The sequence below is a fragment of the Protofrankia symbiont of Coriaria ruscifolia genome, from assembly GCF_900634745.1.
GTDB classification, from domain to species: domain Bacteria; phylum Actinomycetota; class Actinomycetes; order Frankiales; family Frankiaceae; genus Protofrankia; species Protofrankia californiensis.
On record NZ_CAAAFR010000040.1, the window covers coordinates 1 to 55,756 of the forward strand.

Annotated in this window: 57 protein-coding genes, 1 tRNA gene and 2 pseudogenes (1 of these 60 cut by a window edge); 24 read left to right on the top strand and 36 right to left on the bottom strand. The window is 68.1% G+C overall.

All coding sequences use genetic code 11. From position 1 onward, the window contains the following. The first annotated feature begins 41 nt into the window (after positions 1 to 41). The 4 genes from pucD (at position 42) to uraH (ending at position 6,216) form a co-directional block, all read left to right on the top strand. Positions 42 to 2,603: a xanthine dehydrogenase subunit D gene (gene pucD / locus CV1CTNOD_RS05740; RefSeq protein ID WP_431607077.1), complete on the top strand. Its 2,562-nt coding sequence runs from the start codon at positions 42 to 44 to the stop codon at positions 2,601 to 2,603. 14 nt (positions 2,604 to 2,617) lie between these two features. Next, complete coding sequence (gene allB / locus CV1CTNOD_RS05745) at positions 2,618 to 4,009, top strand: allantoinase AllB (RefSeq protein WP_131785180.1); 1,392 nt, start codon at positions 2,618 to 2,620, stop codon at positions 4,007 to 4,009. Between the two features lie 152 nt (positions 4,010 to 4,161). Next, complete coding sequence (locus tag CV1CTNOD_RS05750; RefSeq protein WP_131785132.1) at positions 4,162 to 5,721, top strand: allantoicase; 1,560 nt, start codon at positions 4,162 to 4,164, stop codon at positions 5,719 to 5,721. Between the two features lie 168 nt (positions 5,722 to 5,889). After that, positions 5,890 to 6,216 (top strand): hydroxyisourate hydrolase, encoded by a 327-nt coding sequence (gene uraH, locus CV1CTNOD_RS05755; RefSeq protein ID WP_131765722.1) that lies wholly within the window; start codon positions 5,890 to 5,892, stop codon positions 6,214 to 6,216. Between the two features lie 104 nt (positions 6,217 to 6,320). On the opposite strand, the gene CV1CTNOD_RS05760 is transcribed toward uraH, so the two are convergent. Then, positions 6,321 to 7,622 (bottom strand): DUF6986 family protein, encoded by a 1,302-nt coding sequence (locus CV1CTNOD_RS05760; protein WP_131785133.1) that lies wholly within the window; start codon positions 7,620 to 7,622, stop codon positions 6,321 to 6,323. Between the two features lie 156 nt (positions 7,623 to 7,778). Then, entirely contained in the window at positions 7,779 to 8,006 is a 228-nt protein-coding gene (locus tag CV1CTNOD_RS28130; RefSeq protein ID WP_131785134.1) for a hypothetical protein, read from the bottom strand. On the opposite strand from CV1CTNOD_RS28130, the gene CV1CTNOD_RS05770 reads away from it, so the two are divergent. Together CV1CTNOD_RS05770 and CV1CTNOD_RS28135 are read left to right on the top strand one after the other, a co-directional pair. Beyond that, positions 8,005 to 8,352: a hypothetical protein gene (locus CV1CTNOD_RS05770; RefSeq protein WP_131785135.1), complete on the top strand. Its 348-nt coding sequence runs from the start codon at positions 8,005 to 8,007 to the stop codon at positions 8,350 to 8,352. The genes CV1CTNOD_RS28130 and CV1CTNOD_RS05770 overlap by 2 nt on opposite strands. A gap of 8 nt (positions 8,353 to 8,360) precedes the next feature. Further along, positions 8,361 to 8,488: pseudogene (locus CV1CTNOD_RS28135) on the top strand (nucleotidyl transferase AbiEii/AbiGii toxin family protein); the annotation flags it as partial. 734 nt (positions 8,489 to 9,222) lie between these two features. Here CV1CTNOD_RS28135 and CV1CTNOD_RS05775 read toward each other — a convergent pair. Beyond that, a complete protein-coding gene (locus tag CV1CTNOD_RS05775) occupies positions 9,223 to 9,420 on the bottom strand; it encodes a helix-turn-helix transcriptional regulator (protein WP_242606402.1) in 198 nt (65 codons plus the stop codon). A gap of 153 nt (positions 9,421 to 9,573) precedes the next feature. On the opposite strand from CV1CTNOD_RS05775, the gene CV1CTNOD_RS05780 reads away from it, so the two are divergent. Both CV1CTNOD_RS05780 and CV1CTNOD_RS05785 read left to right on the top strand, forming a co-directional pair. After that, entirely contained in the window at positions 9,574 to 9,990 is a 417-nt protein-coding gene (locus CV1CTNOD_RS05780) for a hypothetical protein (protein ID WP_131785137.1), read from the top strand. Between the two features lie 137 nt (positions 9,991 to 10,127). Next, positions 10,128 to 10,961 carry an aminoglycoside phosphotransferase gene (locus CV1CTNOD_RS05785; protein WP_131785138.1) on the top strand — a complete coding sequence of 278 codons (834 nt, stop codon included), beginning with the start codon at positions 10,128 to 10,130 and terminating at the stop codon, positions 10,959 to 10,961. Here the strand turns inward: CV1CTNOD_RS05785 and CV1CTNOD_RS26305 are convergent. The 7 genes and pseudogenes from CV1CTNOD_RS26305 to CV1CTNOD_RS05810 all read right to left on the bottom strand — a co-directional run bounded on the left by CV1CTNOD_RS26305 (position 10,947) and on the right by CV1CTNOD_RS05810 (position 14,116). Further along, positions 10,947 to 11,312 carry a hypothetical protein gene (locus CV1CTNOD_RS26305; protein WP_242606403.1) on the bottom strand — a complete coding sequence of 122 codons (366 nt, stop codon included), beginning with the start codon at positions 11,310 to 11,312 and terminating at the stop codon, positions 10,947 to 10,949. The genes CV1CTNOD_RS05785 and CV1CTNOD_RS26305 overlap by 15 nt on opposite strands. 105 nt (positions 11,313 to 11,417) lie before the next feature. After that, a pseudogene (locus tag CV1CTNOD_RS27640) lies at positions 11,418 to 11,834 on the bottom strand (aldo/keto reductase); the annotation flags it as partial. After that, a complete protein-coding gene (locus CV1CTNOD_RS05795; protein WP_242606404.1) occupies positions 11,768 to 12,862 on the bottom strand; it encodes a cupin domain-containing protein in 1,095 nt (364 codons plus the stop codon). The pseudogene CV1CTNOD_RS27640 and the gene CV1CTNOD_RS05795, both read right to left, overlap by 67 nt. A gap of 188 nt (positions 12,863 to 13,050) precedes the next feature. Continuing rightward, positions 13,051 to 13,194 (bottom strand): hypothetical protein, encoded by a 144-nt coding sequence (locus CV1CTNOD_RS24440; protein WP_165485331.1) that lies wholly within the window; start codon positions 13,192 to 13,194, stop codon positions 13,051 to 13,053. Positions 13,195 to 13,245: 51 nt separating this feature from the next. Beyond that, positions 13,246 to 13,440, bottom strand: coding sequence for a hypothetical protein (locus CV1CTNOD_RS05800; protein WP_131785141.1), 195 nt, complete (start codon positions 13,438 to 13,440; stop codon positions 13,246 to 13,248). 47 nt (positions 13,441 to 13,487) lie between these two features. After that, the gene (locus CV1CTNOD_RS05805) at positions 13,488 to 13,871 is read right to left on the bottom strand and encodes a hypothetical protein (protein ID WP_131785142.1); all 384 of its coding nucleotides are present in this window, start codon (positions 13,869 to 13,871) and stop codon (positions 13,488 to 13,490) included. Next, positions 13,865 to 14,116 (bottom strand): hypothetical protein, encoded by a 252-nt coding sequence (locus tag CV1CTNOD_RS05810; RefSeq protein ID WP_207386215.1) that lies wholly within the window; start codon positions 14,114 to 14,116, stop codon positions 13,865 to 13,867. The genes CV1CTNOD_RS05805 and CV1CTNOD_RS05810 overlap by 7 nt, the downstream gene beginning before the upstream one ends. A gap of 219 nt (positions 14,117 to 14,335) precedes the next feature. Between CV1CTNOD_RS05810 and CV1CTNOD_RS05815 the strand changes: the two genes are divergently transcribed. Beyond that, positions 14,336 to 15,529 carry a helix-turn-helix transcriptional regulator gene (locus tag CV1CTNOD_RS05815; protein ID WP_131785144.1) on the top strand — a complete coding sequence of 398 codons (1,194 nt, stop codon included), beginning with the start codon at positions 14,336 to 14,338 and terminating at the stop codon, positions 15,527 to 15,529. Positions 15,530 to 15,853: 324 nt separating this feature from the next. On the opposite strand, the gene CV1CTNOD_RS05820 is transcribed toward CV1CTNOD_RS05815, so the two are convergent. The 3 genes from CV1CTNOD_RS05820 to CV1CTNOD_RS05825 form a co-directional block, all read right to left on the bottom strand. Continuing rightward, positions 15,854 to 17,278 carry an HsdM family class I SAM-dependent methyltransferase gene (locus CV1CTNOD_RS05820; protein ID WP_207386216.1) on the bottom strand — a complete coding sequence of 475 codons (1,425 nt, stop codon included), beginning with the start codon at positions 17,276 to 17,278 and terminating at the stop codon, positions 15,854 to 15,856. A gap of 58 nt (positions 17,279 to 17,336) precedes the next feature. Further along, positions 17,337 to 17,987, bottom strand: a complete 651-nt coding sequence (locus CV1CTNOD_RS25450; protein WP_207386217.1) for a type I restriction enzyme HsdR N-terminal domain-containing protein — start codon at positions 17,985 to 17,987, stop codon at positions 17,337 to 17,339. 186 nt (positions 17,988 to 18,173) lie between these two features. Then, a complete protein-coding gene (locus CV1CTNOD_RS05825; RefSeq protein ID WP_431607078.1) occupies positions 18,174 to 19,637 on the bottom strand; it encodes an 8-oxoguanine deaminase in 1,464 nt (487 codons plus the stop codon). Positions 19,638 to 19,795: 158 nt separating this feature from the next. Between CV1CTNOD_RS05825 and CV1CTNOD_RS05830 the strand changes: the two genes are divergently transcribed. Next, positions 19,796 to 20,620 (top strand): TrmH family RNA methyltransferase, encoded by an 825-nt coding sequence (locus tag CV1CTNOD_RS05830; protein ID WP_347402898.1) that lies wholly within the window; start codon positions 19,796 to 19,798, stop codon positions 20,618 to 20,620. Positions 20,621 to 20,746: 126 nt separating this feature from the next. Here the strand turns inward: CV1CTNOD_RS05830 and speB are convergent, their stop codons facing one another. From speB to CV1CTNOD_RS05845, 3 genes are all read right to left on the bottom strand, one after another. Then, positions 20,747 to 21,919: an agmatinase gene (gene speB, locus CV1CTNOD_RS05835; protein WP_131785146.1), complete on the bottom strand. Its 1,173-nt coding sequence runs from the start codon at positions 21,917 to 21,919 to the stop codon at positions 20,747 to 20,749. A 169-nt stretch (positions 21,920 to 22,088) separates the two neighbouring features. Further along, a complete protein-coding gene (locus CV1CTNOD_RS05840) occupies positions 22,089 to 22,640 on the bottom strand; it encodes a hypothetical protein (protein ID WP_131785147.1) in 552 nt (183 codons plus the stop codon). Positions 22,641 to 23,165: 525 nt separating this feature from the next. Next, a complete protein-coding gene (locus CV1CTNOD_RS05845; RefSeq protein ID WP_131785148.1) occupies positions 23,166 to 23,483 on the bottom strand; it encodes a hypothetical protein in 318 nt (105 codons plus the stop codon). Here CV1CTNOD_RS05845 and CV1CTNOD_RS05850 point away from each other — a divergent pair. Both CV1CTNOD_RS05850 and CV1CTNOD_RS05855 read left to right on the top strand, forming a co-directional pair. Continuing rightward, a complete protein-coding gene (locus tag CV1CTNOD_RS05850) occupies positions 23,476 to 24,114 on the top strand; it encodes a hypothetical protein (protein ID WP_131785149.1) in 639 nt (212 codons plus the stop codon). The two genes, CV1CTNOD_RS05845 and CV1CTNOD_RS05850, sit on opposite strands and share 8 nt — an antisense overlap. Before the next feature lie 330 nt (positions 24,115 to 24,444). Beyond that, positions 24,445 to 25,785 carry an ABC transporter substrate-binding protein gene (locus tag CV1CTNOD_RS05855; RefSeq protein ID WP_131785182.1) on the top strand — a complete coding sequence of 447 codons (1,341 nt, stop codon included), beginning with the start codon at positions 24,445 to 24,447 and terminating at the stop codon, positions 25,783 to 25,785. Between the two features lie 95 nt (positions 25,786 to 25,880). Here the strand turns inward: CV1CTNOD_RS05855 and CV1CTNOD_RS05860 are convergent, their stop codons facing one another. The 12 genes from CV1CTNOD_RS05860 to CV1CTNOD_RS05915 all read right to left on the bottom strand — a co-directional run bounded on the left by CV1CTNOD_RS05860 (position 25,881) and on the right by CV1CTNOD_RS05915 (position 39,286). Then, the gene (locus CV1CTNOD_RS05860; protein WP_131785150.1) at positions 25,881 to 26,573 is read right to left on the bottom strand and encodes an ATP-binding cassette domain-containing protein; all 693 of its coding nucleotides are present in this window, start codon (positions 26,571 to 26,573) and stop codon (positions 25,881 to 25,883) included. Continuing rightward, positions 26,570 to 27,334, bottom strand: a complete 765-nt coding sequence (locus CV1CTNOD_RS05865; RefSeq protein ID WP_131785151.1) for an ABC transporter ATP-binding protein — start codon at positions 27,332 to 27,334, stop codon at positions 26,570 to 26,572. Before CV1CTNOD_RS05865 ends, CV1CTNOD_RS05860 begins: the two co-directional genes overlap by 4 nt. A gap of 13 nt (positions 27,335 to 27,347) precedes the next feature. Further along, positions 27,348 to 29,519, bottom strand: coding sequence for an ABC transporter permease (locus CV1CTNOD_RS05870; protein ID WP_131785152.1), 2,172 nt, complete (start codon positions 29,517 to 29,519; stop codon positions 27,348 to 27,350). Next, positions 29,516 to 29,701, bottom strand: coding sequence for a hypothetical protein (locus CV1CTNOD_RS05875; RefSeq protein WP_131785153.1), 186 nt, complete (start codon positions 29,699 to 29,701; stop codon positions 29,516 to 29,518). Before CV1CTNOD_RS05875 ends, CV1CTNOD_RS05870 begins: the two co-directional genes overlap by 4 nt. Continuing rightward, positions 29,698 to 30,231 (bottom strand): hypothetical protein, encoded by a 534-nt coding sequence (locus tag CV1CTNOD_RS05880; protein ID WP_131785154.1) that lies wholly within the window; start codon positions 30,229 to 30,231, stop codon positions 29,698 to 29,700. Before CV1CTNOD_RS05880 ends, CV1CTNOD_RS05875 begins: the two co-directional genes overlap by 4 nt. A gap of 304 nt (positions 30,232 to 30,535) precedes the next feature. Next, positions 30,536 to 30,841 carry a hypothetical protein gene (locus CV1CTNOD_RS26310; RefSeq protein WP_242606406.1) on the bottom strand — a complete coding sequence of 102 codons (306 nt, stop codon included), beginning with the start codon at positions 30,839 to 30,841 and terminating at the stop codon, positions 30,536 to 30,538. Positions 30,842 to 31,240: 399 nt separating this feature from the next. After that, positions 31,241 to 32,212, bottom strand: a complete 972-nt coding sequence (locus CV1CTNOD_RS05890; protein ID WP_131785183.1) for an NAD-dependent epimerase/dehydratase family protein — start codon at positions 32,210 to 32,212, stop codon at positions 31,241 to 31,243. A 14-nt stretch (positions 32,213 to 32,226) separates the two neighbouring features. Then, on the bottom strand, positions 32,227 to 33,693 hold the full coding sequence (locus tag CV1CTNOD_RS05895) for a helix-turn-helix domain-containing protein (protein ID WP_131785155.1): 1,467 nt from the start codon (positions 33,691 to 33,693) through the stop codon (positions 32,227 to 32,229). Between the two features lie 277 nt (positions 33,694 to 33,970). Continuing rightward, complete coding sequence (locus CV1CTNOD_RS05900; protein ID WP_165485332.1) at positions 33,971 to 34,171, bottom strand: hypothetical protein; 201 nt, start codon at positions 34,169 to 34,171, stop codon at positions 33,971 to 33,973. A 201-nt stretch (positions 34,172 to 34,372) separates the two neighbouring features. Further along, positions 34,373 to 35,059: an NUDIX hydrolase gene (locus CV1CTNOD_RS05905; protein WP_207386220.1), complete on the bottom strand. Its 687-nt coding sequence runs from the start codon at positions 35,057 to 35,059 to the stop codon at positions 34,373 to 34,375. 206 nt (positions 35,060 to 35,265) lie between these two features. Then, a complete protein-coding gene (locus CV1CTNOD_RS05910) occupies positions 35,266 to 36,741 on the bottom strand; it encodes a nicotinate phosphoribosyltransferase (protein WP_131785156.1) in 1,476 nt (491 codons plus the stop codon). A 70-nt stretch (positions 36,742 to 36,811) separates the two neighbouring features. Further along, on the bottom strand, positions 36,812 to 39,286 hold the full coding sequence (locus CV1CTNOD_RS05915) for a putative bifunctional diguanylate cyclase/phosphodiesterase (protein WP_131785157.1): 2,475 nt from the start codon (positions 39,284 to 39,286) through the stop codon (positions 36,812 to 36,814). A 1,186-nt stretch (positions 39,287 to 40,472) separates the two neighbouring features. Between CV1CTNOD_RS05915 and clpS the strand changes: the two genes are divergently transcribed. The 9 genes from clpS to rdgB all read left to right on the top strand — a co-directional run bounded on the left by clpS (position 40,473) and on the right by rdgB (position 47,246). Continuing rightward, a complete protein-coding gene (clpS, locus tag CV1CTNOD_RS05920; RefSeq protein ID WP_206442995.1) occupies positions 40,473 to 40,772 on the top strand; it encodes an ATP-dependent Clp protease adapter ClpS in 300 nt (99 codons plus the stop codon). Positions 40,773 to 41,013: 241 nt separating this feature from the next. Further along, positions 41,014 to 41,550 (top strand): DUF2017 domain-containing protein, encoded by a 537-nt coding sequence (locus CV1CTNOD_RS05925; protein ID WP_131785158.1) that lies wholly within the window; start codon positions 41,014 to 41,016, stop codon positions 41,548 to 41,550. Positions 41,551 to 41,692: 142 nt separating this feature from the next. Beyond that, entirely contained in the window at positions 41,693 to 42,097 is a 405-nt protein-coding gene (locus tag CV1CTNOD_RS05930; RefSeq protein ID WP_131785159.1) for a Mov34/MPN/PAD-1 family protein, read from the top strand. 228 nt (positions 42,098 to 42,325) lie between these two features. Continuing rightward, the gene (locus CV1CTNOD_RS05935; protein WP_131785160.1) at positions 42,326 to 42,691 is read left to right on the top strand and encodes a MoaD/ThiS family protein; all 366 of its coding nucleotides are present in this window, start codon (positions 42,326 to 42,328) and stop codon (positions 42,689 to 42,691) included. A 20-nt stretch (positions 42,692 to 42,711) separates the two neighbouring features. Next, the gene (locus tag CV1CTNOD_RS05940; RefSeq protein WP_131765742.1) at positions 42,712 to 43,659 is read left to right on the top strand and encodes a PLP-dependent cysteine synthase family protein; all 948 of its coding nucleotides are present in this window, start codon (positions 42,712 to 42,714) and stop codon (positions 43,657 to 43,659) included. Between the two features lie 566 nt (positions 43,660 to 44,225). Then, complete coding sequence (locus CV1CTNOD_RS05945) at positions 44,226 to 44,693, top strand: hypothetical protein (RefSeq protein WP_131785161.1); 468 nt, start codon at positions 44,226 to 44,228, stop codon at positions 44,691 to 44,693. Further along, entirely contained in the window at positions 44,690 to 45,436 is a 747-nt protein-coding gene (locus CV1CTNOD_RS05950) for an MBL fold metallo-hydrolase (protein WP_131785162.1), read from the top strand. The genes CV1CTNOD_RS05945 and CV1CTNOD_RS05950 overlap by 4 nt, the downstream gene beginning before the upstream one ends. Before the next feature lie 260 nt (positions 45,437 to 45,696). Next, positions 45,697 to 46,455 carry a ribonuclease PH gene (gene rph / locus CV1CTNOD_RS05955; protein ID WP_131785163.1) on the top strand — a complete coding sequence of 253 codons (759 nt, stop codon included), beginning with the start codon at positions 45,697 to 45,699 and terminating at the stop codon, positions 46,453 to 46,455. A 185-nt stretch (positions 46,456 to 46,640) separates the two neighbouring features. Further along, positions 46,641 to 47,246 carry an RdgB/HAM1 family non-canonical purine NTP pyrophosphatase gene (gene rdgB / locus CV1CTNOD_RS05960; protein WP_242606409.1) on the top strand — a complete coding sequence of 202 codons (606 nt, stop codon included), beginning with the start codon at positions 46,641 to 46,643 and terminating at the stop codon, positions 47,244 to 47,246. Between the two features lie 737 nt (positions 47,247 to 47,983). Here rdgB and CV1CTNOD_RS05965 read toward each other — a convergent pair. Next, entirely contained in the window at positions 47,984 to 48,310 is a 327-nt protein-coding gene (locus CV1CTNOD_RS05965; RefSeq protein WP_131785165.1) for a DUF6247 family protein, read from the bottom strand. A gap of 95 nt (positions 48,311 to 48,405) precedes the next feature. On the opposite strand from CV1CTNOD_RS05965, the gene CV1CTNOD_RS05970 reads away from it, so the two are divergent. Continuing rightward, positions 48,406 to 48,858 carry a TIGR03668 family PPOX class F420-dependent oxidoreductase gene (locus CV1CTNOD_RS05970; RefSeq protein WP_131785186.1) on the top strand — a complete coding sequence of 151 codons (453 nt, stop codon included), beginning with the start codon at positions 48,406 to 48,408 and terminating at the stop codon, positions 48,856 to 48,858. Between the two features lie 101 nt (positions 48,859 to 48,959). Here the strand turns inward: CV1CTNOD_RS05970 and CV1CTNOD_RS24445 are convergent, their stop codons facing one another. Together CV1CTNOD_RS24445 and CV1CTNOD_RS24450 are read right to left on the bottom strand one after the other, a co-directional pair. Continuing rightward, positions 48,960 to 49,097 (bottom strand): hypothetical protein, encoded by a 138-nt coding sequence (locus CV1CTNOD_RS24445; protein WP_165485333.1) that lies wholly within the window; start codon positions 49,095 to 49,097, stop codon positions 48,960 to 48,962. Positions 49,098 to 49,355: 258 nt separating this feature from the next. After that, a complete protein-coding gene (locus tag CV1CTNOD_RS24450) occupies positions 49,356 to 49,550 on the bottom strand; it encodes a hypothetical protein (protein ID WP_165485334.1) in 195 nt (64 codons plus the stop codon). Positions 49,551 to 49,683: 133 nt separating this feature from the next. Between CV1CTNOD_RS24450 and CV1CTNOD_RS05985 the strand changes: the two genes are divergently transcribed. Further along, positions 49,684 to 50,511, top strand: a complete 828-nt coding sequence (locus tag CV1CTNOD_RS05985; RefSeq protein ID WP_131785166.1) for an alpha/beta hydrolase — start codon at positions 49,684 to 49,686, stop codon at positions 50,509 to 50,511. Between the two features lie 87 nt (positions 50,512 to 50,598). Here the strand turns inward: CV1CTNOD_RS05985 and CV1CTNOD_RS05990 are convergent, their stop codons facing one another. Next, positions 50,599 to 52,431: a hypothetical protein gene (locus CV1CTNOD_RS05990; protein WP_131785167.1), complete on the bottom strand. Its 1,833-nt coding sequence runs from the start codon at positions 52,429 to 52,431 to the stop codon at positions 50,599 to 50,601. Positions 52,432 to 52,582: 151 nt separating this feature from the next. Next, positions 52,583 to 52,849, bottom strand: a complete 267-nt coding sequence (locus CV1CTNOD_RS05995) for a hypothetical protein (protein ID WP_207386218.1) — start codon at positions 52,847 to 52,849, stop codon at positions 52,583 to 52,585. Between the two features lie 84 nt (positions 52,850 to 52,933). Here CV1CTNOD_RS05995 and CV1CTNOD_RS06005 point away from each other — a divergent pair, with 84 nt between their 5' ends. Then, on the top strand, positions 52,934 to 53,851 hold the full coding sequence (locus CV1CTNOD_RS06005; RefSeq protein WP_131785168.1) for a hypothetical protein: 918 nt from the start codon (positions 52,934 to 52,936) through the stop codon (positions 53,849 to 53,851). 53 nt (positions 53,852 to 53,904) lie between these two features. Here the strand turns inward: CV1CTNOD_RS06005 and CV1CTNOD_RS06010 are convergent. The 3 genes from CV1CTNOD_RS06010 to CV1CTNOD_RS06020 form a co-directional block, all read right to left on the bottom strand. Continuing rightward, positions 53,905 to 53,988 (bottom strand) — tRNA-Leu (locus CV1CTNOD_RS06010). 636 nt (positions 53,989 to 54,624) lie between these two features. Then, positions 54,625 to 55,113 (bottom strand): thioredoxin-dependent thiol peroxidase, encoded by a 489-nt coding sequence (gene bcp, locus CV1CTNOD_RS06015; RefSeq protein ID WP_131785188.1) that lies wholly within the window; start codon positions 55,111 to 55,113, stop codon positions 54,625 to 54,627. A 101-nt stretch (positions 55,114 to 55,214) separates the two neighbouring features. Continuing rightward, positions 55,215 to 55,756, bottom strand: the 3' portion of a protein-coding gene (locus CV1CTNOD_RS06020) for a class I SAM-dependent methyltransferase (protein ID WP_131785169.1). It continues 541 nt past the right edge of the window; only the last 542 of its 1,083 coding nucleotides appear in the window; the start codon falls outside the window, past its right edge; it ends in the stop codon at positions 55,215 to 55,217.

Sequence of the window (55,756 nt, forward strand, 5' to 3'; positions counted from 1 at the left end):
GACCGGGGGCGGGCCGTCGTGCTGTTCGGAAGATGCGGACGATGATGAACCCGCGTCCACCCACTGAGCGCACTGACCGGATGGTTACTGGTTGGATACCGTCCGATCGGACATCCGCTGATCGGACGCCCGTCGACCAGGCATCTGTCGACCGGACGTCCGCTGATCAGGGGATCGGCGCGTCCGTACCGCGCCCGGACGGGCCGGCCAAGGTCGGCGGTACCTTCCCGTACGCCGGTGACCTCCGCCTGCCGGGGATGCTGCATGCCCGGACGCTGCGCAGTCCCCATCCGCGGGCGCGCATCCGGCGCGTCGAGACCTCCGCGGCCCGGCGCCTGCCCGGCGTGGCGGCGGTCGTGACCGCGGCGGACGTGCCCGGCATGGCCACCTACGGTCTGATCGTCGCCGATCAGCCGGTGTTCGCCGCCGACGTCGTGCGCTACCAGGGCGAACCGGTGGCGGCGGTGGCGGCGGTGGACGCCCGGACCGCCGTGGCGGCGCTGGCCGCGATCGAGGTCGACTACGAGCCGCTTCCGCCGCTGACCGACCCCGAGCGGATCGTGGACGCCCTCCGCGACACCGAGCTGCTGCATCCCGACGGGAACGTCTTCCGCGAGATCCATCTCCGCCACGGCGACCCGCGGGCCCACGGTGCGGTCAGCGTCACCGGCTCCTATGTCGTGGGCATGCAGGATCAGGCGTTCCTCGGCTGTGAGGCTGCTGTGGCCGTCCCGGCGGCCGACGGTGGCGTTGACCTGCGGCTGGCGACGCAGTGGCTGCATTCCGACCGCGAGCAGATCGCGGCGTGCCTGGGTATCCCCGAGCACCGGGTGCGGCTGACCCTCGCCGGTGTCGGCGGGGCGTTCGGCGGACGTGAGGACATCACGCTCCAGATCCACGGCACGCTGCTCGCGCTGGTCACCGGCAGTCCTGTGCGGATCGCCTACGACCGGGTCGAGTCGTTTCTCGGCCATCCGCACCGGCATCCGGCCCGCATGTGGTTCCGGCACACCGCCTCCCGGGACGGGCTGCTGGTCAGCGTCCAGGCGCGTCTGATCATGGATGGTGGGGCGTACGCCTCGTCGTCCCCGGCGGTGCTGACCAACGCGGTCACGCATGCCGCCGGGCCCTACCGGGTTCCCAACGCGGTGCTGGACGGCTGGGTGGTCCGGACGAACAACCCGCCATGCGGGGCGATGCGTGGTTTCGGCGTCCCCCAGGTGGCCGTCGGGCACGAGGCGCAGCTGGACCGGCTCGCCGGCACCCTCGGCATCGACCCCGTGGAGCTGCGCCGGCGCAACGCGCTCGAACCGGGGGACGTGCTGCCCACCGGGCAGGTCGTGCCCGAGCCGCTGCCGCTGCGGGAAATGATCGAAACCGTTGCCGCCCGCCCGCTGCCGCCGCCGGTGTCCGGGCGGACGCCGGTGACGTCGCTGCCCGGCGGGCGCCTCGCCGCGGCCGATCCGGCCCGGGTCCGCCGTGGTGTCGGCTATGCCCTGGCGTACAAGAACCTGCTGTTCTCCGAGGGGTTCGACGACTACTCCACCGCCCGGGTACGCCTGGAAGTCGGCCCGGACGGCGCCCCCCGGGCCGTCGTGCACAGCGCGTGCGCCGAGGTCGGCCAGGGTTTCGTGACGATCGCCGGGCAGATCGCCCGGACCGAGCTCGGGGTCGGCCAGGTGGTGCTCGCCCCGGCGGACACCACCGTCGGCAGCGCCGGGTCGACCAGCGCATCCCGCCAGACATGGATGAGTGGCGGTGCCGTGCGCGCCGCCGCGGTCACGGTCGCCGACAGGCTGCTGGCCCGGGTGGCCCGCCGGCTCGGCCTGCCCGACGACGTCGTCGCGCAGCCGCGGCGGGTGCTGACGCTCGCCGGCGGCGAGATCGTCGCCGGCGAGGCCGGGGTGCGCATGACGGTCGCGGACGCGCTCGCCGACGGACCGGTCGAGGCGGTGGAGGTCTTCCGCCACCGGCGCACCCAGCCGCTGGACGCCGACGGCCAGGGCGACGTGCACGTGGCGTTCGCCGCGGCGGCGCACCGCGCGGTCGTCGACGTCGACGTCGACCTGGGGCTGGTGCGGGTCGTGTCCATGTCGCTGGTCCAGGACGTCGGCACGGTGCTCAACCCGCTGTCGCTTCGCGGGCAGGTCGAGGGCGGCACAGCGCAGGGTCTGGGGCTCGCGCTGATGGAGGAGCTGGTGGTGTGCGACGGAGTGGTGTGCAATCCGACGTTCCACGACTACATCCTGCCGAGCACGGCCGACGTCCCGGAGCTGGATTTCATCGCGCTGAGCCGTCCACAGCCGGGTGCGCCCTACGGTGTGAAGGGGGTGGGGGAGGCCCCCACCTGTTCGGCGACCCCGGCCGTGGTGGCGGCGGTCCGCAACGCGATCGGCCGTGATCTGCGCCGGGTGCCGATCCGTCCGCAGGATCTCCTGGACCTCGACGATCCCGACGATCCCGACGATCCCGAAGGTCTCGGGGACCCCGCAGGCCCTGTGGATCTGGAAGATTCCGGGGATCCCGAAACTCTCGGGGACCTCCCGGATCCCGGCGGTGCCCGATGGCAGCGTCCAGCCCGATCTCAGGATCCTGCCCCATGACAGGGTCCGGCCGGATGGCGGCCTCCGGTGCGGGCGGGGCCTGGACAGCTGTGACCGGGCCGGATGACCTGCCGGAACGTCCGGTTGTGCTGTGCTCGTCGCGGGTCGTCACCCCCGAGGGCGTCCGCCCGGCCGCCGTGCACATCAGCGACGGGCGGATCATCGCCGTCACGCCGCCGGAGGCGGTGCGCGCCACCCCGGACGTCACCGATCTCGGCGACCTCGCGCTGATGCCCGGGGTGGTCGACACCCACGTCCACGTCAACGAACCCGGCCGGACCGAGTGGGAGGGCTTCGCCACCGCCACCCGGGCCGCTGCCGCCGGCGGCGTCACCACGATCATCGACATGCCGCTCAACGCGATCCCGCCGACGACGTCACTGGCCGCGCTGACCGAGAAGCGAGCCGCCGCTACCGGCCAGTCATGGGTTGACGTCGGGTTCTGGGGCGGGATCATCGGCGCGGACACGCGTAACCTCGCCGACCTGGCGGCCCTGCACGACGCCGGGGTGTTCGGCTTCAAGGCGTTCCTCGCGCCGTCCGGGGTGGCCGAGTTCCCGCACGTCCGGATGGACGTGCTCGCCGCCGCCACCGCCCACACCGCCCGGCTCGGCGCGCTGACCGTCGTCCACGCCGAGTCGTCGTTGGTCCTGGAGGCGGCGCCGCTGGTCGTGGGCCGGCAGTACGCGCGCTGGCTGGCCGCGCGTCCGCCGGCAGCCGAGACCGAGGCGGTCGCCGGGCTCGCGGCACTGTCCGCGATGACCGGCGCGCGCCTGCACGTCCTGCATTTGTCCGCGGGGGCGGCACTGGACGACGTGCTGACCGCCCGGGACGCCGGAATCGCCCTGACCGCCGAGACCTGCCCGCACTATCTGACGTTCACCGCCGAGGAGGTTCCCGATGGTGCGACCGTGTACAAGTGCGCACCGCCGATCCGCGGGGAGGACAACCGGGAGGCGCTGTGGCAGGGGCTTGCCGAGGGTCTGTTCGCCGGGGTGGTGACCGACCACTCGCCGTCCACGCCGCAGCTCAAAGCCGTCGAGTCGGGCGACTTCGGGCAGGCGTGGGGCGGGATCGCCTCGGTGCAGCTCGGCTTGGCCGCGGTGTGGACCCAGGCTCGTCGCCGCGGCCACGACCTGGCCGACGTGGCCCGCTGGATGTGCACCGGCCCGGCCGATCTGGTCGGGTTGGCGCGCAAGGGACGCATCAGCCCGGGGGCGGACGCGGATCTTACCGTGATCGATCCCGAGGGGTCCTTCGTCGTCGATCCGGCCCGTCTCGCCCACCGCCATCCGCTGACCCCCTACGCTGGACGGACGCTGGACGGTGTCGTGCGTGCCACCTACCTACGCGGCAGGCGTGCCGACGGCGACCGGCCGCCGCACGGCCGGCTGCTGTCGAGATGACTGCGACACCGCGCCCACACCCCGCCGTCCCGCTTCCGGGGTATCCGCGTTCCGAGCACCTGACTTCCGAGCACCTGACTTCCCAGCAGCAGATGTCCGGGCCTCCGGGTCCCGGACATCTTCTGGACCCGATCCGCAGGAGAAGAGGATCAGTGAGCGACGCTCCCGATCTGACGAATCTTGTCGACCTCGCCGCGGCCCGGTTCGGTGGGTCGGTGGTGGCCGTGAACGACGAGTTCTTCGCGCTCGCCGAGCGGATGCTGCTGCCCGAGCCGCCGATCGCCCGACCAGGGGTGTTCACCGAGCGGGGCGCGTGGACGGACGGCTGGGAGACCCGCCGCCGCCGTGACCTGTACGGCTCGGACTGGGCGATCATCCGGCTCGGCGCGCCGGGCGTGGTGCGTGCGGTGACCGTCGACACCTCCCACTTCACCGGGAACGCCCCGGAGTCAGTGGAGATCCACGGTGCCACCCTCGGTGGCTACCCGTCCGCGCCCGAGGTGGCCGAGGTGTCGGTCAACTGGGTCGCTCTGGTACCTCGGACGCCGGTCAGGGCCGACGCGGTCAACGTCCTGCCGGTCGTGCGGGCCGGTCACACCCGCGTCACGCACCTGCGGCTGACCATTCACCCGGACGGTGGGGTGGCGAGGCTGCGCGTGCACGGCACGGTGATCCCCGACCCGAGACTGCTCGACCGTGTCACCTCCGACCTGGCCGCGGCCTATCTCGGCGGGGTGGTGGTCGCGTGCAGCGACATGCACTACGGCGACCGGCACAACCTCAACGCCTCCGGGGAGGCCCGGGTGATGGGGGAGGGCTGGGAAACCCGCCGCCGCCGGGGAACGGGCCACGAATGGGTTGTCGTGCACCTGGCCGCCACCGGCCAGGTGATCCGGGCGGAGGTCGACACCCGGCACTTCCACGGCAACGCACCCCGGGCGGTGGCCCTGTGGGCGGCGTCCGCCCCCGAACTGTTCGGCAACGACGACGTCTCGTCGATCTCGGCGATCACGCAGTGGTATCCGCTGCTGCCGCAGGTCCGGGTGCAGCCCAACACGCGGCACCTGTTCGACCTGGAGGTTCCGGTGGAGGCCACCCACGTGCGCCTGGAGGCGTTCCCCGACGGCGGTCTGGCCCGGTTGCGTCTCATCGGCACCCCGACCCCCACGGGACGCCAGGAGCTGGCGATGCGCTGGTTCAACGCGCTGTCCCCCGGAGCGGCCCACGCCGAGCTGCTGGGCTGCTGCGGTTCCGAGGACTGGGCCGCCGTGGTCGCCGACGGCCGGCCGTACCCCACGCTCACCGCGTTGCTCGACGCGGCCCGCGAGCAGTGGTGGCAGCTCACCGAGGCGGACTGGTTGGAGGCGTTCACCGCCCATCCCCGCATCGGGGAACGCGGCGCTCCGCTGCCCGCGCCGACCACGTCCACCCGGGCCACCCTGGCTGGGTTGGACGCCCCGCGCCGGGAGCAGGCCGCCCTGGACAACGCGAGCCTGGACCTGAAGGCGGCGCTGGTTGCCGGCAACCAGGAGTATGAGGACCGGTTCGGCTACATCTTCCTGGTGCGCGCCGCGGGCCGCAGCGCCGAGGAGATGTTGGGGCTGTTGCGGGAACGGCTGGACAACGACCCGCCCACGGAGCTCGGGGTCGCGGCCGGGCAGCAGGCCGAGATCACCGAGCTGCGGCTGCGGCGGCTGATCAGCGGCCCGTGAGCCGGTGTCCGTTCGTCTTCCGGTGTCCGTTCGTCTTCCGCTGGCCGGCCGTGCCACCTGTACTGCCGGCTGCCTGTACTGCTGCCTGTACTGCTGGCTGCCTGTGCTGCCTGTGCCGCCGGCCGGGCGAAGCGCTGTCGCTGACAGTGGACCGGGCATGATGCGGGAGTGACTGTTTCCACGCATGTGCTCGACACCGCCGCCGGGGTGCCGGCCGACGGCATGCCGGTCCAGCTCGAACGGATGATCGTCGGCTTCGGTGGTGACGTCCGCGGCTGGAGGCCGGTGACGTCCGCTGTAACCGACAGTGATGGAAGGATTCGGGATCTTCCGGTCGACGGACCGGGGGCGTGGCGCCTGGTGTTCGACACCGCGTCCCGTTCGGCGTTCTTCCCAGAGGTCGTCATCACCTTTGTCGTGACCGATCCCGGCCAGCACCACCACGTCCCCCTGCTGCTGTCGCCCTTCGGCTTCTCCTCCTACCGCGGCAGCTGAAGCGCCGGCTCGCCCGGTTGGGACGCCCGGTTGGGACCGTTGGAGTGGTCCGGTTGCGTGGTTGGAACAGCCCGATGCAACGGTCGGTGACAGAGATGTTGCTATCAGTGCTGGAGGCTGTCTCCTGCCGTGCTGAGGCGTGTGATTGTCTCACCGGTCAGGCCGGCCGTGGCCAGGTGCGTGTCGTCGAGGAGCCCCGCGTCCAGCGCCCGCCGGACATGACCGGCCAGCGCGCGGGCGGTCGCGGGTTCGTCGGCGACCGGTCCGGGTGACCCAGATACCCGGGTCGCCGGAGGGCTGAAGGCGGCGCTTGGGTCGTCGTCCGGGCCCGCGGCGGTGCCGGCCCAGCGCGACAGCCGTGCCAGCGCTGTGGGCAGGCCGGTGAGCAGGCAGGCCGCCACGGTCGCGTGCCTGGACACCAGCTGCGCGGGGTGCAGGTCCCAGCCCTGGTAGAGCCCCCGCATCCAGGCCCGGCGGATCAGCTCGGCGTGCCGCCGCCAGCCCGCGTGCACCGCGGCACGGTCACCGACCGGCAGCAGGTTGCACGACCCGTCCGCCACCCGCACCCCCGTGCCCGCCGCCGCGAGCTGCATGAGCGCGGTGGCGAGCTCCACCGACGGATGGTCACCGGCCTGGTGCTCCGCGCTGACCCCCAGCGCCGCCGAGTAGTCGTAGGTGCCCACATGAAGGCCCCGCAGGCGGGGACGGCCCGCCGCCACGACCGCCGGCAGCGCCAGCACCGCGGCCGGGGTCTCGACCTGCACCTCCAGCGGGATCGGGGCGAGCCCGAGGCGTCCTTCCAGCTCCGCGAGGATGTCGCCGAACACGCTCACCTGCTGCGGTGCGCTCACCTTCGGCAATGTGATCACCAGTCCGGGCGGGGCGCCGCCGCCCGCGGCGAGCGCGGTCAGGAAGAGGTCCAGGCTGCGCAGCCCGCGGGCCCGCACGGCCGCGTCCAGCGACTTGGGACGCAGCCCGTAGGACGCCGGGAGCCTGCCCGCGGCGGCAGTCACGCGTAACGCCCCGGCCGCGGCGAGGGCGTGGGCGTCCTCCTCGTCGTCGGTACGGACGCCGTACCCATCCTCAAGATCTACCCGGAGGTCGGCGACCGGGGAGCCGTCGAGCATCCGGCGGACATGGGCGTGGACCCGCTCGGCCAGTACGGCCGGGACACCGGTCGCCGCCACCAGGTCGGACGGCTCGCCGGCGTGCGCGTCGAACGCGGCACGGGCGGCGGCGGCCCAGTCCTCGACGACGGTCGCGGTCACCTGGTCGGCCGGCACGTAGCAGGTATGCACGGGCTGGGAGCTGCCCGAATCCCCGGGGAACCGCGCGGCCAGGTCGGCGTCCAGGCCGGCAAGCGGCGCGGTCAGGGCGGCGGTCACATCCTCCGGCAGCGTCAGCATGCCCCCAGTCTCACCCGGCCCGCTCCCCGTTCACCGCGGGAGCTGCTGTCGAGTGGGGCGCCAGCGAGCACGGAACGTGTACTGATGTGCTCGCAAAACTTGTACTGACAGCCCCGCAGAACACGTACTCGCAGGCTCGCAGACTGCGTAGTGTTGCTATATGCCTACGTCAGGGTGCCTGCCGGGCAAGTCCGCCTTGGCGTCGTCCGGCCAAGGTAGCCGACTACGTTCGGTAGCTGTCCGATATTCCCGCACCCGATTGTTGTCCGAGTTGGTGACGTAGAGGGTGCCGGTGCTGTCGACCGTCACCTCGATCGGAGCGCGGGCAGGGCTTGCTGCGCATCCCGGCCGATCGTCTTCGGCTGACGATAGGCTTGTAAGCATGGCTGACACGCGTGGAACGCCGACGTCCCGCTATCAGCGACCCTATGCCGTCGCGGGGAGCCTGGAGTTGCTGCGCGGGCCGTCGTCCGGTGTCGTCCGGCTACCGGTGCACCTGGACTGGTCCGGCAACGCCGAGTACGATCTTGACGCTCCCGGCAGGATTGTCGACCTCTATCGCGCCGTCCTCATCGAGGCGGCCAGCCCGCAGGACCTTTACACGTACCTGGATGCCGGGATGCTGCGGCGCCTGTGGGCGTTGCTGTGGCTGCCGGCGCAGCTCAGGAGGGCCTGGGAGCAGCAGTTCCCGGTTCTCGCCAAAATCAGCCGGATCACCGCCACCGCGTAGGCTCAGGCATGGAGCCGCGACACGAAAGGATCACGAAGATCGCTCTGGCTGCCGGGGAGCGTACGGGCTCGCGCTCGCGGGTGGCTATGCGGTCCAGGCGTACGGGATGGGCTCCCGCCCGAGCGGGGACGTCGACTGAGCGTCGGTCAGCTCGTGTCGTCCCACCATGACAGGGCCATGCCCAGCCAGACAAAGATCCACCAGTCGATCCAAGAGCCGTCAGACACGGCCTAACGGCGCCAAGGGGCTCGTCGCCCGTATCGCGCCCGGTGAACCCGGCACCGTGTAGCACCGTGCGCGGCAGGCTCACCGTGTCCTCATCGCCTCTATCGACGCTCTCGGGAGGCCACGAAGTGACGCGCTACGGGCCCTGTATAACTTGGACCCGCTTCCACGCGGCAAAAAGCCGCCATTCACGCTGACAGAAAGGCGCGAAAAAGCGGCAGAAATTTACCATCTAAGCGCAGAGACAATCCGACGTCACACCGAAGATGATCTCCTCGAAGCTCTCGCAATGGAAATCGACTTCCGGATATCTCGCGGCGAGGGATCGACGTGGTTGGCAACCTACTTGCACTTTAAGCTCCCGCACCAACTCCCACCCCCGCCGCTCGAATTCTACCGACTTGCGCGTGAGCGACACATGAGGAACCAGCCGCGAACGGCGCGGGAAAATCGGCGCCCATGGACGCCGAAATAGGGCGGCTCTTGATCAGGCTCTGACCCTCACGGCCAGCGCGCCGCCGCTGCCGGCCGCGCAGACCGGAGCGGACCCGCCCCCGTGCGGGACACCTACACGCCGGAGACAGCGATCATCACGTGACGATCGTGCGCGTCGCGCCGGTCGCGTAGAGGCGCGTTCGCACGCTGCTACTCGGCTTCCTCGGACGCTGGCCGATGCCGCGCAATCCACGCCTGTACGTCCGATGCACGCCAGATCCGGAAGTGCCGGACCTGCTGCACAGGGTCCGGGAAGTCCGGCCGATGGGAGAGTTGCCGCGCGCGTTCAGTCGTGATCCCCAGCTTCTTCGCGATGTCGCCTGTGGTCCACAGCGCTTCGTCGGTCACGCGCGTGATGCTATAGCCCAACCCCAACAGTGCCTCTATCATTGGGGTTGCGCTACACCAACAGCGGTCCGCAAGCGGCCCGAGGGCAGTGCTGGCACACCGTCCCCGGACCTAGGACCGCCACCCCTGGCAACAACAGGAGGAAGCGACCCCATGCCCAGTATTCCGCCCACCGACCACGGTCCCTGGAGGAACCCGTTCGACGGACGGCGGTTCGTCTCGATGCGACGGACCGAAGGCGGCCTCCACGAAGTCACGGTCAGCCCCGGAGCTGACCTACACGACATCGTCGACGTCACCGCGACCATGCCCAGCGTCGTCTACCTCGACCACCGGCCGGCGGAACCGAGCGACCCAACCGTGATCCTCACCTTCGGGCCCATCCCCACCTACGCCGGCCGGCGCCCGAGCCGCTCGCACGGGACGGGCACGGCCGGCTGGACACCCGCCCTCGACCACACCGACGACCCGCCCACCCTCGGTGAACTCGACGTCCGAAGCGTCCTCGACCGGAGCACCTACCAGTTGTACGGACGTCACCTCAACGAAAAGAGGAACCCCACGCTGTAACCGACCAGCAAACGACGAAGGGACACCCGTCAAGGTGCCCCTTTCGTCGTTGTGTCATAGGGAACGGTGGGCACACCAGTCGTGGTCAGTGCAGTAAGGTCGGTGCACTGAGATCCGACTAGCCCGAGGAAATAACGATGCTCGACCTGCGGGATACCCCGGTCCCTGACGTGATAGACCACTGTTCAGCGGCACTCTCCGTCGATCTCGACATCGAGAATCCGGCCTTTGGATGGGGCGGGAAGTCGATGGGATTCCAGACTGATCGGGGTACCTGGCTCAAGATTCTCTTCCGGCCTGTGGGTCAGCTAAACGAGCGCGTGTGGACCGGGGAAGAATGCGCCTCTGTTCTCACAGGAGTGTCGAAGCCCCAACTTCTCCGGTCCGCGCGTTGGGTGGACGCCACGCGCGAACTGGTGTGGCGGGCAGACGAGACGACCCGCGTAGAGTCCCCTGCGATCAGCGCGACGCCGGAGATCCGGGAGGAACCGCAGAACCTCTCCTGCGAGTGGTGGACCACCCTACGGGGATCGCTCACCGCGCTTGCCGGGACGAAGACGACCCGCGTAGCCGTCCGACAGGACCTGATCGACAGGCGGATTCGCGAGTATGCCGGCACAGAGATAGACCCCACCGTGGACGAGTGGTTGCCGGCTCACGCTGATGTCCACTGGTCGAACCTGACAGCGCCGAGCATGGTCCTCTTGGACTGGGAAGGTTGGGGTCTGGGGCCGCGTGGACTCGACGGCGCGACCCTGTGGGCGTTCTCTCTACTCGTTCCCGCCGTCGCCAAGCGAGTGGTTGGCCTGTTCTCCGACGACCTTTTCTGCCGGTCCGGGGCGCTGGCTCGCCTGTTTATGTGCGTCGAACTACTACGGATGACCCGCAACTTTAGCGATCACCCGGACTTGGCCGAGCCGCTGACCCGTGAAGCTGATCGGCTCGTAATCGAACTTTCAGGGACGAAGTAGCGCCCTGTGGTCCGGCCGCTGTCGATCTCGTAGGAGGGATCGGTACCTGTCGACCATCGTGCGGTCGACGCTGAGGCGTGTTGCCTCGACCAGTTCGCGGAGATGGCTCGGATCATTGACACTGACCGCGACCCGCCCGACCTTCGGCAGTTCGTAGGCCAAGCGGAAAGCCGCCTCGACGGGACTGTGTTGCCTCTGCGTGCTGAGGAGTGGGGAAAGGTTGACCGTGTCCCAGAAGGGGGCGCGGGTGCTGCCCGCGAACGGGCTCATGCCCCACCGTCGCTCCCGGGCCACCCCGAGAAGGTCCGCGAGGGTCTCGGATCCCTCGACAACAGCGGAACTTACGAGCACCCCAGATCGGTGCATCAGGTGGGAGGGAGAGACGGCCAGCCCTCGGCCGTGGCATAGCACGTTGACGACGCTTCGGGGGTCCCACGTCGATATACCCCACCCCGCGCACAGCCCGGCTCGCGCGGCACCCTGCAAGGCTTCGCAGGCTTCGGTGAGCGAGTCATGGGCGGCCCTGTGTTCGCCCTGGCGGATGCTCCGTTCGGGGTTATGGAGAAACACGATGTCTGGGATTCGACCCAAGGTATCCGCGGTGGCCTCGATCGCCGTTCGGAGCCGGATTGGGTCTAGCGAATGCTCGGTGTACCCCGTGGGCGACGGGAAGAACCCGACCTTGGTCGAAAGGAAGAACTCTGGTAGCAGGTCACCGGCCATGCCTGCAAGCAGGTTTAGCGAAGCGAAGTCTGCGTAGTTGAAAGCTGTGTCGAGATTCTGGACTCCCAGATCTAGCGCAGCTTCTAAGATGGCTCGACTGTGACGAGTCCGGTAAAACCCGAGAGTGATTCGTTGGTCAGGTGGGCGCATATCCCCTCTTCAACTAGGGTTCCGGCGAGCGACCGGATATCGAGGCCGCTTTCCTCGTGTAGAGCGAGGACGTCGACCGGGCATCCACTCAGCAGGACGGAGAGCGCTGCTTCGGCCTTGCTCTTGACGGTCGTCCGCTTGCCCCCGGCGTAGACCGTGACCACTTCGTCTCTGCGTTGTATCTCCGGGGCGAACTCCGTCACGCACACAACAGATTTCGGGACTTCTCCGGGCGGGAAGTGGGGTGCTTGGCGGGCGGGCGGCTGCAATCTCTCCCGAGATCTCAAATAGGAATTCGGAGGGCTCGCCCTTAGAAGGTCGATCGCGGCGGCTTCGAGCCTCTCCCTTTCGGACTCCCGTTCCTCCGTCGAGCCGGAGCGGGTGAGATCCTGTCGGAACAGCTCAATTTCCCGGGCGCGATCGGCAAGCCACGCGAGCCAGTCAACCCCGGTACGTTTGACGAAGCCGAAGGTCAGATGAAGGCTTAGCGGGTCCTGACTTCCGTCGCGGGTCGCCTGATGCCAGTATCCGCGCGGAATGTGCATCACGTCGCCCGGCTCCATCGTGCCCTGCCAGACGATTTCCTCGGAGACAGCGGAGTTCGGGTCCGCGTCACGGTACATCGGGACACGACGGGAATAGCTCCGGACGTCCCATGTCTTCTCACCGGCAAGCTGAAGAACGATGACGTCGTGATCGTCCCAGTGAATCGGAAATCCGGAGCTTGAGCGTGTGGTGAGGTAGGCATTCACCTGGACGAGTTCGTGTGACCACCACTGGAGGGCTCGGGTTGCAACCTCCATTGTCGAATCGAACGTGTCCAGGGCATCGAGTACGAGAGTGGCCCCGGTGTCAAGGAGTCTGGTTACTGCCCCCGGATCGACGACTCGGATATTCTGTCGTCGCCTGTTCGGCTGTGATCGAAGATAGTCACTCGGGTGCAACTCGGCGCCGTTATTGAAGCAACGGAGTTGCGGCGGCTCCAGGCTACGGCGCGTCAGGATGTCGAGGAGCCGCGTCGAGGTCATCAACCGTCGACAAATAGACGTGTCTGGCAGCCGGCCCCTACTGAACGAGCTGCCGAGAGGCGAGACGTCCGACCAGCCCAACGCCGCCTGAATACCCTGGACCAAAAGGTGGTCTACGAGAGGCAATCTGACCTCCTGATCTCATTGATTCTCTCCGGTGCGTTGGGCCGGACGGAGTCTCTACGCGGTCAGTCCTCCGGGAAGTTCAGGCCGTCGCCGCTCCCGCCGTCGCTGCGGCCGGTGCTGCCGCCGTCCGAGTGCTCCGCGTCGTACCTGTCCTGAACCTGAGTCAGAGTCTCGACGGCCATCACGAGATCGTCAGTCGGTTGCATACGCACTCCTTATCGTAGACCTGTGGCAATCCTTTTGCCGCAGGATATTGCCTATTTTGGTGAACGGAATGTTGATAGGTTCATGCTTGCCGTTGCCTTCGGCTCATGCCGCTTGATCTCGTAAATGGAGTCCCGGCCCTCATTGAGGATCGTCACGCAACAGGCCGCATGCGTGGCTAGCGCTACCTCGGCAATATCCTTCAAGGCCAGACCATCCACGGAGCTTTGCGGCAGGTAATGCTCCATCGGCCTTTCGTTGTCCCATTCAACTACGACGTAAGGCACCTCTTTCCTTATCGGTCCATGGCCTGAAGGCGGTTGGCAACCCGCCTCAATGTGGCAAGATTAACTCCGTTGATGTCGAATACCTCTGTCTCGGGAGGGGGGATTGCCGATGGAGTGCGGACCGGGAGGCCGCTGGCCGTACGGGGAACTGGCGCCCCCTCGGACTCGGTCACGTTCTTTTGCTCCATGTCAGGGCCCGTGGCGTCCGTGTTCGCATCCGTGTCAGCCACGGGACGGTCATCGTCGAAGATCTGCACCCGCTTAGCGGCAGGCAAGAGGCGCACCAGGCGAGAGGCAAGCTCCGGAAGATCGGCATCGCCGAGCATCTCGGAGTTGGTCATCGTCATGGCGGGTGAGCGGCTGTCCACGTAGTGGATGACGACGGTCAGCACGGGGGGAGGTCCGAGAGCATGACCGCGTTCAACGCCGCGCGCCGCTTGGGGGTCACCAGTGCACGCGGTCTCTCGGTGTAGGGGATGCGCGAACGGGCGTCGTCCAGCAGCTCGACAGACAGGACGCCAGGCTCTGACAATGCCTCAGCGGCGAGTGGTTCCAGGCCGGCAGCCACCACGTAAGGCCACCCAAGGTAGGTGACGGTCAGCGGCGCCCCCTCACGGGTGCATTTCACGTACGGCACCGTGGTCCCCCTCGTGACTGTCGTGCGGGTGCCCCCGGGCGTACCGGCATCGGGTGCAGCAGCGCACCCGGGGGCGTCGAGGTGGGCGCCCCGATCGTGTGCGACCCGACTTGCTGGTCTCGGAGCGCCCATACGTACAGTGGCGTACTGACCACAGCGGTACCACGGCACCGATGATGCAAAATTGATGCATCCGTGAGGCACGAGGGGAGTGGACCGATGGCTCGCAAGCAAAGCCGCTTGGCCGCGAGGCGCCGCGCTATGGGCTACACCCAAGAGGCATTTGCGGACGAGTTGCGCGTTGACCGGACCACGGTTGGGCGATGGGAGCGTGGCGAGAGCGAGCCTTCACCGGAAGGTCGTAAGCGGCTCATCAAGATTCTTGAGGTATCGCCAGAGAAGCTAGATGAGCTGCTGATTCCGCCCCCGGCCTCCGGCTCGGAGTTGGACGGGGGTCGCGGGAACCTGGTGTACGCCGATGGCAGTTTCGCGCCCAGTGGAGCCGCGATCCGCCGTGAACCGATAACAGGTACGTACGTCCGGTTAATTCGCCGACAAATCGAATCGCTTCTCAGTCTGGATCACAAAATGGGTGGCCAACAATCCGCACCACTGGCTGTCCGGGCATTCGACGAGGTTCATTACAGGATCGGCGTTTCACCGCTCAACGAACGTGACCGTGCAGACACTTATGCCGCCGCGGGTGAGCTAGCCGAAGTCGCGGGATGGTTTCTGTATGAGGCGGCCGACCATGCCGCGAGCCGTAGGATGAACCATGAGGCGCTGACTTTGACCCGGCTAGCGGGAAACCGCACGATCGAGCTTCTGATTCTGCAAAACATGGCGATGACTGCTGGTCATGTTGGCCGCCCCATGGAAGCCTTGAATATCGCCCGAAGCGTCCTTGCGTCCCCGTTATCGCCTACGGTCGAGGCGCTCTTCCGATTTCGCGAAGCGCTGACCCACGCTCAGATGGGGAACGAGTCGGAAGCTCAACGGGCGTTAAAGAAAGCGGTTTCTCTCCGCTTGGACGGCGCTCGCGATTCTGACCCGCCGTGGGCGTGGTGGGTCGATGATCGCCAGGTGTCATGGTTTCAGGGCAGAGTCGAGCGTGACCTGAAGAATGCTGGACGGTCTATTGAGAAGCTGGCAGATGCGGTCCGGTATACGCCAGCCGACCAAACTCGGTCCCGGTATTATCACCTTGCCGATTTGATGCGCGTTCAAGTGGAATTCGGAGCGTACTCCGATGCGGAACGGACCGCATGCGAGGTCGCAGAGTTTGCGGGTGTGATCCAATCCGGGTTGGTGTCTGAGATTTTCCACCATGCGTTGATCTCTGCTGAGGCGGCGCCAGCCTACGCAAAGAGCGTCGTGGCAGCACTACGTGACGGGCTCGGGGTGCGGGGATGATCGTAGGGCGCTCCAGTGCCGTTAAGCGCTGGGCGCCCCCTGTCACCCCGCGCGGGGCGCCCTCGGTCGTCACGTACCGATGCCGGTCATCACGTGACGATGGTCGGCGTGGCAAGGGTGAGGCTCTGTCGGTATCGATCGCAACCAACCTGCGCTTGCTACTGCAAGCGTCGCGCAAGCGCAGGTTGGCGCGTTGTGTCGAGGAGGTAGGTACTTCAGTTGCAGGCTTGCCCGCTCCGTTCGCCCCGGCGAGCAGCTGGTAGGGGCCGACGTCGACGGCCAGCGCACGGAAGCAGCGGTAGCCGAACGCCTCAAGCCGCGTGATCATCGGGGCAGGCCCGGCTCGGGGTAGCTCGCCCGGAACTTACGGTAGGCTTCGGCAATCCTCGGCAGGTCGTTGTCGACGAGCTTTTCCCGCCGACGGAGCACTCGGATCTGCTCTCGCCCACCGATCCTGATGCGTTCCTTTTCCTCCTTCATGGTGAAGACTATTTCTCCGTCCGGCTGGCGCACGTACACGTCGTTCCCGCGTCGGTCGACACCGACCTTCTCGGCGACCGCCATGAACACCGGATAGTCCTGGCTGGTCCCGCCGATCTGGTCAATCCCTTCCCCGAGCCGCTCCTGTTCGGTCTTCTTCAGGAACAGCAAGGTTGTCAGAATGTTGACGTTGGCGTCGACGATGAACGTCTCGACGGGCAGCTCGACGCTGGCCAGTACCCAGCACCGGTCGAGAATCCACTGGCGGATCGCCTCGTCGGCTGGGCCGGGGTTCGACAGGATCCCGTTCGGCAGGACGATCCCGATCCGCCCACCGGGGCGCACCCACTCCACGGCCCGCTGGATGAAGAGCTGCTCCGGCGCCATCGGCGGCGGCGTGTCCCGGACGGTGGCGACCCGCTTGCCCGTCGCCCTGTCCCGCGACCAGGTCCGCGCCACACCGTGGTTCTCTTCGTAGTGCGCCAGAATCTCCGGGTCGATGATCTTGATGTCCGAACCGAACGGCGGGTTTGCCATCAGCACGTCGACCTTCGACGGTGTTTCAGGCAAGTCGAGCGGAATCCTGACCCGGGCCCTGGCGACGTCATCGAGATGCCCCCGTGGAAAGGCGAGCGAGTCCATGTGGAAGATGTTCCCATCGCGCTCGCCCGCGGTGAGAACCATGATGTTCGCGCTGGTCGCCCGAACCAGGAACGGGTCAAAGTCGGCTCCGAACAGGTGTTTCTCGGCATACGCCCGCAGCCGGCGCTGATGGGCGTCAAGCTGTTCATCGGTGTCCGGCAGCCCCGTCGTGCCATCGTCCTCCTGCCAGCGGTGCAGCAGGTGCGCGAGGGTTTCCCGAAGGAACCCGCCAGTCCCGCATGCCGGGTCGAGAACGGTCTCGTGCTCCTGCGGATCCAGGATCTCGACCATCAGCTTCACGGCACCGCGCGGGGTGAAATACTGCCCGCGGTCCCCGCGCAGGTTCGTGCCGACCAGCTCCTGGTAGGCGATCCCCTTCGCGTCGATGTCGGTCGCGGACAGGTCGTACGGCGCCAGCTCGCTCACCAGGAAGGCGAGCGCGCGGTCGGAGAGCGCTATCTCGTCGCGGGCCGTGAAAAGCGACGAGTAATCGCGCTTCACATCGTCGAACAGGCCGAGAATCCGTCGGCGGATCTTCGCCCGGCCATCCGAGGTGTACGGCTCGTCCGGGTACGTGAAGAACCGTGGCGGGACGCGGTGACCGCGGCTGGCCTGCTCGTCGTGCATCTTGGCGAACAGCAGGTAGAGGAACTGTCAGAAAGCGGCGTCCTTCGGCATGCCCTCATTACCGTGGATGTAGTTGTGACAGCGCCGGAAGCTGGTCCTCAGCTTGGACGCCTCGCCGCGGCGCAGCCGGGCCGTGGAGGCGACCAACCGACCGGCTGCCGACCGACTCGTCCGCCAGCGGCCAGTCGGCCCGGGGCTCGAAGTTCACCCCGAACCGATGCACGTCCTTGTACAGGAAGAACAGGTCGTGGTCGTTCGTCCACAGGCCGTACCGTAGTTGCGGGAGGTCCTCGTAGCCCATGAGCTCCTGGAGCTCGTCCAAGTCCTTCTGGGCCTGCTCGTGCGAGCGAATCTTGGCGACCTTGGTCGTCTTCGGCTCGAGCTTGCATACGACCACCCGCCGCAGGTTCTCCACGGTGTGCGATGCCTCATGCGCGAAGACCGCGATGTCGGCCTTCCGGACCCGCCGGCGCTCCGCGCCGGCCCCGGCGGGGATCGGGAAGTCGGGCTGCATGTCATCGACGGCGATGCCGTACTCGTGGAAGAGCGCCCGGGCGACCCGCTGTCGCACCTTCTCCTTCTCGGTCTGCTTGACCGGCCGGCCGGTGATGTAGTCGAAGATCTCGTCCTCGGCGATCGACTCCAGCGGGGCGTCCGGGTCGGGAGCGCCGCTCTCGACCTCGTCGGTGTTCGCCACAGCCCGCTCCACCAGCACCGCTCCTCGCTTCGCCGCACCACCAGGCCCGTCGATCCGCAGGCCGCCCGCCGATAGTACGGTTCGACACCGCCCGCGATCGTCCGGGACGCTTCCTCGTTCTGCCGGCCCCGTTTCCCTTCCGTGGCATCTGCGGGGCTCGGCGGATCCGGTCCGGCTCCGGGCCCGGTCCGCCGGGGGTCAGGGGTTTCGCTGGATGGCTGTGGCGATCGTCCGGTGCCGGCGCAGCATGTCGTCGAGGTCGGGGTGGACGGGGGCGCCGTTTTCCACCACGGTCCTGCCGGCGACGACCGTGTGCCGGGCGGCGACCGGGCCGCAGCGCAGCCACGCCTCCACCGGGTCGGACAGCGCCCCGGCGAAAGCGATCCCGTCCAGCGGCCAGACGACCAGGTCACCGGCCGCGCCAGCGGACAGCTCGCCGATCTCGCCGGTCCGTCCGAGGCAGGCGGCGCCGCCGCGGGTGGCGATCTCGAGGGCGTCCCGGGCGGACATGGCGCCCGCCCCGCCCCGCAGCCGCCCGAGCAACATCGCCGTGCGCGCCTCAAGCCACAGCGAGGCGGCGTCCGCCGAGGAGGAGCCGTCACAGCCGAGCCCGACCGGCGCGCCGGCGGCCCGCAGCTGCGCGACCGGCGCCAGCCCGCCCCCGAGAATCATGTTGCTGCTCGGGCAGTGGGCGACCCCCGTGCCCCAGGCCCCCAGCTGTGCCACTTCGGCGGCGTTCGGGCAGATGCAGTGGGCGACCCAGGCGCGGTCACCGCCCCAGCCGAGGTCACGGAAGTGCTCGATCGGACGCCGGCCGTAGGTCGCCAGGCAGTAGTCATCCTCCTGCGGGTCCTCTGCGAGATGGGTGTGCAGCCGCACGTCGAGGCGCTCGGCGAGCTCGGCGGTGGCCCGCATCAGCTCGGGGCTGACGGAGAACGGCGAACAGGGCGCCAGCGCGATCCGTACCATCGCGCCGTGGGAGGGGTCGTGGTGGGCGGCGACGAGGGCCGCCGAGTCCGCGAGGATGTCGTCGGGATCCTGGACGACGGAATCCGGCGGCAGCCCGCCGTCCTTCACCGACAGTGACATCGACCCGCGGGTCGGATGGAAGCGCATCCCAAGCTCGCGGGCGGCAGCTATCTCGGCCGAGATCAGGTCCCCGCCGCCGCGCGGATGGACATACAGGTGGTCGGTGGTGGTCGTACAGCCACCCAGCGCGAGCTCGGTCAGGCCGACGTAGGCGGAGACGTGCACGGCCTCCTCGTCCAGGCGCGCCCACAACGGATAGAGCGTCCGCAGCCAGGTGAACAGCGAACCGGACACCGACGGCGCGTACGACCGGGTGAGGTTCTGGAAGATGTGATGGTGGGTGTTCACCAGGCCGGGGGTGACCAGGCAGCCGGTCGCGTCCAACGTCCGCCGGGCCGGCGGGAGCGGGTCGGCGGACGTCCCGACCGCGCTGACCAGGCCGCCGGTTATCGCGACCCAGCCGCCGGGCAGCTCCCGGCGCCGCCCGTCGACGGTGGCCACCAGTTCGGCGCCGTGTACGAGCAGGTCGACCGGGTGCGCGCCGCGTGCCGTCGCGGCCACCGCGATGCCGGCGACAGCGCCGCCGCCGCTGGTGCCCCTGCCGTTGACGGATGCCGGGATGCGCGCGGTCATGGGCACCGATTCTGCTGCCTCCTGTGCCGCTCCGCGGTTTCGCCGCCGCGTCAGCATGGTGTCGACTGCCGTGACTGCCGTGACTGCCGTGACTGCCGTGACTGCCGTGATGGACGCGTCCTGCGGGGTACGCGGCCTGGCTGGGAGATGGGAGCGGATTGGACGTCATAGAGATCGACGATCCCGCGGACGAGCGGGTCCGCGACTACATCGGGCTGACCGACGTGGCCCTGCGGCGGCGGCGGGAACCAGCCGAGGGCCTGTTCATCGCCGAGGGCGAGATGGTCATCGAACGGGCCCGGCGCGCTGGTTACCGTCCGCGATCGTTGCTGGTCGGGCCGTCAAAGGTCGCAACCGTCCCAGCCGATCTGGAGCCGGGTGTCCCCGTCTACCTCGCCGGTCCGGACGTGCTCGCCACGATCACCGGGTTCCAGGTGCACCGCGGGGCGCTCGCGTCGATGTGCCGCCGCCCGCTGACCCCGGTGGCGGATGTTCTGGCCACGGCGAGGCGGGTGCTGGTCTGCGAGGACATCGTGAGCCACACCAACCTGGGCGCGATATTCCGGTCGGCGGCCGGGCTCGGGATGGACGCGGTCCTGCTCAGCCCCTCCTGTGCCGACCCGCTGTACCGGCGGTCGGTGCGGGTGTCGATGGGGGAGGTGTTCGCCGTCCCGTATGCGCGTCTCGATCCGTGGCCGGCGGCGTTGTCCCTGCTGGTGGACTGTGGCTTCGTGCTGGTCGCGCTCACACCGTCCGCCGCCGTGCCGCTCGGCGAGCTCGCGGCAGGTCCAGGTGACCGGCTGGCGCTGCTGCTCGGTTCGGAAGGCCCCGGTCTGACCCGGGCCACCCTGGCCGCGGCCACCACCCGGGTACGGATTCCGATGGCGCACGGCGTGGACTCCCTCAACGTCGCCGCCACCGCGGCGATCGCCTGCTACGTGCTGGGTTCCTCGAGGCCGCCGGGCGCGCGAACAGAAGCATGATTGTTTACTCTTCGGCCGGGGCTGAGCTTCTCGGGGCCTGCCGGTCACCGGTGGTGCGGAGATGGGGCCTGCCAGTCACCGATGGTGCGGCGATGTCCGGGTCGATGCCGTCGGCCGGGTGGTTTGTTATGGGCGTTCCTGACGCGGGTCGCGTCCGGGCAGGTCGGGGACGCCGCCCGCGGCGGCGCGCCGGTGGTGGGCGAGGGCGGCGAACACCTCGAGTGCGATCCGGTGGGCGTTGTTGACGGTGTTGTCGGCATGGTCGTATGGGGGTGCGACCTCCACGATGTCCGCGGCGACCAGCGGGGTGTCCAGAGCGATCCGCCGGACGGCGCGCAGCAGGTCCGCGGGGGTCATGCCGCCCGGTTCCGGCGTCCCGGTGCCGGGCGCGAAGCCGGGATCGAGCACGTCGATGTCCACGGACAGGTACAGCGCCCGGCAGCCGTCCACGGCCCGGGCGATCGCGTCGGTGACGACCGCGCGTGATCCACGTTCCCAGACCTCGTCCATCAGGTGCCAGTGCATGTCCTGTTTGCGCATCCAGGCGAACACGTCCGGCGGCGGCCAGTAGCCGCGAAGCCCCACCTGGACGAAGTTGCGCCCGCGTACCGCCCCGGATTCGATCAGCCGGCGCATCGGCGTCCCGTGCGAGGCGAGGTTGCCGTCGACGATGTCGGCGGTGTCGGCGTGCGCGTCGAAGTGCAGCAGGCCGAGTTCTCCCCAGCCGACCGCTTCGGCGACCCCGGACGCCGCCGGCCAGGTGATGGAGTGGTCACCGCCGATGATCACAGGGATGATCCCGAGGCTCGCCACGCCGCCGACCTTCGCGCGGATGTTGCGGTGCGACGCCTCGGTCTGCCCGGTCGGGCAACGGGCGTCCCCGGCGTCCACCACGTCCAGCCAGTCGAAGATCTCGATGCCGAGGTCGAGATGGTAGGTGCCGGGTTCGTAGGCGAGCGCGCGCAGTGCCCGTGGGCCGAAGCGTGCGCCCGGTCGGTGTGTGGTCCCGATGTCGAATGGCGCGCCGATCACCGCGACGTCCGGACGGCGGGCCGCGAGATCGTCGAGCGCCGGCATCCACGGGCGGTGACAGAACGTTGCCAGCCCCTCGTATCCGGGCGCATCGTCGGCGGAGACCGGCGTCTGGGATGCCGGTGCCGTGGAGGCCGGCGCTGGGGAGACCGACGCTGCGGACATCGGTACCGGGGATACCGGTCCTGTGGGGGGCTGGACGTCATGTGCCCGCACCTGGGCAGCGTCCCCGCCGCGCCGGGCGAGCGGGTCGACCGGACCTGCCATCGCTCCTCCTCGCCCGCGCGATTTCCGTCCGGGATTTAACGTAGGGTGAAACTATTATCACTAATTGCATGCCCGCACTGTTGCGACGGCGCCTTCGGCCATCCTCCACCGAGCGGGATGAAAGGGCGGAGGCCGGGGCGAAAGCCCATTTTAGATCTTCGATCCGAAATCATTCCGCGGTGCGGATGCGAACCGCGTCCTCCTCTGGCGCGCCTGCCGGCCGGGTCTCGTCGCGGCCGCGGCTACGACCGCCGACGGGCCCACGCGCGACAAGCTCGCCCGTCGTCACGTTGCGCACGCCCTCGTCGTCGGTGAGCAGGGTCGGTGAATCATCCGGGTTCCTTTCGCCGTCAAGGCTCAGCGGCCGCTCGACAGCGTCGTCGATCGAGGCGTACACGTCGAATTCCAGGACCTCACCGGACTCCAGCCGCGCCGCCTCGGTATATGGGTCCGGTTCGGGCTGCTCCTGGGCGAGCAGCGAGTCCAGCGACTCGCCGATGCGTTGTTCCTGGGCGGTCGTACCGAAGCGCTCACCCGCGCTGAAGCGGTCCGGAGGATCCCAGCCGTCATCGAGCGGGTCGAAACCGCGGTCGGTCGAGCCCAGGCCGTCACTGTCGAGACTCTCGGACTGCTCAAGCGGACTTCCGTACGTGTTGACGTAGACGCTGTAGAAGTAATCGATGTCGACACTGTTGTCGCCGTCCGGGATCGGCTGCGTCATCGCTGCCTCCTGATTGGATCAAAGCTCTCAGGATCTGTCCGGCCGATCCTCAATCACAAGGGACGGACCATGGCGGCCGGTCTTGTCCTTCGTGGCCATTCCCTTGATGGCCCGCGGCTAACGCGCGCATAGCCGGCCACCGGGGCGACACGGTTCCGCGCCGGTCGTTCGCGGGGAGCGCCGGAGCCGCCACGGTCGGACGGCAAGCATCGAAGTCGACCCACCCTGTTTGCAACCCCATGTTCGATGGCGTATAGCGTTCATGTTCGTGTCTACTGTCGCGGACCGCATTCTTGAGCGGCTGGCAAGGGTTCCGGCCGGCCTGGACGACGGACAGTTGGCGGAAGCACTAGAGTTGCGCCGCCAGACCGTGAACCAGGTCTGTCGGCGCTTGTCGGACAATGGGCGTTTGCACCGCGCGCCGGGTCCGAACGGTCGCATCGTCAACCGCCTGTTGCCGCAGCACGACGCCTACCCCAGACCCACCTCGGCGCAGCCGGACGAACAGGCCCGGCCGGCTGTCGATCATGGATCCCAGGAGAGCAGCCCGGTCACGGTTGCCGCCGGGTCCGATGATCGTTCAGATGCCGGTCTGGCTGCCCCGCCGAAACTGGCACCGGCACCGGCACCGGCACCGGCACCGAAACCGGCACCGGCACCGGCACCGAAACCGGCACCGGCACCGAAACCGGCACCGGCACCGAAACCGGCACCGGCACCGAAACCGGCACCGGCACCGGCACCGGCACCGAAGCCGGAGCAGGCCGCGAGGGCACCCCGCGCGTCCCGCAGGAAGGCCGCGGCGCCCGCGGCGTCCACAGTGTCGGCTGCGCCCGTGGCCACATCCGGTGGGCAGCCGGCCGCGGACCAGGGCGTGCGGCAGCCGCCGGCGGCTGTGGGGGTGACGAAGACGGCACAGCCGTCGAGTGAGATTTCACCCCCCGCGGAGGAGACTGTCCGGACGCCGTCTGCCTCCCCGGCCGGCGAGAGCGGGCTCGCCGAGGAGGCCGGCGCGGTCGAGGCGGTCGAGCAGGCAGCGCCGGCTGCGGCACCACCTGCTCAGGATCCTGTGCCGGCCGGGACGCAGACCGCGGCCGTCGAGGTTCCGGCGGGTGGGACGTCCGTGGTGGCGCAGGCCGCGGGGCACGCCGAAGCTCGCGAACCTGTCGCAGCCGAGCCGCCCGCGGCCGGTGGTGGTCAGGAACCGCCCGTGGCCGGTGGTGACCAGGAGTTGCCCGTGGTGGCGGCGGTGCCGTCCGCCGCCGCGTCGGCGTCCGGTGCCGAGGTCTCCGGCGGTGAAGCGTCCGGTGTCGAAGTGCCCGGTGGTGAAGCCTCCGGCGATGTGTCGGCCGACTCCGGGAGTGGCGAGAATGAGATCGTCGGGGAGCACGACATGCGGGTGTCACCACATCCCACCCCTTCGGTGTCGCACCGGCGGTGGTGGCGCCGGTTTCGGGTACGCCAGGGCCATTGATCCGGGGAGTTGGCCGGGGTCGGTCGCCGTGGTGGCCGGTGACACCCAGGCCGTTCCTTGAACAGGCGCACGCGGTGACGTTGAACGGGCGTCACGCAGGTGACCGGCCCGTTCCTTGAGCGGGCCTCATGCAGGTGACGTTGTCCGGACAGCTATGGTGCCGGTGGTGATGGAGCGGGTCTGTGGGCACACCAGCCGAACGGATGCTCCTCAGCGGCCGTTGACGATCAGGAAGCGCTGGGCCCGCGCTTGTCGGGAGCGCGACGCGCGGGGCCCCAGCCGGCGCAATAGCGTCTTGGGTAACCAACGATCCCGGGGGAGAGCATGCCCATACGAGCGAGGTCGCTCGTCGTCATAGCCGCGCTGTCCGTGTTTGCGCTTTCGGCCTGCGGGAGCAGGGTGAACGACTCGGGCACACCGTCTGGCAGCCCCACCCAGGGCGGTGGGGTGAACACTGCGTCGGATACCGGCGTGACGGCGAACGACATCAAAATCGGTGTGATCGTCGGTCTGACGAGCCCGCTGGGGCCTGAGACGTTCTCCGGTTCCCTGTACGGCGCGAAGGCGTACTTCGACGCGCTCAACGCCGCCGGCGGAGTCAACGGCCGCAAGGTCACAGTCGTCCAGTGCGACGATCACGGCAGTGGGCCGGACAATTCAGCCTGTGTGCGCAAGCTCGTCGACGACGAGAAGGTCTTCGCCCTGGCCGGGGTGTCGGCGTTCGACTACGCCGGAGCGCCGTACCTGAACTCCAAGGGCGTGCCGGACGTCGGGGGCCAGCCGACCAGCAATGCCTACGACCAGTACCCGCATCTCTATTCGATCTATGGCAGTTATTATCCGCGTGACGGAAAGCGAGCAGGCTACGACGGAAAGCTCTACGCCGGCACCGAGAACTACAGGTGGCTCAAGGACAACCTGAGTACCAGGGTTGCCGGGGTCGTGTATTACAACGTCGCGCCGTCCCAGCGCTATGCACAGTCGGTTGCTGACGGTCTGCGCCATGAGGGGTACACGGTCGTCGAAAAAGAGATCAACTACTTCGCCCCGAACTTCGACGCCGCCGTACTGGACATGAAGGCCCGCGGGGCCGATGTGATCTTCGACGCGATGGAGGACAACGGCAACCTGTCCCTGTGCAAGTCGATGCAGGCCCAGGGGCTCACCGTCAAGGCGAAAGTGACCACGTCACAGGGGTGGACCGACACCTTCGGGAAGACCTTCGCGGACACGCCCGGCTGCCGTAACACCACCTACGCGATCAGTACGACCCGTAACTACAACGACACGAACTACCCTGCGGTGGCCAGGTTCCGTGCGGACATGGCGAAGTACCAGCCCGCACGCGAGGGCAAGCTGAGCATATGGACCCTTGAGGGCTATGCGTCCGCCCTCTGGCTCACCGACGCGATGAAGTCGTGTGATGCCGACCTCACCCGCGTATGCGTCGAGAAGTATCTGAACCGTCCGCAGGATTACAACGGTGATGATTTGCTGACCGCACGCAACTTCACGAAGCTTGCGACTCCGCCGGATTCCGACACCAACTGCATCAACGTCGCCAAGTGGGAGGATTCGGCGGGCGGTGGCAAGGGTGGTTGGGCAACCCGGGTCACGGACATGAACACCAACTGCTTCACCGTCCCGAACCTGCCATACCCGGCTGAGTGAAGGCCCGGTGAAGGCTGAGTGAACCTGCTGCCCGGCCGGTGGATGTGACTACCGGCCGGGCCAGCCTGAGCGGCTCGACCGGCGCCGGGGGACGCTCAGACCGGTTCGGCGGCGGACACGGTCGTCGGGTGCAGCTCCGCGGGATCCCCGACGAACGAACACTCGCCTCGGTGCAGGACGTAGACGACGTCGGCGAGCCCGAGCGCGTCCTTGGTGTACTGGTCGGCGAGAACCACCGTCGTCCCGCCGAGGGCGACCGTTGCCAGCCAGGCGAACAGCTCGCTGGCAACCTTGGGCGACAGGCCGAGTGACAGCTCGTCGACCAGCAGCACCTTGGGCCGAGCCAGCAGGGCACGGGCCAGGGCGAGCATGCGCCGCTCACCTCCGGACAGCGTCCCGGCCCGTTGGGCAAGCCGTTCGTGCAGCCGGGGAAACGCCTCCAGCGCCGGCGAGATGTTCCGCTGCCCGATTGCCTCCACCACCACCTGCAGGTTCTCGCGCACGGTGAGGGTTGCGAACACCGCACGTTCGTCCGGGACGAGCATCAGACCCGAGCGGGCCCGGTCCAGGGCCGACATCCTGGTGATTGTCCTGCCCCGCCAGGCCAGGGATCCCGATCGCAGCGGTAACACGCCGGCGAGTACCCGCAACGTGGTGCTCTTACCCGCGCCGTTGACCCCGAGCAGCGCGGTGACCTTCCCTGTGGGAACCGTCAGATCGAGCCCGTGCAGGACCTCGATGGTTCCGTAACCGGCACGTGCCCCGGTCAGTACCAGTTCAGCGCTCATGCCAGCGGCCCCTGCGCGAGATAGACAGCCCGGACGGTCGGATCATCACGGACGACAGCCGGTGCACCCTCGGCGACGATACGACCACCGACCATCGCGTACACCTGGTCGGTGACGGAGAAGACCAGCTCGACGTCGTGGTCCACGAGCAGGATGCCGACCCCTTCGACGGCGACCCGCCGCAGCAGCCCGGACAGCCGTTCGGTCTCCTGCCCGTCCAGCCCGCTGGCCGGCTCGTCGAGCAACAGGACGTCGGGACGGGCGCACAGGGCGCGGGCGAGCTCGACCAGGCGCAGCGCTCCGGTCGGCAGCGTTCCCGTGGTCGTGTCGGCGATGCCTGCGAGGTCGAGGGATTCCAGGGTGCGGGTCACCACCCGCCGGCTGCGGGCACTGCCGTGTGGCGCGAGCCCCAGCAACCCGCCGGCGTAGTCGCGGTGCCTGTTCTCGGCACCGACCAGCAGGTTGTCCATGACCGTCATGCTGGTGAACAACGACGGTACCTGGAAGGTCTGGACGAGACCGTAGCGTGCCCGGACGTCCGGGCGCATCCGGGTGATGTTGCGGCCACCGAGGACGACCCTGCCGCTGTCGGGCTTTTCCACGCCGGTGAGCAGGCTGAACAGCGTCGACTTGCCGGCTCCGTTCGGTCCGATCAACCCGGTGACCTTACCGGGCGCGACAGTGATGTCGACGTTGTCGACCGCGGTGAGCCCCCCGTAGCGGCGCACCAGACCATGGCCGGTGAGTTCCGCGCGGCTCATGGTGCCCTTCCGCTCATGGTGCCTTCCCGGGGGTGTGCGCGACCTGCCGTACCCGGGTGAGCAGCGCCTCTCCGAAGGGCGTCAGGGTGGGGGCGCCCGCACCACCGGCCGGACGCCGGTATGCCACGGACGTGACGGAGGTGAGTGGGGTGGAGACAACGAGTGTTCTGGATGCGGCGGATGTGGTGGATGTGGTGGAACGTGCCTGGGTGGACGCTGCGGCAGCGGTCCGGACGGTGTCCGCGCCCGCGCCTGTGCTCGCTGACCCGACCCGGCCCGGTTCGGTCAGGTCCTCGACGATCCGGTTACCCAACTCGGCCACCAGGTGACGGACGGCGGACGCGAGACCGCCGGGCAGCCAGCCCAACGTCAGCGCCAGGATGCCCACGGCCAGGGTGGCCGAGCCGGCGGGGGCGAGGGTGTCGATGGTGACGATGAAGCCGGCCGCGACCACCGCGCCCGCGGCGCTGTCGGCTCCGAAGACGACGACCGCAGTGAACCAGAGCAGGCTGTTCAGCGGGGAGAAGGTGTCGGCGTCGAACGAGGCGTAGCCGAGCATCAGCAGGGCGCCACCCAGGCCGGCCACCGCGGCCGAGACGGTGAAGGACAGCAGCTTGAGGTTGCGCACGTCGACGCCTACCGCGGCCGCACCCTCGGTGTGGTCACGCACGGCCAGCAGCGCCCGCCCGAGACGTCCCTCGTGGAGGTTACGTACGACGAGCAGACCCAGCCCCAGACAGGCCAGTTCGACGACGTAGAACCAGCGGTCGGACAGCGTGTGCCCGGCGATGGACAGCGGCGTGACGTGCAGTCCCGAGACGAACGTCTGCTGCTGGAAGACGAAGCGGGACACGACCGCTCCGACCGCGAACGTGGTGAGGGCGAGCGCCAGCCCGCGTCGCCGGATGGCGGGGTAGCCGGTGAGCAGGCCTATCGGGGCGACCAGCAGCGCGCCGAGCAGCAACGCGACAAGGCTTGGCAGCGGGGGGAGCCCGAACAGGTCACCGGCGGCGAGCTTGGCGGACAATAGCGCACCGAGCCCGGCGTAGCCGGCGACACCGAGGGAGACCTGTCCGCTGTAACCGGTGACGATCACCAGGGACAGGAAGATCAGGGCGAGAGCCGGCACGGCGAACGCGTCGCGCAGGTCGGTGGGGGCGAAAGTGAGCGGAGCCGACAGCAGCACGGCACCGCCGAACTTCCCGAGGATGTCCCGGCGCTGGTCGGTGAGGCTCGCCCGGCCTGCCTGCGGTGCCCCGCGGCTGGAGAACCGGCCGGTGGAACCCGCGTCCCCGCCGAGTTCGCGTAGCCGGGGGACCAGCAGCAGCAGGACCAGAAGCGCGGCCACGAACAGGTTGGACTGCACAGCGAGGTACAAGGCGCTGAATTCACCGGTCACCTGGAACTGGCTCAGCTCGCTCTGCAGGATCCCGATGGCCAGGGCGGTCAGCACCGCACCTGGCAGGCTGGCCAGCCGGGCGGCTACGACCACCGCGAACGTCTCCAGCACCAGCAGGGTGAGTCCGTACGGGGTGAGCTGCAGGCGGGGCGCGAGCAGGATGCCGGTGAAGCCGGCGAGGGTGGTGCCGACGGCCCATCCGGCCGCGGCGACCTGGTCGGCCGGAATGGCGGACAGCTCGGCGAGCTGGCGGTCGTCGACCACAGCCCTTACCTGCCTGCCGAAGCGTGTACGGGTGGTGACCAGGCCGAGGGTCACGCATACGGCGACGACCAGGGCGAGTTCGGCGAGCGCGTCGACGCCGATGCGGCTGCCCCCCGGCAGCGGGACGGTTCGTTCGGGGAACAGGCTCGGTGCGTCGTTGCGGGACCCCAGGCCCCAGATCCCGGCCGTCATACCGACGGTGAGCACGAGCACGCCCAGGCTCACCACCAGGGACTCGGCCGCGGACGCGCGCCGGCGGGCCAGCGGGCGGAAGACGAACCGCTCGAGCACGATGCCGATCAATGGCGAAATGACCACGAGAGAGAGCACCGCGGCGGTCTGGACAGGAAGTTTCCAATCGACGACCATCGCGCGGAAGATGTAGGCAACCAGGGCTGCGATGCCGCCCTGGGCGATGTTGAGGACACCATTGGTCCGGTAGGTCACGAGCAGGCCGATGCCAGAAAGCGCGGCGATCGCGCCGATGGAGATCCCAGCGAATGCCAGATCGATGCTTCTCACCGCGGATGCTCCCGCAGCAGCCCGGGGACCTGGGCCGCCGGCAGCGCGAAAGAAACATGATCGCGCTGCCTTTGGCCCTGTGCCAGCCAGGAGACCTGGGCCGCCGGCAGCGCGAAAGAAACATGATCGTGCTGCCTTTGGCCTTGCGGCGGCCCGGGGACCTCAGCCCGTCCGCGTCTCACGCGTCAATCTTTGGTTCGCAGATCGTGCAGGGTGTCAGGCCGCGAGCGGCGATCTGATCCGGGTCCACGGGCTGTGCCGGCTTGCTGGCGATCATTTCGCAGGTGCGGCGGTGGTAGGTCCGACCGGCGGGCACCGCGAACAGGCTGCCGTCGTCGTGGCTGCCCGCCGCCGGCTCCGTCGCCGCCGCGGGGATGGAGGACACAGGGGCGGAGGCTGCGGCAACGATCAGCGTGTGCAGTTCGTCGACCTGGCGGTCCAGGCGTCCCCGTCCTTTGGAGGCGGCATCGATCTGGTCGGCTATCAACAGGGCACTGCCGAGGAAGACGAGCGCGAGCCCGCCGAGTCCGCCGGAGGCGAAGTAGGGGAGCTGACGCCCGGGATCGGTTTCCGCGGACACACCCAGGTAACAACCGAACAGCAGGACGCCGCCCGCGACCGCCACGACCCAGCCGCGCACAGCACGTACCATGTCGACGACCACTCGAGACGTCGGCCGGGGGTGCTGTCCGCCCGCAGGCTGTTTGTCCACCCTGTGTCTCTCCCCCAAAGGCGCTGCGGCTGTGGCGACTACCGTGTTCGACACGCGTCGGTTCCGGCACAGCCGGCCTGCCTCGATCAGCGTAGGTCAGCTTAGTGCCCAGCATGGATGCGTGCTGCATCGGCTGTGCCGAGGGTGCTCGTGATGGATGGTTGGTTCGTGATGTCAGGTGCCTTATGCGGGCACTTTCACACGGCTGCAGGACCTTTCGTCAGGTCAACGGACGACGTCACAGAGCTGTTTGCCCGGATGATCGGGTGTCGCCGGGCCGACGTCCGGGTACGCCTGAGTTGCTTCAGACGGGTCGTCGCTGATGAGGTGGGGCAAGTGTGAGCATTGCAGGACTTCTCATGGCACACCCGTGAATGTTACCAATGTCGTCGATGTCATAGTCCTGCTCAATCTGTTGCCAGCACGTGAACTCACAGCGTTCCGCCCACAGCCGCCGGCCGATCCGGTTGCGGCGGTCTTCGATCTCCAGCGGGGCGAGCACGCCACCCAGTGCCGCCTGCAGGTGAGCCCAGTCGTGCGCGGCATCCCACGTCGCAAATGACCCCAGATGCTCCCCGTCATAGTCGTAGACGTGATATGGACGGCCCACAGGCACCTCCTTTAATGATCTTGATGTCTCTGGACGTGCAGGAGGCCGTGCTCCCGCATCCTTCGTTTGCGCATCCAGGACGGCGAGGTTGCGATATGCCCAGGTTTAACTAGAACCACTGGTTTCGTCCAAGGACGAGAGGTCATAGCCGATGCCGGACGCGCATGATCGGAAGACTGTGATGCTCGAGCTTCGACACGAAGCCGCGACATTGAAGCTCCGAACCGGACCCGCCGGAGAGGCCGTCATGGCCGCCCCCACTGGTCCATAATGCCCGTCCATCGTGCCGTGGGACCCCTAAACGTCGCAACCCGGCCCCGAGAGCTGCCCCGAAGTGAGGCTACTGTGACGAAACTATCGCTATAAGTCGTCTGACAGGGAAGGCGGCCGGAAGCGCGATCATCTGGACGTGGCGTTGGCCGACGCCCGCGAGGTCGCCGCGTCCCAGGCGTCGGCAACGATCCTGTCGATGGTCGAGCGGGTGCACTGCCATCCCAGCTCCACCCGGATGCGGTCGCTGTCCGCGACGAGCACGGGCGGCTCCGCCGCTGGCGGACGGTGTACCCGCCGCAGCGCACGACCGGTGACCCGTTCTACCGCGTCGAGGACGTCGACGACACTGACCCCGACGCCCGTGCCGACGTTGAAGACCTTGCTGCGGCCGGGCCGGACGGCGTCCAGGGCCGCGAGGTACGCCTCGGCCATGTCGGCCACGTGCACGTACTCGCGGATCACCGCCCCGTCCCCGTTGACGTGGAAGAGCTCGGAGCGCCCGGAGGCCACTGCCAGCGCCGCCGGGATGATCCGGCTCTGGTCGTTGTCGGCGTGCCGCCCCGCGGCACCCGCGACGTTGAAGGAGCGCAGCACCACCGCGCCGATCCCACCGGTCGCGGCCTGGTGGACGACGATCTGTTCGGCGGCGAGCTTGGAGGCTCCGTAGGGGTGGGTCGGTGCCTGGGGCGCGGTCTCCGGGATGGGCTGGATCTCCGGCACGCCGTAGACTGCGCAGGTCGACCCCAGGACGACGACCGGCGCGATCCCGCAGACCTCGGTACCGCGTTCGAGCAGACGCAGCAGGTTCACGGTTCCCGTCACGTTCACCGCGAAGTACCGCAACGGGTCGTACTGTGACTCGCGCACCCGGGTCAGGGCGGCGAGGTGGCAGACCGCGTCGAACCCACGGTCGAGCCGGGCGACCTCGAGTTCGTGGACGTCCACCAGGTCGGCGGCGATGACCTCCACCCCCGGCGCGAACTGCGGACACGACCGCTCGGAGCGGACGAGCGCGGTCACCTGATGGCCCGCGGCGGCCAGGGTGTCGGTGACCGCCCCGCCGATGAAACCGGCCGCGCCGGTCACAAGAACACGCACGATGTCGACGGGGCTCAGGAAGCGAGCCGCATGCGCAACCCCGGAAGCAGCGTCTCGCGATGGCGCCACGCGAGCTCCAGACAGGCTGCTGCCGAGGGGGCGAGCGGTTCGTGTTCGATCAGCCGGCGGACAGCCGCGTGGGTGAACGGGATGCCCTCCGACGCCCGCCGATGCGGACCTGTGGTGACCACGGATCCTTCGGCGTTCACCGGGACCATCCCGGCGAACAGCGAGTCGAACACGTCGGCGTCCACAACCACGACTGTGAGGATCTCACCGAACAGCGTGAGCGCGTCGACACCCATGCCGAAGTACCAGACGCGGACGCAGCCGGACTGCCGGGCCCGCTGCAGGGAACGGAAAGGTTCGTCGTTGTCGTAGTCGATCAGGGAGGAGCCGCTGCCGTCGTGCTCGGCATTGCCGAGCAACTCCTCGCTCAGCTCGCGCATGATGTTGCGCCAGAGGTCGAAGTCGGTCTCGTGGTGGCACGGGGAGATCCCGGACGGTTGGAACACCCCGGCCGGCAGCACGTGGTATACGCCGCCGGCGGTCGCCACCGAGCCGGCGCTGCGGCGGTGCAGCATGAAGCTCGCCCGGGTCTGGTCGTGGCGGATGGTCAACGTGTTGATGGACGGCAAGGTGACCCGCCGCCCGAGATCGAACGGATCACCTATGCGGCGCCGGAACGGCAGCACAGGCCAGGACAGCCCACCGCCGAGCATGGCCGCGGCCGTTTCGTGGGCGACCGACTCGCACACGTCGAGGGCGTCGAAATAGGTGGTGTGACCGAAGGTCAGCCGCGATCCGTCCGGCTCGGAGTGGGCGGTCTCGAGCATGCGGAAGCTCAGCCGGTTCTCGAAGAGCGTGGGCCGGTCGAGATCGCGCATGGCCCGGGTGTACGTCCCGAAGGTGGACCCGCCGTCGGTCAGCGGGCGAAGGTGCTCGGTGTCGGCGCCTGCTCCCGAGACGGTCGGCGGGGTGACCGCATCGGACCACTCCAGCCCGATGTCGGCGAGGTCGACCGGCTCGTCCCACATCCAGCCGGGCCGGGTCAGCAGGCCGTTGCCGAGCCGGTAGGGCTCCGGATACAGCTGGGCGGCGGTCCGGGCCAGGCTGATCCGATGGTGGTTGAGGTAGTCGCGCGTCAGGCGCCAGGTACGTTGACTCGCCGCGATCCGCTCGTCCAGCGGATCGGCGGAGGCGGTGTCCCGGCGGCCTTCGACCAGGGAACCCGCGGCCAGGCCCACGTCCTCCGGTGACAGCGACAGCCGGCGGGCGATGTGACGCAGCGTGGAGATGTCGTGGATGGCGCGCCGGCCGCTTTCGACCTTGGAGACATAGGACTGGTCGAAGCCGAGCCGTTCGGCGAGTTGTTGCTGGGTGAGACCGAATGTCTGCCGGTAGGAGCGGAGAAGGAGCCCCACGCCGGTCGGTCGCGATGCCTGGTGCGGAGGCGTCCACAGCCATGGTTGACCAGTCACCCGCGATCCTTTCGTCCAGCTTCGGGGTTACTGGAAGTGAGCATAGCCAGTCGGCCAACTGATAGCTCATAGCCACAAAAGGGTTGCTTCTGGTACAACGAAAATGTTGCTTCCGGTGAAGTGAATCACACGTTCCGCTGACAATCTATTGAGGGCGATCGAGAAGGACGGGGTGTCGCGAGCCGGGCAGTCCTATTCTTCGGCCGTTTCGAGGTTTCCCGGCCCGCTCCGGAGATCTTGATCGGGCCCCAGCCGGCCAAAGGCCGCACGATATGGATCATCGGTTCACGACGCCGTCAGCGAGATCGAAGAAGACCACGACGACGATCAGCAGGATGATCCAGCGGAGGAGTCCCAAGCGGCTCCAGAGCTCACGTGCGAGGCTCCGTCCGGCGCGGCGGCCCAGTACCAGGAGCGCGAACAGCGTGCCGCCGACAACGACGAGAAATATTCCTGCATTACTGGCATCGGGATGCACGCCGACGATGATCCCAGGTGATCCCGTCGAGGGTGGGAAGCCGGGTCCGCCCGTGGCACAGCGACTGCGCCGCGGCCGGCTCAGCCGCGGCCGGCTCAGCCGCGGCCGGCTCAGCCGCGGCCGGCTCAGCCACGGTTGCCTGCGCCATGGTTGGCTGTCGGATCCCGGCCGGAACCCGCCGATCGACAACGGCGACGCCGCTCACACGGACCGGCGCAACAGCGGCGGGTGCAGGGCCGTCGCGGAGCCCCGCCGGTACAGCTCGGCCGGGCGTCCCCCACCGCGCGGCGCCGCGCGGGCGCCGACCGGCACCACGAATCCGGGGGCCGACAACACCTTGCGACGGAAGTTGGGGGGGTCGAGCGGGGCTCCCCAGGCCGCCTCGTAAACACGGCGGAGTTCGGCCAGGGTGAACGGCTCCTCGCAGAATGCGGCGGCGAGCGGGGTGTACTCCAGCTTGCTGCGGGCTCGTTCCACGCCGTCGGCGACGATCGTCGGATGGTCGAAGGCGAGGACCGGGCCGTCCGCAGAGCCCAGGTCCTCCACCGGCCACCAGCGTGCCGTCGGCCCGTCGCGATCGGCTCCCGGTGGGGGCGGCAGGTTCGGGAGCAGGGCGAGGTAGGCCACGCTGACGACTCGTGCCCGTGGATCGCGGTCCGGCCGTCCATAGGTGCGCAGTTGCTCAAGATGGCCGGAAGCGGCGACTCCGGTCTCCTCGGCGAGCTGCCGCCGGGCCGAGGAGTCCAGATCCTCGTCCACCCGGACGAAGCCACCGGGCAGTGCCCAGTCGTCCTGGAACGGTGGCGAGTTCCGCTGCGTGACCAGCACACAGAGCTGGCCGGAACGCAACGTCAGCAGAACGACATCGACAGTCACCGCGATCGACAGCGACCTGTCCGTGAGCGCGTCCGGGGACCGGTCAGCGGGGGCTCGGCCAGTCGGGACCCTGTCGACAGGGGGCGTGTCGGCGGGGTCCCTGCCGACCGGGGCGCCGTTCGATATGCCAGGTCTCACGATGCCCCAGTGTGCGGTCCAACCATGCCGACCGGGGCGCGGACTCGTACGAGAAGTGCTAACGCTGCCCGGGAGAAGTGCTAATGCCGTCTGGGTTGCCCGGGTTGCCCGGGTTGCGGCTCCGTCTGCTGTCCGGCGGTGATGACCGGTAGGCACGGTCCACCATAGGTGACGTGGAGCGCGTGCGTCGGCAGGGATGCCAGGGTCGCCTTGTGGTGGGCCCGAGCGGCGAGCAGACCCTGGGCGGCCGTCCCGGCGGTGTCCAGAACCTTTCCGCCGCGCACCAGCGGTACCAGCAGCGGCCGCTCCAGGCAGGGTGTGCCCGCGTCCGGACCGGGCGGGATCGGGATACGGCCGGCGCCACTGGCGGCGTCGGTACCGGTGGCAGAGCCGGGGCCGATCGGAGGTCCGGGAGGCCCGGATCCCCGGGTCGTTGTCGTGATCACGTCGGCGACCGCCGCCCCGTTCCGGTCGTGCCGGCGGGTCAGGTGTTTACGCCCGCCCCTGGTGCTCTTACCCACCGAGGCCTTTGCGACTGCTGCCCCGTCTACCTCGACGAGCTTGTAGACAAACCCTGTTGTCGGCGCGCCCGAACCGGTGACGAGCCTGGTGCCCACGCCGTAGCCATCCACCGGCGAGGTCGCGAGCGCGGCGATGACGTGCTCGTCGAGGTCCCCGGTCACGATGATGCGGGTGGCTTTCGCACCGAGACGGTCCAGTTGGGCACGGGTGGCCCGGGCCACCGCCGTGAGGTCGCCGCTGTCGAGGCGGACCGCGCCGAGCGCCGGTCCGGCCACCTCCACCGCGGTGGCGATCGCCGCCTGCACGTCGTAGGTGTCGACGAGGAGCGTCGTATCCGCTCCGAGCGCGGCGGTCTGGGCGATGAACGCCTCGCGTTCGGACGGATGGACAAGCGTGAATGCGTGCGCCGCCGTTCCGGTCGTGGGGATGCCCCAGCGCCGGCCCGCCTCCAGGTTCGAGGTGGCGGTGAACCCGACCAGGTAGGCGGCCCGGGCCGCGGCGACCGCCGCCTGCTCGTGGGCGCGGCGGGAGCCCATGTCGATGCACGGTCGGCCCGCGGCCGCGGCGACCATCCGGGCGCCCGCGCTGGCTATCGCACTGTCGTGGTTGAGCACGGACAGCACCAGGGTCTCCAGCAGGACGCATTCGGCGAAGGTGCCTTCGACGACCAGCACCGGAGTGTTCGGCATGAACGGTTCGCCCTCGGCGAGGCCGTGGATGTCCCCGCCGAACCGGTATCCGGCCAGGTAGTCCGCGGTCGTGTCGTCCACGATCCCGTTGCCGCGCAGGTAGGCGGTCTCGGCCGGGCCGAACCGGAACGCCGCGATCGCCTCCAGGAGGCGACTTGTACCGGCGATCACGCCGAACCGGCGCCCGGCTGGGAGGGCCCGGGTGAACACCTCGAAGACCACCCGCCGTGATGCCGCCCCGGAGCGCAGCGCGGCCCGCAGCATCGTCAGCTCGTACTGGTCGGTCAGCAGAGCTGTGGACGCCGGTGCGGGTGGCTGCACGGACGGCGATGTGAGCGTGGTCATCGCGACCACATTAGGACCTCAGCCGGATCCCATGCACGATCCTGGCGTATCGGGTCATCTCCGTATCGGATCATCTTCCGTCGGTCGCCGGGTGCGCCCTGCGGGCGTGCGCGGCGGTCCCTCTGCGTTCACCTGCGGGACGCCGGAACGGCAGCACGTCGGCTGATCGCGGGGTCGCCAGCCGGCCAGTATCCCGCAGCAGGGCGGTGGCCTGTTCAGCCGACCCCGGGGGGCTGATAAACGCCCCCTGGGCGAGATCGCAGCCGAGAACGGACAGAGCGCTGATCGTCTCACTGTCCTCGACGCCCTCGGCGACGACCCGCAGCCCGAGGTCGTGGGCCAGCGCGATCGTCGCTCGCACGATCGCGGAGTTGGCCCGGTCGCCGGAGAGGTTACGGACGAACGACTGGTCGATCTTCACCTCGTGCAGATCGAACTGTCCGAGCACGTTGAGTGCACAGTAGCCGGTACCGAAATCGTCCACGGCGAGACGCACCCCGAGGTCGTGCAATGCGGCCAGCGAGCGCACAGTTGTGGCGGATTCCATGACGACCGCCCGTTCGGTGATCTCCAGTGTGAGCGCCGACGCCGGCATTCTGTTCGCCAGCAGCAGCTGCGCGATCTCGGTGGCCAGGTCCGGTTCCAGAAGGTTACGCGCGAACAGGTTCACGGAAATGCCCACGCGAGCGCCGTCCGCACGCCACCGGCCACTCGCGGACAACGCCTCCCGCAGGACGGCGCGGGTGAAGTCGCCAATACGCCCGGACTGTTCCACGGCGCCGATGAAAGCGTCGGGAGCAAGGAGGCCGAGAACCGGATGGTTCCAGCGCGCGAGTGCTTCGAAAGCAACGATCCGGCCCGTTTCCAGGTCGATCTGCGGCTGATAGCACAGGCTTATGTCGCCCTGGTCGAGCGCGCCGTGCAGGTCTGCCATCAATGCCATGTGCGCCAGCGTGGAGGAATCCTCGTCGGCCCGGTAGCGTCGATAACCGCTGTGGGTCCTCTTGGCCTGGTACATGGCGACGTCCGCGCGGCGCAGCAGTTCGTCGACGGTTTCGCCGTCCTCGGGGAGGCAGGCGATACCGACGGACGCCTCGACCGAGAGCATCATTCCCTCGACGCTGACCGGGCGGGCCAGCATCCTGGTGAGTGCGGACGCGATGGTTTCGGCGGCCTCGGCATCACGGATCCCGGTCAGCAGCACGGCGAACTCGTCCCCGCCGATCCGGGTCACCAGATCGCCCGCGCGGACGCTGCGCCGCAGCCGTTCGGCGATCCCGCGCAGCAGCTGGTCACCGGCGTCGTGCCCGAGGGTGTCGTTGACGTCCCGGAACCGGTCGAGGTCGACGAGCAGCAGGGCGAAGCGCGGTCCGGCGGCGGTGGTGGCGATCGCCTGGGCGGTGCGTTGCTGGAGCATCCGCCGATTGCCCAGGTCAGTGAGGGCGTCGTGGAATGCCTGGTCGTGGGCTTCGGCGTAGGTGCTGGCGTTCGTGACCGCAAGTGCCACCAGGTTCGCGAACGCGGCGAGGACGGCCTGGTCGTGCTCCCTCCACGGGGCCGGCCGGGCGAAGTGCAGCCGCAGCACCCCGACCTGCCCGGAAGGCCCGGTGAGGGTGGTGGCGACGTCGTCGGCTCCCCGCGGGCACCCGGTTGGCTGCGCCGGCGTCGTCGGCACAGACGCGGCGACCGGGGTGACGACCGGGGTGACGACGAGCTCCACACCGTCCGGCCGGAAGATCTCATAGGCGATCTCGGTCGCTCGAGCCTCGATGGCCGTCCGGTCCAGAATGGCGAGATCCTTCGCGGCCGCGTTGAGTTGCCGCCAGCGGTCACGCTGCTGGGCCGAGTCGACCTGCATCCGATAGACCATCACCAGACCCACCAGGATCGGCGGGAGGACGATCAGAGTCACCGGGCTGGTGTAGGCGAGCGCGACGGCTCCGCAGCCGACCGCGATGCCGCCGGCCGCGATCACGGTGCTGATGCCCATGGTCTCGCGCAGGGTCCGGCGCAGCGGCATCCCCCTCACCGCGGAGATCACCATGGACACGGACAGGCTGGTCCACAGGCAGACCGTGAGACCGGCCGGAGCAGCGAGCGCGATCGCGGCGCCCTCCAGATGCCCGGCGCGCCCGCCCAGCAGCCATAGGACACCTGCCGCGACCGCGGTGCCGATGGTGGCGCTGGCCCCGTTGAACAGCACCTTCACCGGCGACCTGCGCAGGACGGCGTGCATGATCGGGACCGCGGCCGCGCTGATCGTGATGAGCTGGGGGGCGGGCAGCAGCGCCAGCCCGATGACCACGCCGGCCTCGCTGAGGTCGTAGTCGCCGGTGTGGTGCCCCGAGCGGACCCGCAGCAGGGGTATCGGGCCGATTGCGATGCAGGCGATCCCGAGGGCCAGCCGCCACCACGAGACCGGTTCAGGCGCGTCCAGCAGGCGGCTCAGGCAGCTCGCGGTCACGGCCGTCGCGGTACACGTGACCACGACGAGCACCAGGAGGTACCTGGACGGTATGAACCGTGCGCACGTGCCGACGGCCATATGGGCTCCCGTCCTGCCTGCGGAGGTTGCACGATCGGACCACCGGGGTTACGCCGCCTGGGGTGGCGGCGCCCCCGGTGTCTCCTAATCCTGACGCTACGGACATCCTTCACTACGCCCCGATCATGTACTACGCGGCGGGGGCGCGGCGAGCTGATGCCGATATTGCGAGGAGCTGCCGAAGCACACCCGTCCGACTTGTGTGCCGACGCCCCGTTAGCCGGATCGGACGTCGTCGTTCAGCAGCCGGTGGCCGGCTCCCGCGAGCCGGCTGCCGGCCGGTCTCATTTCTGGTTTCCGGCTCTGGCTTCCGCGGACCGGCCCGACCGGCCCGACCGGTAGTGGTGGCACGGCGAACGCCGCCGACACCATACGACAGCGGTTCTCAGCCCCAACTGACACCATTCATGCCCTCTTCCTTTCCGGTCGGTGGCGGTGGTTGTCCGCCGGGAGTTGTCGGGTGACGCTGGTGCGTGTGTGATGCGTTCTGTGCCGCATTTCGTTCTGGTTTCAGCCCCAGCTGACACCGTTGTTCATGGCGGCCTACTCCTCTCCGCTGCTGGCCCGGCCCGCCGGATTTTTCTGAATTCGTACGGATATAGTCAAAAAAGGCCATATATGAGCAATGGGTTCGTGCGTACGGCTTGGTCACAGCGGGACGTCGGCGTTCTTGTCACTATCTGTAGGCAAGAGTCCGAGGTGTCGTGCGACGGGCTTGGGCGGCTATCGAAGAGGTCTTTTGTATTGAGCAACGAACCGTGACTAAAAAGATAGCCAAATCAGGACCGAATACAACTAAATACACCATTTCGGTTACCTGCTGTTAGGGTATGGGCGTATCTGTCGCACCCACACCGTGGTCTTCGTGGCGGTCGACAGCTCGTCCCCGTACGCTTGCTGGTAACTGACGGTGTTCGCCGTCCCGTAGGGCGCGCCGCCTTGCCGTGCCGGCTTCGGCACGGCCGGCCGCTCGGCCGCCAGCCGGCCGCTCGGCCGCCAGCCGGCCGCTCGGCCGCCAGCCCGCCGGACGGGACGCCCGGCGCGGTGCGCGGGGTGCGGTGTTCGTCCGTCGAAGCAGATCCAGATGGTTTCCGGTGAGGTCCGTATCTCGCCGATTGAAGATCAACTCAGGTTCTCCGCCCGTGCGTGGCGGCCCGGGGGGAAGCCGGCCCGTTGACGCGCCACAATGGAGGTCGTGTCACTCGCCACCGCCGCACCCGAAGACGTCCTGGACGCCGACGAGATCGCCGAGCGCGACCGGCCCTGGGTCACGATCGTGTGGAACGACCCCGTCAACCTGATGTCGTATGTGACTTATGTCTTTCAGAAGCTGTTCGGTTTCAGCCGGGAAAAAGCCAAGGCCCTCATGCTCGACGTGCACCACAAGGGACGGGCCACCGTCTCCTCCGGCACCCGGGAGGAGATGGAGCGTGACGCCACCCGTCTGCATGCCTACGGTCTGTGGGCCACAGTCGCGCAGGACTGAAGGGCCATCGGAAATACCCGGTCGGGTGAAGTGCCGCGCGGCGCGAGTCGGTGTCGGTCGCTGCGCTGCTGGAGGGCCGAAGGCAGCGCGATCATGCTTCTTTCGCGCTGCCGGGGCCCAAGTCCCCAGATTGCTGTGTGGGTACCACCGGTCGACCGGACTCCGGCCCATGTCCCGGCGAGTCCGGTCGATCACCTGATCGATCACCTGGTCGATCACTGCTGACCTTGGTTGGGAGAGCGTGTCCAACGGATTCAGTCGTACCGAGAACGGCATCGAGATAGTCCTCGGTCCGCTTCAGGCGACGTTGCTGGTCGAGCTGATCAGTCAGATCGACGCGCTGCTGGAGCCGCCGCCGGTGGCCGACCCGCTGGAGGCGATCGTCGGCCTGCGGGCCGTGCCCCCGGCAGCACCGGACGATCCGGCGGTGGCCCGGTTGCTTCCGGAGGCCTATCCGGACGACCCGGACGCCGCCGCCGACTACCGCCGCCGCACCTCCGACGACATCCGTGCGGGCAAGCGTGACGCCGCTCGCCGGGTGCTGGCCACCGTCCCGGCCACGGGTGGCCGAGCATTGCTCGACGACGACGCCGTCCAGGACTGGTTGATCACTCTCAATGACCTGAGGCTGGTTCTGGGCACCCGTCTCAACCTGACCGATGACGTCTCGGCCGATGCCCTGTACGAGGTCGAAAGCCAGGACCCGCGCCGACCCGTGGTCGAGGTGTACCTGTTCCTCGGCGACATGCAGGACCAGCTTGTCCACGCTCTGCTGTGACACGACCTGCGGTGATCCAGACGTCCGGCGGCGTGGCACCAAGGATCGCCAGGCGGGCAAAATCAGATCATGGGCAGGCATTCTTCGCCATGTAAGCGTGATCGTGGCTCGTGGTGGATGCCACTCGTCGTACCGTTGGCCCGTGCTGCGCATCGATCGAGCCGTGTATGAGGCCATCATCACCCATGCCCGGCGGGACCATCCCGACGAGGCCTGCGGGATCGTCGCGGGCCCGGCCGGATCGGACCGTCCGGAGCGGTTCGTGGCCATGGAGAACGCGGAGCGGTCACCGACGTTCTATCGGTTCGACTCCATGGAGCAGCTGCGGGTCTGGCGCGACATGGACGATCAGGACGAAGAGCCGATAGTGATCTATCATTCGCATACCGCCACCGAGGCATACCCGTCCCGCACGGACATCTCGCTGGCCTCGGAACCCGGTGCCCACTACGTCCTGGCCTCGACCCGTGACCCCGAGCGGATCGAGTTCCGGTCGTACCGCATCGTCGACGCAGTCGTGACAGAGGAGCCTGTGGAAATCGTCTGACTGTTCGCGACGTTGTGCCGGGTGCCGCGCGCAGCCGGAACACACCTATGACAGGACCCGGTACGAGACGGATCGACTCGGGGCACGGCACCGGCAGCCGGGGCGACAGACCGGGTGGTCTGTCGACATGCTGTCGCACCAGGGACGATGGATGTCGGATGGCTCGACCACGTACCGCGGCCCGAGCAAGACGGAAGAGCAAGCCGGAGCAAGACGGAGAGGAGCACCATGGCAGTCCAGGTCCGCGTGCCGACGATCCTGCGTAGCTACACGGGCGGGTCCAAGGTCGTCGAGGGCGTAGGGGACACGCTTGCAGCGTTGTTCATCGACATCGACAGCCGCTTCCCGGGTCTGCGGGGCCGGCTTATCGCCGACGCCGGCGAACTGCACCGCTTTGTGAACATCTACGTCAATGACGAAGATGTCCGCTTTCTCGGTGGTCTCGACGCAAAAATTGCCGACGGCGACAATGTGACCATCCTCCCCGCCGTCGCCGGCGGCTGCGCCATGATGCCGGCGACTTCGGGGGTGGGGACCATCCTCCCCGCCGTCGCCGGCGGCTGCGCCGTCATGCCGGCGACTTCGGGCGTCTGACAGGCGGGCCGGAAGAGCTCATGCGTTTCGACTCCCTGATGGACTCGGTTGGCCGTACCCCCCTGGTCGGCCTTCCCAGGCTTTCGCCGTCGCCGGACGTCCGGCTGTGGGCCAAGCTGGAGCAGGACAACCCCACCGGCTCGATCAAGGATCGAGCCGCGCTGTGGATGATCACGGACGGGGAGAAGCGTGGTCTGCTCACTCCCGGCGCCACCGTCCTCGAACCGACGTCGGGAAACACCGGCATCTCACTGGCCATGGTCTGCCGCCAGCGTGGCTACCGGCTGATCTGCGTGATGCCGGAGAACACCTCGACGGAGCGGCGGCAGCTGCTCACGATGTGGGGTGCCGAGATCGTGTACTCGTCCGCGACCGGCGGCTCCAACGAGGCCGTCGCCGTGGCCAAGCGGCTGGCCGCCGAACATCCCGACTGGGTGATGCTCTATCAGTACGGCAACCCGGCGAACGCGCAGGCGCACTACGAAACGACCGGTCCGGAACTCCTTGAGGATCTTCCGTCCATCACCCATTTCGTCGCGGGCCTGGGCACCACCGGGACGCTGATGGGTACCGGACGTTTCCTGCGCGAACGGGTCCAGGGCATCCGGATCATCGCTGCGGAGCCCCGGTACGGCGAGATCGTGTATGGCCTTCGCAACATTGACGAGGGGTTTATCCCCGAGCTCTACGACGAGAGCGTGCTCACCACTCGTATCTCGGTAGGCCCGAAAGAGTCACTGCGGCGGACCCGGCAGATGGTCGAGGAGGAGGGGATCTTTGCCGGGATCTCGACCGGTTGCATCCTGCATGCGGCACTGATCGAGGCGGACAAGTGCGTGCGCGCCGGGCAGCGTGCCGACATCGCCATCGTCGTCTGTGACGGAGGGTGGAAGTACCTGTCCACCGGCGCGTACGCGGGCACGCTAGAGGAGGCCGAAGCCGCACTTGAGGGTCAGCTCTGGGCGTGACCGGGGACCCGGCGGGAGCGGTCCCGTCGGCGTACCCGGCAGCGATGTGGCAATAATCATGATTTTTCTCCCACGTCTCAGGATGTGCCCTGATGTGCCCTGATGCACCCCGATACCGACTCGTCCGGGCTGTCCAAAATTCGACATGAGTTTCGTGACCACTGCCACAGGGTCGGAACCGGATTTCGGGCTTAGTCTGATCGCTCATGAGCGGCGCGCCCATCGGGGTATTCGGCAGCGCAGGCGGCAGTCATGCCGTCGCGACCGTGATCCCCGATCAGCTCCCAATCGAACCCCTCCACTTCGCCGGTGACAGGCGAAGCGTTTCAGGCCGAGCGCAACCGGTGGCTGCGGTTGTCACGCCCGCACGAGCCGCGGCCTGCCCCACGGTCCCGTCCCGGTTGCGTGCACTCGGGGCGCGTCACCGCACCCGAGCCGGTGAGATGATCTCTGTGCCCACCGGCCGGTCCGCAGCGTCCGGATCACCGAAGGCGGCGCGATCATGTTTTTCTCGCGCTGCCGGAGGCCTGAGTCCCCGGGTTATGGAGCGCGGCGGCAGGGCTGGTGTGATCGCGCACGCTGCCCGTGGCGTCCACGCGGGCGTTGCGCTCCCGACGTCTTCCCGCCCGCCGGTTTTCCAGGGTGCGGCCGGCTACCGGCCCGCCCCTGGGGATCAAGAAGAAGACCTCGGCTCGAGGAGTCGGTTGTTCCGCGGCTGGATCAAGGCTTGTCCGGCGCTATTTCAAGAAGTCGATGTGTACACATTGATCCCGATTTCTACTACCCATCACCTTTTGTTGACCGGCGTCATCGGCTTTGTCATGGGAGAGGGCGTCACATTGACGAGTAGCGCAGAAACCGCGAAGAACGACTACCGGCAGTCCGGCCGGCGCAGAGTGCTCGATGATCCGGGCCTGCCCGGATCGGTTCACCGCCGGTGCGTGGCGGCCGGCCCGCGGCCTGTGCCGGTGGCATCGATGGCATCGGCGGTGCGGGCCGCATCGGCGCTGACGGCATCGGCGGTGGCCCGATGAAGCTCACCATTCTGGGTTGTTCGGGAACCTATCCGGGGCCCCGGTCGGCATGTTCGTCCTATCTGGTGGAGTCCGACGGCTTCCGGCTGGTGCTGGACGCCGGGAACGGGTCCATGGGCGAACTGCAGCGGCACTGCGATCTGCGGGACATCGACGCGTTGCTCGTCTCTCACCTGCACGGTGACCACTGTCTCGATCTCGTGGTGAGTTCCTATGCCCGCCGTTACCATCCCGAGGGGATGCCTCCCAAACTGCCCGTCTACGGGCCCATCAACACCCAGGAAAGGCTGTGCGCGGCATTCGAGCGCTGGCCGGAGGATTCCCTCGCCGACATCTACGATTTTCGGACGATCAGCCCTGGGCGGCTGGACGTGGGTCCGTTCCGGATCGATCTGGAGAGGGTGGCGCACCCGGTCGAGGCATTCGGGATGCGGGTGACCGCGCAGGGGCGTTCCCTGACGTACTCCGGTGACACCAGCGCCTGCGACGAGCTGGTGCAGCTTGCCCGGGACACCGACCTGTTCCTTTGCGAGTCGGCCTTCCTCGACGTCCCGGACAACCCGCCCGGCGTTCACCTGTCGGGACGTGAAGCAGGCGAGCACGCCACCAAGGCGGGGGCGGGCCGTCTCGTGCTCACCCACCTCGTGCCGTGGGGAGATGCCGAACGCAGCCGCGAGGAGGCGGCCGGTGCCTTCGACGGTCCGTTGACCCTGGCCGAGACCGGAGCCGTCTACGAAATCTAGGACGCCTGTCTTCCGGATGGTGGTTTTCGGATGTCGCCGCGGGCGAAGATCCGGAAGACTCAAGTCCTGGGGTTACTGATCCGTGGACCTGGGGTGGCGTGCCCGGCATGGCTGCCGGGCACGCCTGACAACCCAGGTCCGCCGACGGGATGTTTGCCGGCGGAACGTTCGCCTGCCGGACGTTTTCACACGATTCACCGGTGACATCCGGTTGAACCTGACCGGTGCTGGGGTGCGTTTGCCCGGTAAGGTCAGTCGTCGTGAGACGTTCCGATGACAGGACATCCGGTGAGCTCCGCCCGGTGATGATTGTTCGCGGCTGGCAGGACCATGCCGAGGGCTCGGCTCTGATCGAGTTCGGGCGGACGCGGGTGCTGTGTGCCGCCTCGGTCACCGAAGGCGTCCCGCGTTGGCGTAAGGGCAGCGGGCTGGGCTGGGTGACCGCGGAGTACTCGATGTTGCCGCGGGCGACGAACACCCGCAATGACCGCGAGTCCGTGCGGGGGCGCATCGGTGGCCGCACGCATGAGATCTCCCGGCTCATCGGCCGCAGCCTGCGTGCCTGTATCGATCTCAAGACCCTGGGCGAGAACACGATCGCGATCGACTGTGACGTCCTGGTGGCTGACGGCGGTACCCGTACCGCATCCATCACCGGCGCGTATGTCGCGCTGTCGGACGCGTGCGGGTGGCTCGGCCGTCCGGACGCCCTGATCCGCAGTGTGGCGGCGGTCAGCGTCGGAGTCGTCGGTGGCCAGCCGGTGTTGGATCTCGCCTACGACGAGGACGCCGGTGCCGACACCGACATGAACGTGGTCTGCACCGGTGACGGCGGCTTCGTCGAGGTGCAGGGGACGGCCGAGGGCGTGCCGTTCGACCGGGTGATGCTCGACCAGTTGCTCGACCTGGCCGTCGGTGGGTGTGCGCAGCTGACCGAGATCCAGCGGGTGGCGCTGGAGGGTCCGCGGCCGGTTCCCTCCGGTGGGGCACGGTCGGCCGCCGGCTCGTCCGCCCGGTGACCCGTCCACCCGATGAATGGGCTGTGGTGAGTGGGTCCACGCACAGGGAGCCCGCGGGCAGCGGGCCCGGCGAAGGCGAGCTCGGTGAGAGAGGGCCTGGTGAGAGCCGGCTTGGTGAAAGCTATCTCGGTGAAGGCGGGCCCGGTGAAGGCCGGCCCGTTGAAAGCCGGGATGCGCCTCGGCGGGTGGTGCTGGCCAGCCGTAACGACGCCAAGCTCGTCGAGCTGCGCCGCATCCTCGCGGTGGCCGGACTCGCCGTCGAGCTCGTGGCGTTGCCGGACGGCCCGGACGTCCCCGAGACCGGTGCCACCTTCGCCGAAAACGCTCTGATCAAGGCCCGGGACGCGGCGCGGGTGACCGGCCTGCCCGCGGTCGCGGACGATTCAGGTCTGGCGGTCGATGCACTGGGCGGTATGCCCGGGGTGCTGTCCGCCCGCTGGTCCGGGCTGTTGCCCGGTGCCGGCCGGGCCGAGCGGGACGCCGCCAACAACGCGCTCGTGCTCGCCCAGCTGGCTGACGTCCCCGAGGAGCGCCGAGGTGCCGCCTTTGTGTGCGCGGCCGCGGTGGTGACACCGGATGGCGCCGAACAGGTCGTACACGGACAGATGTGCGGGCGGCTGGTGCGAGTACCCCGCGGGGACGGCGGTTTCGGCTACGACCCGCTGTTCCTGCCCGACGGGCAGAACCGGACCAGCGCGGAGCTCAGCCCGGCGGAAAAGGACGCCATCAGCCATCGGGGACGGGCCTTCGGCCAGCTCGCAGGCGTCCTGCGGGAGCTGTTGGCGATCTGACGGCTGCCGCGCGGTGTCCCACCGTGCTGTCCGGCCGTCCCACCGTGCTGTCCGGCCGCTCTACTCGCGTCGCCCTGTCCGTTCCGTCGCCCCGTCCGTTTGCATCGTGCGGCTGCCGGGCATGTCCGAAGCGTTTTGTGAGATCTTCCTGCGTCGGTATCCAAACACTTTCCGTGGCTGAGTCCCCAACGCTGAGCGGACGGCGGCGAAATCCGGCAAAAGATGTGGCTGTGGAGCGCATCAAACCGGGTACATGGATGCCAATCGCCGTGTAAGCTGGAACTACCTGTAATCGATCAGTGACTATTTGCTATCGGCAGGGTAGGTTAAGGACGCGGCTGAGGTGTCCGGGTCGTTCCCATCCGTCCCCGACTCGTGACACCCCAGTCGCGTCCTCGATCACCCTCGGTTGTTGGGCTCCGGCCGGCCGGCGATGCGCCCTTTCCGCGTCACCGGAAGCTCCGGTCCCTGAAGCCGGCGAGTCCTAAGTCCGCGGCTTCCTGAAGTCCCGGCGTCCCCGAGCCATCCTGGGCGTTCACTTCACATCGGAGAACCGGTACGGTGAACCGCCATTTCTCGACGATGCAGAGCATCACGAATGACGCAGAGCGTCATGCAAGTCTGACAGAGCATCATACAAGTCTGGTCTGGCAGAGCGTTACGCCGAGCTGGCCGGGTCGGCATAGACCACTGGTTCTTGCGTCTGCTGTCCGGGCCGTGTAATCGCCGGTTGACGGTCAGCCGATGGGGTCGCCGGACACCGTCCGGACACCGTCCGCCAGCCGGTGATGGTCGTCCACGTCGATCACCTGCCGGATCTCCGGATTCGCCCCCTGCCGGATCTCCGGATTTGCGCACAGCACCGCGGCCGGCCACCACCGTTCGACCACGTTCTGGACGGCGTCCAGGTCGAACTGATCGTCGACATGGGCCAGTGCTGCCCGGAACTCCGCCTCGAACGCGGCCCGCTGGTCAGCGTCCAGAGCAGCGTGCACCGCGGACCCCGTCTTGTCCACCCGGATCCGCACCCCGTCCAGCGGGGCCGTCACGTCCGCATCAGCCATGTTTCCATTGTCGGGGTCCGGTCAGCCGCACCGCAGACGGGGCATACCACGCTCTCACCGTGATCGTAACCGGGCTCGTGGTCCACCCTGTCCAGATGAACCTGGACGCCGGTGAGGCGCGCGGTCGGTTTGCCGCCGCCAGGGTCGCTCGGCTCGCCACTGCGGACGCGTCCGGGCAGCCGCATCTGGTGCCCGTGACCTTCGCGCTCCACAACGACGCGATCGTTACCGCGGTGGACTATAAGCCCAAACGGTCGGCGGCCCTCAAACGCCTGGCCAATATCGCGGTCAATCCACGAGTCAGCCTGATCGCCGATTACTACGTCGAGGACTGGAAGGCGCTGTGGTGGGCGCGCGCAGACGGAGTCGCCCGCATTGTTGCGGACGGATCCGCCGCGGACGGATCCGCCGGCGAGAGATCCGCCTGGCATGACGCAATTGACCGGCTGGTGGCGAAGTACAGCCAGTACCAACAGCGTCGACCGGCCGGCCCGGTCATCCTGATCGACGTCCATCACTGGTCCGGCTGGGCTTACACCCCCGGATAACGCTCCAGATCTCCTGCGGGTCCGCGAACGGATAACCGTACCTGTCGCACCCGTCTCCGCACCACCGGCGTAGACCCGTTGCAGCGCGTCCAGATGGGCCGCTATGACGGCTCTTCGCCGTTGAGCCGAAGCCGCGTGGGGCTCACCGCGCTCATCGGACATACGCCACCGTCTCCGGCCTCGTCTGCCGCCGACAGCAACTGGTCGATCAAAGCCGCCAGCCGCAGCAGCGCATCCACACTGAGTATCGGCCCGCCAGCCGAGGCCTCGCCATCTTCAGGCGCACTGTGAGTGGTCGACTGAGATCGGTAACCGGCAGTTCAAGACCTACCTGCGTGGCCCGGGACGTGTCCTGCGCTCCCAGTTCCCCGACACCGTCTACCAGGAGATCTGGGGCTACCTGCTGACACACCACGCGATCAGCGCGCTGATCTGCGCCGCCGCGACAGCCGCCGGGATCGATCCCGACCGGATCAAGTTCAAACGCACCGTGAGGATCATCCGGGACCGGGCCACTGACCCGGCTTTTTCCCCCTGACGAACAGGCCCGCGTCCTCGACCGGATCACCGGTGACATCACCCGCCCAACCCGGCTCAACCAACGCCGCGAACGCAGCTACCCCCGCGTCGTCCGCCGCGCCCGCCACAACCATTACCCCGTCAAGAAACCCGGCCAGCACGGCACCCACCACCCCGCCGCACCCACCATCAGACTCGCCAACCCAACAAAACCCCAGGTCGCAGCTTGATCAAACTAGGTTAAGTGGCATTGGCTGTACCCCAGAAGATAGGGACGAACAGTCAGGCCAACGCCCAGGGAGTGCCATGCCCGTGTACGAGACCGTCACCTCGCTCCGCACGCTGGACGGGCTGCGCTTGGCGGCGACACTGACGACGCCCGAGGTGGCCGCCAACCGTGCCGTGGTCCTTGTCCACGGCGGCGGCGTCACCCGCGAGGAGGGTGGCTTTTTCACTCGCTTGGCGGCCGGGCTGGCGGAGGCAGGCGTGGCGTCACTGCGGTTCGACCTACGCGGCCACGGGGAGAGCGAAGGCCGGCAGGAGGAGCTGACGCTGTCGTCCATCCTCAACGACATCCGGGTGGCCCTGGCCGCGGTCCGGGAGGCCACCGGCGTCAGCCATGTGAGCCTGCTCGGCGCAAGCTTCGGCGGCGGCATCTGCGGCTACTACGCGGCGAAGCGGCCGGACGACGTGGTCCGGCTGGTGCTGCTCAACCCGCAGTTCAACTACAAGTGGCGCACCATCGACAGCCGGCCGTACTGGCACGACGACCACATCGACGACGAGGCCGCCAAGACGCTGAACGAGGAAGGTGCGATCATGTTCACGCCGACGCTCAGGCACGGCCGCCCCATCCTAAATGAGGTCTTCTGGCTGCGGCCGGACGAGGCCATCGGGGAGATCGCCGCGCCCACGCTGGTGGTGCACGGCACCAAGGACACGCTGGTGCCCATCGAGTCCACGCGGGCTGCCCTGGCCAAGTTCACGGCCGAACACCGCCTGGTGGAGGTGGAAGGCTCGCAGCACGGCTTCGCGGTCCATGATGATCCGCAGTACCTCCAGCCGCAGAGCCAGGAGTGGCAGGCCTTCGTGATCCGGACCGTGGCCGCGTGGGTGACGGCGCCGCAAGAGTAGATGCGAGCCGCTCGACTCAACCCTGCCCGTTCAACTACTCCACGCGGCAGATGGACATGGAAGCTGGACGAAACTCGCCGCGGCGCCCTATCGAGACGGTCTCTGGTATTCCCAAAGGGCCGCGCGAAAGGCGTCAGCGAGGCGGCGCGGATGGGATCGCGGTCGCCGGGGTATTGGTTGCACAAGTGTGCGACGTACCGTTTCGGCGTCATGCTCCGAAGCGGTGTTTGGCGTAATCAGGGTCAGCATTCCAAGAGCCCGGAGTGCAAGAGCGGCGTCAGCCCGAGAGACTTTGTGGATGAAGCCATGCGCCAACATGTTGCGGTAGTTATTGCCGCGCGACAACAGGAAGGTACCGAGAAAGCGCTCCCAGTCGTGATCGAGCCCCTCCTTGGTCAACGTCTTCAGTAAGAAGTCGAGCGCCGGGAACTGGCCCGGCTTGTTTCCCTCTTCCACCCGGTACAAGGGCTCGTTGATTAGGAGAAGCAGGTTACGAACAGCAGCCTCGATCTTGGGCACCGCCAAATGCGCAGCTGCATCCAGCTCGCCCATCCAGAAGAGCCTGAATGCGGTTGCAAGCGCGCGACCAAGCCAGGGGTCGCATCGATACTCCTCCAGAAGGAAGATTTCCAAGTCGTCCTGACTTGGTATACCGAAAACCCTGGAGATCCTCTCCAGGGCAGATGCAAGCAGCCCGCCTTCGATCGTCGCATGGATCGTCTCCATCTGGACGATTTCGCGATTCAGTTGCTCGGCATCGCTAGCCGGAACCGTGTTTTGCGGTAGCCCGTGACCTCCGAAGACGACCGTAGGCATCATCTGCTGCAATATCGACACGGACATCGTGTCTCGTGCCGCCCGCTCATTTTCGCTATAGCGGCCGGTGGGTGGCTCAGTGTCGAGCCACAGGAAGATTGCCGGCCGCCAATCGGGCTGCCCGTCGAACGCTCTGAGTCGGCCCTCGATGCGCCCCGTCGGTAGTTCGATAGGAAATGGATGCCGAATCCACTCCATTTCTTCAGGCCGAATGGCTTGCATCGCTGAAACTGCATGGGCTTCTAGATCGCTGACGCCAAGCCGCCGCGCGAGCGCCGCCGCCTCGGTTAGAAAACTCATCCGCACCATCTGGCTGGATGATCCATCGGCGGCATCGAGGCGTGCTTGGACCTCTGCCCGGTTGGCCAGTTCCTTGCGCTGGTCATCGATGGCATACAAACGTATCAAGTACGTGATCTGCGAAACCAAGAAGGCCTGTGAGCTATACCGAGCAAGGGCAGTATCCAGCAGGCCCTCGACGCTGGCATCACGAGCCGAAGCTTGCGAGGGGCCGCGCGGCGGTTGAGCGAGAGCAGTCAGAAGCGGCAGCACGACCCCGGCCTTGCCGCCTTCGGGGTCGGAGACTTCCTCTAATGCCATGGTCTTCATGGCTTCGACGGCTTCTGTTTCGAGCTGAACGAGGCCGACCCTCCTGGACAGCGTCCACGCTCGCACGAGGCCCGTCGCCTGATCCAGCGGACGAAAGGAGCCTCCTATCGATGCGAGATAGGCCCGTACCGCCTGCTCAGCGTTGTCGCGACCATTGCCGTACCGTGCGCAGAATAGAAGATCGAAGATCTGTGCGTTGGCGACAGGATGCGCCGCTCGGCCCGCGAGCAACGCCCAGAGCTGACGCACGTCGTCGCCGACCTCCCGGATTGCATGGCGCGGTCGGGCATAACCGTTGCATGAAGTGGCCGGCTCCAACTCCGCATCCGGAGATCGGCCCCTCCCCCGAGCGAGCACAAGGCGGTAGAAGAACGTGTCGGACAGTTCCTGAACTGCGGGTGAGCTCAGCAAGGGTGCGACGGTTGGTGCCAGTTCCTCGATCCGCAGCGCGATGCCGCGACAGTCTGGGGAATCAACGGTTGCCGCATCGACCAAGGCGACAAGATCGTCAACGATCGCTGGATCGTGCTGGTAGGGATCGGGGCTGTCGGCTGTCGGCTGTCGGTGCGGCCCCTGGTCCGCCGGAACCGGTATCAGGTTCGTCGTCCCGAACCTGCATACCTGTCGAATCGTCCACAGCCGAAACTTACGCCCCCATCGCTTCCCGGAACTCCCGCGGCCCAGGATGTGAGCGCCACGGAGTCAACGTCCGTGCCACGTCCGACAAGATGGCCGTCGTGCGCTCCGAACTGGTTGCCCGCGCGATCTGTAACGCATCAAGGCCGACTGTGGCAGCGTCATCCGGGTGGCCGCTGAGGGCCAGCGCTGCTGCTCGACGCGCCCCGAACAGACCGGTGTCACGGCGCGACAGGCTGTTCCCGGCCAGGATGTCGGCGAAGATCCCGGACTCCACTGTGCATATCACCCTGCCATCACGAAAGGTGCGAGTCGAGAGATCCGCGTTGGAGGCTTGGAAAGCTGCTCATCGGGACGCCGAATGACGACCGTCCCAGAACCGCGTCAACTCTCCTACGACGTGAGGCTGTGGAAGACCCGCAAGACCAAGCGGGCAAAGTACACCGCCTACCGGGTTCGCTGGGAGGTGGCCGGCCAGGAGAAGGGCGAGTCGTTCACCACTTCCGGACTGGCCTCTTCCTTCCGCTCGAAGTTCGTGACCGCGATGAAGGAAGGCGTCGCGTTCGACGTGGCGACCGGCTGGCCGGTGACCATGGATGCCGAATACGCGAAGAGACAGGCCGGTAAGCGAGGGGCAAAGACAACACCGTCCGAACCGGGCATACAGGTCGACACCTGGTACTCCCACGCGGTGGAGTTCGTGGACTCCATGTGGGCCGCTGCCTCGCCTGGACACCGCAAGAACACCGCTGAAGCCCTCGCGCACATCACCCCGGCGTTCATCCGACCGGACGCGCCGGGCCGTCCCCGGGCGGCGCTTCTCCGCAAAGCCCTCTACACCTGGGCCTTCGATGCCCGCAGCCGACTCCCGGTCACGTCGAAGAACGGGGGAGATCCAGCGCCCCCCGAGCCGCCCCAGAACATCGCGGAGGCAGTCGCCTGGCTGGAGAAGAACACGATCCCGATCGCCGATCTTGGCGATACCGAGAACGAGCTGGTCCGCCGCGGACTTGACCTGACCAGCAAGATGATCAACGGAAGGCCGGCCGCACCGGCCACGGTCGCCCGGAAGCGGTCCGCCTTCTACTCCTGCGAAGTGCATCGACGGAGACGTCGACACCCAGCTTCGCCGGATCGAGACAGCGCTGGGCCTCACCCGAGAGGATGGTCCCGGCGGCGGCACGGGAGCGGACGCTGTGCCGCGCATGTGCCGCGATTCGCCGGACACCATCAGGCACGATCGGACACCGCCGGACACGGCGGAACAGGCACCCGATGATCGAAAGGTGGGCTGACCTCTGCAAACAAAGGGAAATGGCTGCTCGCGGCCGGTGGTGCGGGAGGGGGGACTTGAACCCCCACGCCCTAGGGCGGCAGATCCTAAGTCTGCTGCGTCTGCCATTCCGCCACTCCCGCGCACGTGCTGTCAGGTACCGCGTACCGCAAGGTACGTACTGTAGGTAGCACCTACCGCAAGCTACAGGGTAGCGATTGGTGGCCGCGGGCCGTCCTGGCCGTCTGCATCAGCCCCGGGCCGGACGGACGGCTCTTGGGGGACTGACGGGTGCCGGAGGGACGGACAGGCCCTGGAGGGCGGGCGGGGTAGACCGGCCGGGGTCGGGTCCTGGGGAGGGACAGATTCCGGAGGGAGTGCGAGTACGACCGACCGGGTTGGGCGCTGTCGCCGGTGACCGCGGTCCCGCCCGTAGATCGCGGTCCCGTTGACAGGCGCCCGGGGGACGACCGGAACCACCAAGGCCCGGACCGCCGTCGAATGCGCCGTGCGCCGCCTGCCAGTCTGCTCCCGGCGCACCCGAGGTTTCCCATATCCAGGCTGCCGGACCCGCTGCTGCGTGTGAAGGGGCCTGTGGCACGTGCGTTATGTCACTTTGGCGACTGTTTCGGGGGCCGTTCTTCTACCTGGGGTTCGCGAAGGTACCCGGGGTCGGCGAAGGCCGGCCGATCGGCCGGTGACGCGATCACGCGATTACGCAGCGAGCCGGTCGGCGGGGCCACCACCTGGCCGCCTCACCGGCTGCCGGTCAGCCGGGGTCAGCCGGCCAAGCCGAGATCTCGGATGATTTTGGCGACGTGACCGGTTGCCTTGACGTTGTAGAGCGCCTTCTCGATCTTTCCGTCGGCGTCCAGGACGAAGGTCGAGCGGATCACGCCCAGGGTCTTCTTGCCATAGAGCGTCTTCTCGCCGTACGCGCCGTAAGCGGCGAGCACGGCCCGCTCCGGGTCCGACAGCAACGGGAACGTCAGCTTCTCGTTGTCACGGAACTTCGCGAGTTTCGCGGGCTTGTCGGGGGAGATCCCGAGCACGTCGATGCCGGCGTCGTCCAGCAGCGCGAGATTGTCCCGGAAGTCGCATGCCTGTTTGGTGCACCCGGGCGTGGATGCGGCCGGGTAGAAGTACACGACGACCCGGCGTCCCCGGTAGGACGACAGCGACACCTCGTTGCCGTCGGCGTCGGGGAGGGTGAAGTCGGGAGCGGTGTCACCGGAGGTGAGACGGACAACAGCGGCGGTCTCGGTCATGGCCGGAAGGTAGCCGGACACGTCCAGCGGGGCAAACCCCACCCCCTGGCGAACCACATCTGCGATGTCTGCCCGTCCGGACGTGGCCGTCACCCTCTCTGTCATGGCGGACCGCTCAGCGGCTCGACGCCTGCCAGTGTGGCCACACCCACGAACGCGGCCGGATCCACCTGGCCGGCGGCCCATCTGCGCAGCTCGTTTATGATCAGTGTGGCGAGATCGACGTCGGCTTCGGCGTCCGCGTCGGCGTACACCATCGGGTCGATCACGACGTCCATGATGACCAGGAACGTCCGGCCGTCCCCGACGATCCGTCCGCATCCCACCGCCCGGCCCGGCTCGTCCACGGCCTCCACGCACAGCCCGGCGAGGCTGCCGTCGATGGCGTCCTCCGCCGCCTCGGGGCCGGGGTCGGGCAGGCCGCCGGCGGTCCGCAGCCGGCGGAGCTCCGCCACCGTCGGCATCCGGTGGACGACGATGAAGCCACCCACCGACAGTGACAGGGAGCGTGCGGTGGAGCCGTTCGTGCCCGGCGGTCCCGCCGCCGACTCGACGAGCGCTGGATGGGTGGTCACCGGACCGGGCCGGACCCCGACCAGCAGGGTGTCGACCGCCGTGCGCCTGTGATCGTCGGTCCGCGGCG

Bases quoted from the DNA above. Each gene is read 5' to 3' on its own strand.
- pucD (WP_431607077.1), top strand. From the start codon at position 42: ATGATGAACCCGCGTCCACCCACTGAGCGCACTGACCGGATGGTTACT.
- allB (WP_131785180.1), top strand. From the start codon at position 2,618: ATGGCGGCCTCCGGTGCGGGCGGGGCCTGGACAGCTGTGACCGGGCCG.
- CV1CTNOD_RS05760 (WP_131785133.1), bottom strand. From the start codon at position 7,622: ATGCTGACGCTGCCGGAGGATGTGACCGCCGCCCTGACCGCGCCGCTT.
- CV1CTNOD_RS05770 (WP_131785135.1), top strand. From the start codon at position 8,005: ATGGCTGACACGCGTGGAACGCCGACGTCCCGCTATCAGCGACCCTAT.
- CV1CTNOD_RS28130 (WP_131785134.1), bottom strand. From the start codon at position 8,006: ATGCTTACAAGCCTATCGTCAGCCGAAGACGATCGGCCGGGATGCGCA.
- CV1CTNOD_RS05780 (WP_131785137.1), top strand. From the start codon at position 9,574: ATGCCCAGTATTCCGCCCACCGACCACGGTCCCTGGAGGAACCCGTTC.
- CV1CTNOD_RS05785 (WP_131785138.1), top strand. From the start codon at position 10,128: ATGCTCGACCTGCGGGATACCCCGGTCCCTGACGTGATAGACCACTGT.
- CV1CTNOD_RS05795 (WP_242606404.1), bottom strand. From the start codon at position 12,862: ATGACCTCGACGCGGCTCCTCGACATCCTGACGCGCCGTAGCCTGGAG.
- CV1CTNOD_RS24440 (WP_165485331.1), bottom strand. From the start codon at position 13,194: ATGCAACCGACTGACGATCTCGTGATGGCCGTCGAGACTCTGACTCAG.
- CV1CTNOD_RS05800 (WP_131785141.1), bottom strand. From the start codon at position 13,440: ATGGAGCATTACCTGCCGCAAAGCTCCGTGGATGGTCTGGCCTTGAAG.
- CV1CTNOD_RS05815 (WP_131785144.1), top strand. From the start codon at position 14,336: ATGGCTCGCAAGCAAAGCCGCTTGGCCGCGAGGCGCCGCGCTATGGGC.
- CV1CTNOD_RS05820 (WP_207386216.1), bottom strand. From the start codon at position 17,278: ATGCACGACGAGCAGGCCAGCCGCGGTCACCGCGTCCCGCCACGGTTC.
- CV1CTNOD_RS05825 (WP_431607078.1), bottom strand. From the start codon at position 19,637: ATGACCGCGCGCATCCCGGCATCCGTCAACGGCAGGGGCACCAGCGGC.
- speB (WP_131785146.1), bottom strand. From the start codon at position 21,919: ATGGCAGGTCCGGTCGACCCGCTCGCCCGGCGCGGCGGGGACGCTGCC.
- CV1CTNOD_RS05840 (WP_131785147.1), bottom strand. From the start codon at position 22,640: ATGACGCAGCCGATCCCGGACGGCGACAACAGTGTCGACATCGATTAC.
- CV1CTNOD_RS05860 (WP_131785150.1), bottom strand. From the start codon at position 26,573: ATGAGCGCTGAACTGGTACTGACCGGGGCACGTGCCGGTTACGGAACC.
- CV1CTNOD_RS05865 (WP_131785151.1), bottom strand. From the start codon at position 27,334: ATGAGCCGCGCGGAACTCACCGGCCATGGTCTGGTGCGCCGCTACGGG.
- CV1CTNOD_RS05910 (WP_131785156.1), bottom strand. From the start codon at position 36,741: ATGACCACGCTCACATCGCCGTCCGTGCAGCCACCCGCACCGGCGTCC.
- CV1CTNOD_RS05915 (WP_131785157.1), bottom strand. From the start codon at position 39,286: ATGGCCGTCGGCACGTGCGCACGGTTCATACCGTCCAGGTACCTCCTG.
- clpS (WP_206442995.1), top strand. From the start codon at position 40,473: ATGGAGGTCGTGTCACTCGCCACCGCCGCACCCGAAGACGTCCTGGAC.
- CV1CTNOD_RS05935 (WP_131785160.1), top strand. From the start codon at position 42,326: ATGGCAGTCCAGGTCCGCGTGCCGACGATCCTGCGTAGCTACACGGGC.
- CV1CTNOD_RS05940 (WP_131765742.1), top strand. From the start codon at position 42,712: ATGCGTTTCGACTCCCTGATGGACTCGGTTGGCCGTACCCCCCTGGTC.
- CV1CTNOD_RS05950 (WP_131785162.1), top strand. From the start codon at position 44,690: ATGAAGCTCACCATTCTGGGTTGTTCGGGAACCTATCCGGGGCCCCGG.
- CV1CTNOD_RS05965 (WP_131785165.1), bottom strand. From the start codon at position 48,310: ATGGCTGATGCGGACGTGACGGCCCCGCTGGACGGGGTGCGGATCCGG.
- CV1CTNOD_RS05970 (WP_131785186.1), top strand. From the start codon at position 48,406: ATGAACCTGGACGCCGGTGAGGCGCGCGGTCGGTTTGCCGCCGCCAGG.
- CV1CTNOD_RS05985 (WP_131785166.1), top strand. From the start codon at position 49,684: ATGCCCGTGTACGAGACCGTCACCTCGCTCCGCACGCTGGACGGGCTG.
- CV1CTNOD_RS06005 (WP_131785168.1), top strand. From the start codon at position 52,934: ATGACGACCGTCCCAGAACCGCGTCAACTCTCCTACGACGTGAGGCTG.
- bcp (WP_131785188.1), bottom strand. From the start codon at position 55,113: ATGACCGAGACCGCCGCTGTTGTCCGTCTCACCTCCGGTGACACCGCT.